The sequence below is a fragment of the Pseudomonas sp. RIT623 genome, assembly GCF_004519305.1.
Classification (GTDB): domain Bacteria; phylum Pseudomonadota; class Gammaproteobacteria; order Pseudomonadales; family Pseudomonadaceae; genus Aquipseudomonas.
The window spans coordinates 1-56,142 of the sequence record NZ_SOZA01000004.1 but is presented as its reverse complement, the minus strand read 5'-3'; the positions used below and the strand labels follow the sequence as shown (position 1 = coordinate 56,142).

Here is a 56,142-nt window from a genome sequence, read left to right as displayed (position 1 = left end):
AGGATGATGAACTCGTCGCCGCCCAGGCGGGCCACGGTGTCGACATCGCGCACCTGCTCCTTGAGGCGTTGGGCGATGCCCTTGAGCAGCAGGTCGCCGACCGGATGGCCGAGGCTGTCGTTGATGTGCTTGAAGCGGTCGAGGTCGAGGAACAGCACCGCGCCCTGGCGGTTGGACGCCTGGGTGCAGGCGAGTGCCGCTTGCAGGCGGTTCTCGAACAGGGCGCGGTTGGGCAGGCCGGTCAGCGGGTCGTGGTGAGCCTGGTAGTCGAGCTTGGCCTGGGCGTGCTTGAGGCTGGAGATATCGGCGAACACGGCGACGAAGTGGGTGATCTCGCGCTCGTGGTTGCGCACTGCGCTGATGGTCAGCCAGCCGGGGTAGAGCTCGCCGTTCTTGCGCTTGTTGTAGATCTCGCCCTGCCAGTGGCCCTCGGCGGTGAGCTGGTGCCACATGGCCGCGTAGAAAGCGCTGTCGTGCTGGCCGGAGGCGAGCAGGCGCGGGGTCTGGCCGAGGGCTTCGCTCTCGCTGTAGCCGGTGATTTCGCTGAAGGCGCGGTTGACCGCGCTGATGCGCTGGTCGGTGTCGGTGATCAGCACGCCTTCGGCGGTGTTCTCGAAAACCGTGGCGGCCAGTTGCAGTTTTTCCTGCATCAGGTGGCGTTCGGTGATGTCGCGGGCGATGGTCAGCATGCAGTCGACGCCGCCAATCGGCAGGGGGCGGGCCGACAACTCGCACAGGCGGATCTGCCCATCGCTGCGGCGCAGGTGGCAGCTGAAATCGCGGACGAAGCCATCGCGTTGCAATTGCTCGATCAGGCGTTGGCGCTCGCCCAGGTCGACCCAGATGCCCAGGTCCAGCGAGGTCTGGTCGACGTTGGGGTCGACTTCGTAGCCGGTCAGGCGGCGGAAGCCTTCGTTGACCTCCAGCAGCAGGCCGTCGCTCTGGCGCGACAGCAGCAGGCCGTCGGGGGAGGCGTGGAAGGCCTTGGCGAATTTCTCTTCGGAGGTCTGCAGCTGTTGCTGGGTTTCCTTGAGCTGGCTGATGTCGCGGATCGCCACCACCAGCGCCGGGGTGCTGTCGAGCTCGAAGGTCTCGGCCGAGGTCAGGCCGGTGAACAGCTGGCCATTGCTGCGCCGGAAGGTCATCTCCAGGTTGCGGATGCCGCCGCGGTGCAGGCGTTCGAGCAGCGTCGGGCCGGTCCCGGCGACGCCCCACAGGCCGAGCTCGGTGGCGGTGCGGCCGATGACCTGGGCCGGCCCCAGGCCAATCAACTCCTCGAAGGCCTCGTTGACCTCCAGCAGGCAGCCGTCGCTGTGGCGGGCTATGACCAGGATGTCCGGGCATTGCTGGAACACCGAGGCGAACTTCTGCTCGGACAGGCGCAGGGCGGCTTCGGTGTGCTTGGTTTCGCTGATGTCGATCATCAGTCCGCGCATCAAGGGTTTGTGGCCGTGCTTGATCATGCTGACGATGTTGCGCACCCACAGGGTGTGCCCGTCGGCACGGATCACCCGGTAGTCGAGGCTGTGGTCGCGACCGGCGGCGGTCTCGCTGTCGCAATAGGCCTGGGCCCAGAGCGCATCCTCGGGGTGCAGGATGCTGCGCCAGAAGCCGGGCTTGAGCCATTCGCCGGTAGGGTAGCCGAGCAGGTCCTCGGCATGGGGTGAGACGTAGCTGTAACTGAAGTCGTTGGCATCGGCCTCCCAGGCCACTGCCGAGAGGCTTTCGATCAGGCCGCGGTAGTGGTATTCGCTGCTGCGTAGCTCTTGCTCGAGGGCGATGCGTCGGGAAATCTCCGAGCTCAGCCGACGGTTGATGCGGATCACCACGGCGAGGATGGCCACCAGCAGCAGGACGCCGGGCAGGCCGTAGAGCAGGATGTCGCGCCAGAAGGTCCGTTGGTCGACGACGTTGCCCACCCAGCGTTGCTGGATTTGGCTGACCTCGCCGCTGCTCATGTCGGCCATGACCTTGTCGAGAATGCCCACCAGCATCTTCTGCTGTTGCGGCACGGCCATGGCCAGCTGGTAACGGTAGGGCGTCTCGCCGCTCACGTACAGGCCGTCGAGCTTGAGCTGGCGCAGGCTCCAGATGCTCGAGGCGAGGTCGCCGACCACGGCGTCGACTTCATCGGTGGCCAAGGCCTGCAGTGTCGAGCTGACGTTGGGCATGGCCACCAGGTTGAGGTCGGGGTGGTGAGCGCGCAGCAGTTCGTGGGGCGCGTAGTTCTCCACCACCGCGACCTTGAGGCCATACAGGTCCTTGAGGTTGCGCGGTTGCGCGCCACCGGCATGGGCGAGGATGACGATGGGGAAGTCCAGGTAGGGGCGGGTGAAGGCCAGGTAGGCCTGGCGCTCTGGAGTGGACATGATCCCGGGCAGCAGGTCGAGGCGGTTGCCGCGGGCTTGTTGCAGAACTTCGGTCCAGCTGCTGGGTTCGACCGGCTTGAGCGTGATGCCCAGGCGTTCCTGGATCAGGGCAATGTAATCGGCGGCCAGTCCCTGGTAGCGGCCTTCCTGGTCGCGAAATTCGAACGGCGGCCATGAAGCGTCTACGCCCAGGCGCAGCTGGGGGTGGGCGCTGAGCCAGGCTTGTTCCTCGTCGGTCAGGGTCAGGGCGCCGGCCGTTGTGTTCCAGGCGAGCAGGATCAGCAACAGGAGGGCCGGCATAAAGGGCATAGCGGCCTCTCGATCAGGTGAACTGATTCGAGTGTAGACGGGCATCCGGGCCGCGGGGTAGGCGCTGGCAATGACCTTCTGTCACAAAAGAAAAACCCCGGCCTGGGCCGGGGTTGGTCTTACTCGTCGAGGAACGAGCGCAAGTGCTCGCTTCGCGTCGGGTGGCGCAGCTTGCGCAGCGCCTTGGCTTCGATCTGACGGATCCGCTCGCGGGTCACGTCGAACTGCTTGCCGACTTCCTCAAGGGTATGGTCGGTGTTCATGTCGATGCCGAAACGCATGCGCAACACCTTGGCTTCGCGCGCGGTCAGGCCCGAGAGCACGTCGCGGGTCGCTTCCTTGAGGCTTTCGACCGTGGCCACGTCGATCGGCGACTGCATGGTGGAGTCCTCGATGAAGTCGCCCAGGTGGGAGTCTTCATCGTCGCCGATCGGCGTTTCCATGGAGATCGGCTCCTTGGCGATCTTCAATACCTTGCGGATCTTGTCCTCAGGCATTTCCATGCGCTCACCGAGCTCTTCCGGGGTCGGTTCACGGCCCATTTCCTGGAGCATCTGCCGGGAAATACGGTTGAGCTTGTTGATCGTCTCGATCATGTGCACCGGGATACGGATGGTGCGCGCCTGGTCGGCGATCGAGCGGGTGATCGCCTGGCGGATCCACCAGGTGGCGTAGGTCGAGAACTTGTAGCCGCGACGGTATTCGAACTTGTCCACCGCCTTCATCAAGCCGATGTTGCCTTCCTGGATCAGGTCGAGGAACTGCAGGCCACGGTTGGTGTACTTCTTGGCGATGGAGATCACCAGACGCAGGTTCGCCTCGACCATTTCTTTCTTGGCGCGGCGGGCCTTGGCCTCGCCGATGGACATGCGACGGTTGATGTCCTTGATTTCGACGACGGTCAGGCCGGTTTCGGTCTCGAGGTCGATCAGCTTCTGCTGGCAGGCGACGATCGCGGCGTCCTTCTCACCCAGGGCGGCGGCCCATTTGGTGTTGCGCTTGGCCAGGTCACCGGACCAGGTCTGGTCGGTTTCGTTGCTCGGGAACAGGCGCAGGAAGTCGGCGCGCGGCATGCGTGCATCACGCACGCACAACTGCATGATGGCGCGCTCTTGCTGGCGCAGACGGTCCAGGGCGCCACGTACACGCTCGACCAGAGCGTCAAATTGCTTGGGCACCAGCTTGATCGGCATGAACAGGTCAGCCAGCGCCTGCATGGCGCCGATGCTGTCCTTGTGGCCACGACCGTGCTTCTTCAGCACTTTGAGGGTATCGACCAGCTGATCCTTGACTGCACCGAAACGCTGCGCGGCCACGACCGGGTCCGGACCGCTCTCGGTCTCTTCCTCGTCATCGCCGTCGGCGTTTTCTTCTTCGTCGTCGTCGCTCTCTTCCTTCGCGGCAGCGGCCTTGGCGCCGGGGATCGGCACTTCTTCGGTCGGTGCGGCGATGTTGTCGTCAGGGTCGATGTAACCGCTGAGGACATCGGACAGGCGGCCACCTTCGGTGGTGACGCGGTCGTATTCGCCGAGGATGTAGTCGACAGTGCCCGGGAAGTGGGCGATGGCGCCCATGACTTCGCGGATGCCTTCCTCGATACGCTTGGCGATTTCGATCTCGCCTTCGCGGGTCAGCAGCTCGACGGTACCCATTTCGCGCATGTACATGCGCACCGGGTCGGTCGTGCGGCCGATATCGGTCTCAACTGCCGCCAACGCTGCGGCGGCCTCTTCGGCTGCGGCTTCGTCAGTGTCGGCTTCCGCCAACAACAGGGCATCCGCATCCGGAGCACTCTCGAATACGTTGATCCCCATGTCGTTGATCATGCGGATGATGTCTTCCACCTGCTCCGGATCTGAAATATCCTCAGGCAGGTGGTCGTTGACCTCCGCGTAAGTCAGGTAACCCTGCTCACGACCGCGGGTGATCAACTCTTTGATACGAGATTGCTGTTGCGCTTTTCCGGACATAACACCCTATCCACTGAAGGTCTTGGCGGGCAAAAAACAAGCCGAGGATTATACCCGAGCATGGACCTCACGCGCCAGATGAGGTCGGGTTTTGTGCGGGAACATTCCTGCTGAGCAGGGCGAGCAGCTGAGATTTTTCCTCTGCGTTCAACTCGCTTTGACGTGCTTTCCTGAGCAGATGTTCCAGGCTGCGCTCGCGTTGGCGGGCGGACAAGCTAGTTATAGTGTCGAAAAACTGTTGTTCAAGGTTGTCGGCATCTATCAACCATTCCTTCTCGGCCAGGGCGCGCAGCAGGCGGCCTTGTTCGGTGCCGTGCCAGCGTGCGATCAGCTGCATAGAGCTTAGCTTAGGATTCTTCTGCGCGGCTTCGATCAGCGCCACCAGCAACTGGCTGTAGAGTTGCTCTTCGTCGGCGAAGTGGCTGGCGTCCTCGACCTTGCCGGCCAGTAGCGGGTGATGCAGCAGGGTGCGCAGCGCCGAGAGCGTCGGTGGCTCCACCGGCGCCGGTATCCGTGGCGGCGCTTCGCCGCGCTGGCCGTCGCGCTGCCAAGGCTTGCCGCCTTTCTTGTCCCAGGGCTTGCCGTCCCACTGTTTCTTGCCGCCGCCCTTGTTCGGTGTCCACGGGCGTTGTTCTTGCTGGTGCGCGCCGTAGTCGGGCTGGTACGCCTGCTCGGCGTAGTCCGGCGTGTAGCTGGCCATGGCGTCGTAGTCATAGCCGGGGTCGTAGTCAGGTACCTGGCTGGGGGCTGGTGCCTGCTGCGCCAATTGTTCCATCTGCTGCGGGTCGAGGCCGGTGATGTCCTTCAGGCGGTTGCGCATCAGCTGGCGCAGGTTGGCGCCTGGCACCTGCTCGATCAGCGGCGCTGCCAGGGTCACCATATGCGCCTTGCCTTCCAGCGAGCGCGGGTCGGCCTCGTTGCTCAACTGCTCGAAGAAATAATCGGCCAAGGGCTGGGCGTGCTGGTTGATGCGGGCCTGGAAGGCGTCGGTGCCTTCGGCGCGAACCAGGCTGTCCGGGTCTTCGCCCTCGGGCAGGAACAGGAAGCGCGCGCGGCGCCCGTCCTGCAGGCTCGACAGGGTCGATTCCAGGGCGCGCCAGGCGGCCTTGCGCCCAGCCTGGTCGCCGTCGAAGCAGAACAATACGCTGGGCACCACGCGGAACAGGCGCTTGAGGTGCTCTTCGCTGGTGGCCGTGCCGAGGGTGGCCACGGCGTTGCGCAGGCCTTGCTGGGCCAGGGCGATGACGTCCATGTAGCCTTCGACCACGATGACTTCGTCGAGGTTGCGGTTGTGCTTGCGTGCCTCGTACAGGCCATACAGCTCCTGGCCCTTGTGGAACACCGGGGTTTCCGGGGAGTTCAGGTACTTGGGCTTGTCGTCGCCCAGGACCCGGCCGCCAAAGGCGATCACCCGGCCGCGGCTGTCGCGGATGGGGAACATCACCCGGTCGCGGAAGCGGTCATAGCGCTTGCCGCTCTCGGCGTTCTCGATCAAGAGGCCTGCGTCGATCATCACCTTTTGTTGCAGGCTGTCGGCGCCCAGGTGCTTGAGCAGGTTGTCCCAGCCCGGCGGGGCAAAGCCCAGGCCGAAGTCGCGGGCGATCTCGCCGGACAGGCCGCGCCCCTTCAGGTAGTCCACCGCCGCCTTGCGGGTGGGGTGGCCACGCAGGGCCTGGCGATAGAATTCGCTGGCCGCCTCCAGCAGCGGGTACAGCGGCGAGTCGGTGGGTTGGCGCGGCTTCTGCCCGCGGCGGCCTTCTTCGCGGGGCACTTCCATGCCCGCCGCGCGGGCCAGCTCCTCGACCGCCTGGGGGAAGTCCAGGTTGTCGTGGTCCATGATGAAGCCAAGCGCGTTGCCGCCGGCGCCGCAGCCAAAGCAGTAGTAGAACTGCTTGTCGGGGCTGACGGTGAAGGAGGGTGACTTCTCCTTGTGGAACGGGCAGCAGGCAGACAGGTTCTTGCCGGTCTTTTTCAGCTGGACGCGCGAGCTCACCACATCGACGATGTCGGTGCGGTTGAGAAGGTCATCGATGAAGCTTTGGGGAATCAGCCCGGCCATGGCAGTCTCGTCATCTGGCAACTGGCAAGTCTAAACGCTTGTGCGCGGGTTTTGGTGTGAGGGTGCGGCGGAGAAGAGGTGTTGTGCTCGTCACCAGCCCGCAAGGGGCTCGTCAGAAAGGACGTGCACGCCTGGTCAAAGACCAGTTCTGACGTGTTGCGGCAGGTTGCCCATGGCTTTTGCCGGGGCACCCAAGGCGCATGGCCAAGGGCTTGAAACGGCCGCTGCCATCAGCCCGGCACGAGGCCGGGCGGGGCAGAAGCTTTGCGTAGAACGGCTGTATTAGTACAGACGAACGGCGCGGCGCTGTTCGCGCTGAACCTTCTTGGCGTGACGCTTTACAGCGGCAGCGGCTTTGCGCTTACGCTCGGCGGTCGGCTTCTCGTAAAACTCGCGGCTACGAACTTCAGCCAGTACACCGGCTTTTTCGCAGGAGCGCTTGAAACGACGCAGAGCTACGTCGAAGGGTTCGTTCTCTTTAACTTTGACGGCTGGCATCCAGGGCTACCTTAATTCATTACCGGGGTAGACGTGCTCCTGGCAAAACATAAGGTGTGCTGGAGAACGTCGGTTTTCAAGGGTTGCGGATGTTAACCCTTAGCTGGCCGGAATGCAAAGCCTCTGATCGAAAACCGCTGGTCGGCACAAGGTACGGGGACTATCATGCGCGCCTTCGAATTCAGCCTCGACAAGGCACGGACCCATGCTAGTACTGGGATTGGAAACATCCTGCGACGAAACTGGCGTCGCATTATACGACAGTGAACGCGGCCTGCTGGCCGACGCGCTGTTCAGCCAGATCGACCTGCACCGCGTCTATGGCGGCGTGGTACCTGAGCTCGCCTCGCGCGATCACGTCAAGCGCATGCTGCCGCTGATCCGCCAGGTGTTGCAGGAGGCCGACTGCGTCGCCACCGAGATCGACGCCATCGCCTACACCGCGGGTCCCGGCCTGGTCGGCGCGCTGCTGGTGGGGGCCTCCTGCGCCCAGGCGCTGGCGTTTGCCTGGGATATCCCGGCGATCGGCGTACACCATATGGAAGGCCACTTGCTGGCGCCGATGCTCGAGGAGCAACCGCCGGAATTTCCGTTCGTCGCTTTGTTGGTGTCCGGCGGCCATACCCAGCTGGTACGAGTCGATGGCATCGGCCAATACGAACTGCTGGGCGAGAGCCTCGACGACGCCGCGGGCGAAGCCTTCGACAAGACCGCCAAGCTGATTGGCCTGAATTATCCGGGCGGCCCCGAGATCGCCCGCCTGGCCGAGCAGGGGACGCCGGGGCGCTTTGTGTTCCCGCGGCCGATGTGCGACCGGCCTGGCCTGCAGTTCAGTTTCAGCGGCCTCAAGACCTTCGCCCTGAACACCTGGCAGCAGTGCCGCGACGCCGGGGACGACAACGAGCAAACCCGTTGCGACGTGTCGCTGGCGTTCCAGCAGGCGGTGGTGGAGACTCTGACCATCAAGTGCAAGCGCGCCCTCAAGCAGACCGGCCTCAAGCGCCTGGTCATCGCCGGTGGCGTGAGCGCCAACAAGGCCCTGCGCCTGTCGCTGGAACAGATGCTGGCGAGCATCAAGGGCAACGTCTATTACGCTCGGCCACGTTTTTGCACCGACAACGGTGCGATGATCGCCTACGCCGGTTGCCAGCGCCTGTTGGCGGGGCAGCAGCAGGACCTGGCGATCAGCGTGCAGGCGCGCTGGCCGATGGAGCAGTTGCCGGCCGTCTGAAACCTGGCCGGCTCGGCGGGCGCCATCAGAAATGGCGCTCGCGCCCGGCGAACAGGTCGCGCAGATTGTTGCGGTGGCGCCAGACGATCAGCAGGGTCAGCACGGTCATCGGCAGCAGCGCCTCGGGTTCGCGCCAAGCCAGCAATGGCAAGGTCAGCGGCGTGGCGATCAGTGCCGCCAGCGAGCTGGTGCGGGTGAGGTAGAAGGTCAGCAGCCAGGCGCCGATGGCCAGCAGCGCGGCGGGGAAGTACAGGGCCATGAGCATGCCCGCGGCGGTTGCCACGCCCTTGCCGCCCTGGAAGCGGAAGTAGATCGGGAACAGGTGCCCGAGCACCGCGCAGACGCCGACCCAGGCCTGTTCTTGCTGGTCGAGACCGGCCAGGCGGGCCAGCAGCACGGGCAACATGCCCTTGCACAGGTCGCCGAGCAGCGTCAGGATCGCCAGTTTGCGGCCCGCCAGGCGTAGCATGTTGGTCGCGCCGGCATTGCCGGAGCCGCTGGAACGTGGGTCGGGGCTACCACTGAGGCGGCTCAGGACGATGGCGAAGGACAGAGAGCCGAGCAGGTAGGCAAACAGCGCCAGTGACCAAAACATGCTAACTATTCCGGGCGAGGACGCCCTGATTCTAACGGCGCCCGTCGCCCTTGTCGTGCTGTGGAGAGAAGTGCTTGGACAGAGTGTTCATCGAAGGCCTGGAAGTCGATACCGTCATCGGTGCCTATGACTGGGAGCGGGATATTCGCCAATGCCTGCGCCTGGACCTGAGTTTCGCCTGGGACAACCGCCCGGCCGCCGCCGGTGACGACCTGTCGCTGGCGCTGGACTACGCCAGCGTTTCGGCACGGGTACAGGCGTTCGCCGAGCAGGCGCGCTTCGAGCTGGTCGAGACCTTCGCCGAGCGCCTGGTGGCGGTGTTGATGGCGGAATTCAACATTCCCTGGGTGCGCCTGAAGCTCACCAAGCCGGGCGCGGTACCGGCGGCCCGTGGTGGTGTTGGCGTGGAGATCGAGCGCGGATGTCTCTGAGCACGGTTTACCTTGGGCTGGGCAGCAATATCGACCGCCACCAGCATCTGTGTGCTGGCCTCGATGCCTTGGCGGCGATTCTCTCGGACATGCGCTGCTCGCCGGCCTTCGAGAGCCAGGCGGTGGGCATCAAGAGCGGGCCGTTCATCAATTTCGTGGTGACCGGCAAGACCGACCTGCCGCTGATGGAGCTGGACCGTCGGCTCAAGTTCATCGAGGCCGACAACGGCCGCTATGCGCCAGACCGCAAGGGGCTGCCGTTGGATATCGATGTGCTGATGTACGACGACCTGCACGGCGCCTTCGATGGGTTGGTGCTGCCCAGGGCAGAGATCCTGAAGAATGCTTTCGTGCTGTGGCCGTTGTCGTTGCTCGCGCCGGCGCTGGTTCACCCGGGGGTGGAGAAAAGCATGGCGCGGTTGTGGCAGGAGGCGCAGATCGACCAGGTGCTGGCACCGGTCGCCTTCGAGTGGCGGGGGTTGCAGCTGACTCCGGCGTAAGCCTGTGCCGGCCCTTTCGCGGGCAAGCCCGCTCCTACAGGGTATCGTCATCGTTGCCGGTGAAGGGTTACCTGTAGGAGCGAGCTTGCTCGCGAAGAGGCCGGTAGCGTCAGCCGAGCTTGTAAGCCTGGAGCGCTTTCAGCCGCTCGCCCTTGAGCGCCTCCCCCAAGCCTTGCCCGCTTAGCCCGGCCTCCACCAGCGGCTTCACCTCCACCGCCCGCACCGCTGCCGCAGCCCCGCGCAAATAGTCGGCCTGTGGATAACCGGCATCGCCCTGTGCCATTGCACACGCAGCAATGAAATCCTCGAACCGCTGCGGTCGCCGATATACGTCGAACTTCTGCAACATTTCCAGCAAACTCGCAGGGGGCAACTGCAAGGCGTCGTCAGCATGCCCGGCAAACTCCCCCACCAGAACGGCCAGTTCCTGGCATTCACGGGGGGCCTTGAAGCGCTGGTTGAGTGCCTTGATCGCCGCCGGCTCCAGCCCGCGCAGCAGGCATGCCCAGCGTACCGCCAGCGGCTGCTGGTGCTGCGCGGCCTGATGCAGCGCCGCGAGTGTATCCTTGCCGTTTTCCAGCTCCGGCATCAGTTCCTTCAGGGCACCCGAATCACGCAACACCTGGACGAACACTTGCGGCTCGCTCTCCATCAGCGCCCGCTCGATCTCCTTCCAGCTGCGCTCAGCCGTCAGCGCCTGCAATTCGCCGGATTCGGCGATCTGGCGCATCAGTGCCAGGGTTTGCTCAGCGACATGGAAACCCAGCGGCGCATAGCGCGCCGCAAAGCGCGCAACGCGCAGCACGCGCAGGGGATCTTCGGCGAACGCCGGGGAAACATGGCGCAGGATACGCTGTTCAAGATCGACCTGGCCGCCGTAGGGATCGTAAACCGTACCCTGTTCATCCTCGGCCATGGCATTGATGGTCAGGTCGCGGCGAATCAGATCTTCCTCGAGAGTGACCTCGGGGCTGGCGTGGAAGGTGAAGCCGCCGTAACCGCGCCCGCTCTTGCGCTCGGTGCGGGCCAGGGCGTACTCCTCGCCGCTTTTCGGGTGGATGAACACCGGGAAGTCGGCGCCAACCGGGCGAAAGCCCTGGGCTTGCATCTGTTCGACCGTGGCGCCGACCACCAGCCAATCGATATCGCTGACCGGGCGACCGAGCAAGCGGTCGCGCACGGCGCCGCCAACCTTGTAGATATGCATGTGAAACCTCCATTACTGGCCACAGGATACCCTGTCGCCGGTAATGGAGGTGGCTGGCTAGAGGTGATGCACCACGGCCAGGTCCATGCGCCCGTAGTCGCCGGCCTCGCCATGCTCGCCGCGAGGCGGCATGTGGTGGGTCTTCATCAGTTGGTCACCCTGCACGGTCTCCAGGTGAATGTCGAAACCCCACAGGCGGTGCAGGTGCTTGAGCACCTCCTCGGTGGAGTCGCCCAGGGGTTTGCGGTTGTGTTGCTGGTGGCGCAGGGTCAGCGAACGGTCACCGCGGCGGTCGATGCTCCAGATCTGCACGTTGGGTTCGCGGTTGCCGAGGTTGTACTGCGCGGCCAACTGCTCACGGATGGTGCGGTAGCCGTCTTCGTCATGGATCGCCGGCACCAGCAGGTCGTCACGCTGGTCGTCGTCGAGGATGCTGAATAGCTTGAGGTCGCGCATGACCTTGGGCGACAGGTACTGCAAGATGAAGCTCTCGTCCTTGAAGCTGCTCATGGCGAACTTGATGGTCGACAGCCAGTCGCTGCCGGCGATGTCGGGGAACCAGCGGCGATCCTCCTCGGTGGGGTGCTCGCACATGCGCCGGATGTCGGTGTACATGGCGAAGCCCAGGGCGTAGGGATTGATGCCGCTGTAGTAAGGGCTGTCGAAGCCTGGCTGGAACACCACGCTGGTATGCGATTGCAGGAACTCCATCATGAAGCCTTCGGTGATCAGGCCTTCGTCGTACAAGTCGTTCATCAGGGTGTAGTGCCAGAACGTTGCCCAGCCTTCGTTCATCACCTGGGTCTGGCGCTGTGGATAGAAATACTGGGCGATCTTGCGCACGATGCGCACCACCTCGCGCTGCCAGGGTTCCAGCAGTGGTGCGTGCTTTTCGATGAAGTAGAGGATGTTCTCCTGGGGTTCGGCTGGGAACCGCGCATCGTCTCGCTCGCCGGCCTTTTCCGAGCCTTTGGGGATGGTCCGCCACAGGTCGTTGATCTGCTTTTGCAGGTGTTCCTCACGCTCCTTCTGGCGACGCCGCTCTTCCTCGGCGGATATCGGGTAGGGGCGCTTGTAGCGGTCCACGCCGTAGTTCATCAGGGCGTGGCAGGAGTCGATCAGGTCCTCGACGGCATCGATGCCGTGGCGCTCCTCGCACTGGGCGATGTACTGCTTGGCGAACACCAGGTAGTCGATGATCGAACTGGCGTCGGTCCAGGTGCGGAACAGGTAGTTGCCCTTGAAGAAGCTGTTGTGGCCGTAGCAGGCGTGGGCAATCACCAGCGCCTGCATGCACATGGTGTTTTCTTCCATCAGGTAGGCGATGCACGGATCGGAGTTGATCACGATCTCGTAGGCCAGGCCCATCTGGCCACGGCTGTAGGATTTCTCGGTGCTGAGGAACTGCTTGCCATAGGACCAGTGGTGATAGCCCAGCGGCATGCCCACCGAGGCGTAGGCATCCATCATCTGTTCGGCGGTGATCACTTCGATCTGGTTGGGGTAGGTGTCCAGGGCGTAGCGCGCGGCCAGGCGGCTGATCTCGCGGTCGTAGGTCTGGATCAGCTCGAAGGTCCACTCGGAGCCCGTGGAAATGGGTTGGCGTCGCTGTTCTCTGGCGGTCATGTGGCTAACCTGCGCTGGAAGAGTTCACGGAAGACCGGGTAGATATCGCCGGCCGATACCAACTGTTGCTGGGCGAAGGTGTCGGGGTAGGCTTCGCCGATACGTTCGTACTCGTACCAGAGCGCCTGGTGTTCGCGCGGGGTGATCTCGACATAAGTGTAGTACTGCACATGCGGCATGATCTGGTTGGCCAGGATGTCGCGGCAGATCGGCGAGTCGTCGTTCCAGTTATCGCCGTCCGAGGCCTGGGCGGCATAGATGTTCCAGTCGCTGGCCGGATAGCGCTCGGCCATTACCTCCTGCATCAGCTTGAGGGCGCTGGAGACGATGGTGCCGCCGGTTTCGCGGGAGTAGAAGAACTCTTCCTCGTCGACTTCGCGAGCGCTGGTGTGGTGGCGGATGAATACCACCTCGATGCGGTCGTAGTTTCGCTTGAGGAACAGGTACAGCAGGATGAAGAAGCGCTTGGCGATGTCCTTGGTGGCCTGGGTCATGGAGCCGGAAACGTCCATCAGGCAGAACATCACGGCCTTGGAACTGGGGTTGGGCTGCTTGACCAGCAGGTTGTACTTCAGGTCGAAGGTGTCTAGGAACGGCAGGCGGTTGATGCGCGCCTTGAGGCGTTCGATCTCGGCCTCGGTGTCCTGGATGTCGGTGAAGTTGTCCGGTTCCTCGACCTTGAGCCGGTCCAGCTCCTTTTGCGCCTCGCGCAACAGGGCGCGGCTGCTGCCGGTCAGGGCGATGCGTCGGGCATGGGCTGAGCGCAGGGTGCGGACGATGTTGATGCGCGAGGGGTTACCTTCGTTGGCGATGCCGGCGCGCACGGTCTTGAAGGTGTCGGCGCCAGTCAGGTGGCGCTTGACCAGGTTGGGTAGCTCCAGGTCCTCGAACATGAATTCGAGGAATTCTTCCTGGGTGATCTGGAACACGAAGTCGTCCATGCCCTCGCCGGAATTGCCGGCCTTGCCACGGCCACCACCACCGCCGCCACCTTGCGGGCGGGCGATGTGTTCGCCGGCGGTGAACTCCTTGTTGCCGGGGTGGACGATGGTCTGCTTGCCGCCACGCCCGTGGTGCAGCACCGGTTCGTCGATGTCACGCCCGGGAATGCTGATCTGCTCGCCATGCTCCATGTCCATGATGGAGCGGCGGCTCACGGCCTCTTCGACGGCCTTCTTGATGTGCTCGCGGTATCGCCGCAGGAAACGCTGGCGGTTGACCGTGCTCTTGTTCTTGCCGTTCAGGCGTCGGTCGATGACGTAGCTCATGGGCCCTCCGGTAGCTGGGTACAGCTGCAAGCTTCAAGCTACGAGCTGCAAGCCAAAGCAGTCGCCGCCACCACGGGCGAACGGTGCGCCGAAGCGCACCGCGCAGCAACCGTGGCAGGCCGCTCTTACTGCGATTTCCTGACCCGCAGATACCATTCCGACAACAGGCGCACCTGCTTGTCGGTGTAGCCACGCTCCACCATCCGGGTGACGAAGTCGTTGTGTTTCTGTTGATCCTCCTTGCTGGCCTTGGCGTTGAAGCTGATGACCGGCAGCAGGTCCTCGGTGTTGGAGAACATTTTCTTCTCGATCACCACCCGCAGTTTCTCGTAGCTGAGCCAGCTGGGGTTCTTGCCGTTGTTGTTGGCTCGGGCGCGCAGCACGAAGTTGACGATCTCGTTGCGGAAGTCCTTCGGGTTGCTGATGCCGGCCGGCTTTTCGATCTTCTCCAGCTCTTCGTTGAGGGCGATGCGGTTGAGGATCTCGCCGGTTTCTGGGTCGCGGTATTCCTGGTCCTGGATCCAGAAGTCGGCATACAGCACATAGCGGTCGAAGATGTTCTGGCCGTATTCGCTGTAGGACTCCAGGTAGGCGGTCTGGATCTCCTTGCCGATGAACTCGATGTAGCGCGGCGCCAGGTATTCCTTGAGATAGCGCAGGTAGCGCTCGCGTACTTCGGCAGGGAACTGCTCCTGCTCGATCTGCTGCTCCAGCACGTACAGCAGATGCACCGGGTTGGCGGCAATCTCATGCGGATCGAAGTTGAATACCTTGGACAGGATCTTGAAGGCGAAGCGGGTCGACAGGCCGTTCATGCCCTCGTCGACGCCTGCCGAGTCGCGGTACTCCTGGATCGACTTGGCCTTGGGGTCGGTGTCCTTGAGGTTCTCGCCGTCGTAGACGCGCATCTTCGAGTAGATGTTGGAGTTCTCCGGCTCCTTGAGGCGTGAAAGCACGGTGAACTGGGCGAGCATCTTCAGGGTGTCGGGGGCGCAATGAGCCTTGGCTAGCGAGCTGTTGATCAGCAGCTTGTCGTAGATCTTGATCTCGTCGCTGACACGCAGGCAGTACGGCACCTTGACGATGTAGATACGGTCGATGAACGCTTCGTTGTTCTTGTTGTTGCGGAAGGTGTGCCATTCCGATTCGTTGGAGTGGGCCAGCAGGATACCGGTATAGGGGATCGCCCCCAGGCCTTCGGTACTGTTGTAGTTGCCTTCCTGGGTAGCGGTAAGCAGCGGGTGCAGCACCTTGATCGGTGCCTTGAACATCTCGACGAATTCCATCAGGCCCTGGTTGGCCCGGCACAACGCGCCCGAGTAGCTGTAGGCATCGGCGTCGTTCTGCGGAAACTCCTCGAGCTTGCGGATATCCACCTTGCCGACCAGGGCGGAGATGTCCTGGTTGTTCTCGTCACCCGGTTCGGTCTTGGCAATGGCGATCTGGTTGAGAATCGACGGGTAGAGCTTGACCACCCGGAACTTGCTGATGTCGCCGCCGAACTCCTGCAGGCGTTTGGTGGCCCAGGGCGACATGATGGTATTGAGATAGCGGCGCGAAATGCCGAACTCTTCCTCGAGGATCGCACCGTCCTCGGTGGCGTTGAACAGCCCGAGTGGCGACTCGAAGACCGGCGAGCCCTTGATGGCGTAGAACGGCACCTTTTCCATCAGTTGCTTGAGCTTTTCGGCCAGTGACGACTTACCGCCGCCTACCGGGCCCAGCAAGTAGAGGATCTGCTTCTTCTCTTCCAGGCCTTGGGCGGCATGGCGGAAGTACGAGACGATCTGGTCGATGCACTCTTCCATCCCGTGGAAGTCGGCAAAGGCCGGATAGCGGCGGATCACCTTGTTGGAGAAGATCCGCGACAGCCGGGAGTTGGTGGAGGTGTCGATCAGCTCTGGTTCGCCGATGGCCAGCAACAGCCGCTCGGCCGCCGAGGCGTAGGCGCTGCGATCCTCTTTGCACAGCTCGAGGTACTCCTGCAGCGAAAGTTCTTCCTGGCGGGTGGACTCGAAACGTTGTTGGAAGTGGCTAAAAATGCTCATGACGTCACCTCGCTCGATACGTGGAGACGACGCCGGATCAGTCAGCTGATGCTGGCATGCAACCGGGCTCGCCGATTGCTGTATACCCCCCAGAACACCCTGTAACGCTACCGATGACCCGCACGCCGGTGTACCGGCTCTCCCCTTTTTTGGATGGCCTGGGCTTAAGGATAGTTGGTTATACGAGAGGTCAAGGGCGCGGAGCAGAGAAGACGCCTACGACCGTTCGTCAGGTCGGGCGCAAGCCCGCACGGAGCGCGGGCTGCAGGAAAAATGAAAAAAATTATTCAGCGCTGCCCTGGGCGGTTTCCGCCGGGTAGGTGCTGCGCCACAGCTCGAAGCCACCATCGATGCTGTAGACGTTGGAGAAGCCCTGGCCCACCAGGTAGGCGGCGGCGCTCTGGCTGGAATTGCCGTGGTAGCAGACTACCAGTGTAGGCGCGTCGAGGTCGGCGCTGCGGATGAAGTCGGCTACCGAGTGATTATCCAGATGAGTGGCGCCGGCGATGTGCCCGGCGGCAAACGCCTGTGGGTCGCGGATATCGACCACGATCGCACCTTCGGCACGCAGGGCGAGGGCTTGCTCTGGGGAGATACGCTTGAATTCGCTCATGGGTGCGGGTCCTTCATGGCTGATCGTTGAGTGATACCGGCGGGCGAGGGGTGCCTTCGCGGGTGCAGTCGCAGCGGTGCAACTCGCCGCTGTCGACATTGTACAGGGTCATCGCGCCCCCCCAGACACAGCCGGTATCCAGGGCTATCACGCCAGGGGCGTCGACCCGGCCTTCGAGGGCAGCCCAGTGACCGAAGATGATTTTCACATGACGCGAGCGGCGGTCCGGGTGAGCGAACCAGGGTTTATAGCCTTTGGGCGCGCTGTCGGCGCCTTCCTTGCTCTTGAGGTCGAGCTTGCCGGCGGCGGTGCAGAAGCGCATGCGTGTGAAGTAGTTGGTGATCACCCGCAGGCGTTCGATACCGCTGAGGTTCTTGCTCCACTTGTTCGGCTCGTTGCCGTACATGCCGTCCAGGTAAAGCTTCAGGCGGGTGTCGTCGCGCAGCACTTGCTCGACCTCGGCCGCCAGCTCCAGGGCGCGGCCCAGGGTCCATTGCGGCGGGATGCCGGCGTGGACCATGGCGATGCCGCGGGCCTCGTCGTAATGCAGCAGCTTCTGCTGGCGCAACCAGTCGAACAACTGGTCGGCGTCAGGTGCCTCGATGATTTCGCGCAGGGTATCGCTTTTTTTCAGGCGCTCGCCGTTGTGCCAGGCGGCCAGCAGGTGCAGGTCATGGTTGCCCAGCACGCAGACCAGCGCATGGCGGATCGAGTAGAGATAACGCAAGGTCTCGAGGGACTCGGGGCCGCGGTTGACCAGGTCGCCCACCAGCCACAGGCGGTCGACGGCCGGGTCGAAGCGCACGCGTTCGAGCAGGCACTTGAGTGGTTGCAGACAGCCTTGCAGGTCGCCGACGGCATAGGTGGCCATCAGTGCAGCGCCCCGGGCACGGCCAGGCGGAACGGCGCGATCGGCGCATCGAAGCGTTTGCCGTCTTCGGCGAACATCTGGTAGCTGCCCTGCATGGTGCCGACGCGGGTGCTGATTACCGCGCCGCTGCTGTAGGTATGGCTCTGGCCGGGCTCGATCGATGGCTGCTGGCCGATGACTCCGGCGCCGCGCACTTCCTCGACTTCACCGTCACCGTTGGTGATCAGCCAATGACGGGACATCAGCTTGGCCTTCAGCGTGCCGTTGTTGTGCACGGTAATGGTGTAGGCGAAGGCGAAACGGCTGCTTTCGGGGTCGGATTGGTCTTTGAGGTAGCGGGTCACGACGCTGACGTCGATTTGATAGCGGGGGTCGGACATGCAAGGGCCTTGGGCGAACTGACGCAATAACGCAGTCTAGGCCATTGCAGGGGGGGAGGCTAGCGGTGTGGGAATGGCTGGGGCCGTTCGCCGGCAAGCCGACTCCTACGATGGGCATATCGCCTGCAGGAGCCGGCTTTTCGGCGAGCCGGGGATCAGGCCTGCTGTTCGGCCAGCTTGTCGGCCAGGCGCACGAAGGCGGCCAGGTCCAGCTGCTCGGGGCGCAGGCTGCCGTCCACGCCGGCGGCTTCGATGGCCTGGCTGTCGAGCAGGCCCTTGAGGGTGTTGCGCAAGGTCTTGCGGCGCTGGTTGAAGGCCTCGCGCACTACGTGCTCGAGCAGCTTCGGGTTTTTCGCCGGATGCGGCAGCACCTCGTGGGGTACCAGGCGCACGATCGCCGAGTCGACTTTCGGCGGCGGGTTGAACGCGCCGGGGCCGACGTTGAACAGGTGTTCCACGCGGCAGTGGTACTGCACCATGATCGACAGCCTGCCCCAGTCACCACCCCCAGGGCCGGCGGCCATGCGCTCGACCACCTCTTTTTGCAGCATGAAGTGCATGTCGCGGATCAGCCCGGCGTGATCGAGCAGGTGGAAGATCAGCGGGGTGGAGATGTTGTACGGCAGGTTGCCGACGACTTTCAGGCTGCGCGGCGGTACGCCCAACTGGTTGAAGTCGAACTTCAGCGCGTCGCCCTGGTGCAGGCGGAAGTTGTCGCGCCCGGCGAACTTGTGCTGCAGGATCGGTACCAGGTCCTTGTCCAGCTCGACCACGTCCAGTTGCGCGCCGCTGCCCAGCAGGCCCTCGGTCAGGGCGCCCTGGCCAGGGCCGATTTCCAGCAGATGTTCGCCGGCCTTGGCGTTGATCGCGCGCAAAATGCGGTCGATGATTCCGGCGTCGTGCAGGAAGTTCTGGCCGAAGCGCTTGCGCGCCCGGTGTTGGTAGTGCTCGGTCATGGTCGGTTCTCGGCCATCTGGTAGGCGGTTTCCAGGGCGACGCGCAGGCTGCCGGTGTCGACCTTGCCGCTGCCGGCCAGGTCCAGGGCGGTGCCATGGTCGACCGAAGTACGGATGATCGGCAGGCCCAGCGTCACGTTGACCGCGGCACCGAAGCCCTTGTACTTGAGCACGGGCAGGCCTTGGTCGTGGTACATCGCCAGCACCGCGTCGCAGTGCTCCAGATATTTGGGGGTAAACAGGGTATCGGCCGGCAGCGGACCACGCAGGTCCATGCCTTCGGCGCGCAGGCGCGCCAGGGTGGGCTCGATGATGTCGATTTCTTCGCGGCCCAGGTGGCCGCCTTCTCCGGCGTGCGGGTTGAGGCCGCAGACCAGGATGCGGGGGTTGTCGATGCCGAACTTGGCGCGCATGTCCGCATGCAGGATGCGGGTGACGCGCTCGAGGCGTTCGGGGGTGATGGCATCGGCGATATCGCGCAGCGGCAGATGAGTGGTCACCAGCGCCACGCGCAGGCCTCGGGTCGCCAGCATCATGACCACTTGTGTGGTCTGTGTCAGGTCGGCGAGGAATTCGGTGTGGCCGGAGAAGGCGATACCGCTTTCGTTGATCACGCCCTTGTGCACGGGTGCGGTGATCATGCCGGCGAAGTCACCGGCGAGGCAGCCTTGGCCTGCGCGGGTGAGCGTCTCCAGTACGAACGCGGCGTTGGCCTTGTCCAGTTGGCCGGCTAGCACCGGCGCGGCCAGGGGCGTGTCCCACACGTACAGGCTGCCGGCGGCGGCGGGCTGGTCGGGGAAGTGGCCTGGGACGACCGGTAGCAGGGTGACGGCCAGCCCCAGCTGGGTGGCCCGCTCGGCGAGCAGGTCACGGCTGGTGATGGCAATCAGGGGATGGGGCTGGGCCTCGGCGGCGAGCAGCAAGCACAGGTCGGGGCCTATGCCGGCCGGCTCGCCGGGCGTGACGGCGAAGCGCAGTGGCTTCACTGGGCGGCCTGGTCGGCGCCAGGCAGCTTGATCTCGACGTAGGCTTCGTCACGGATCTGGCGCAGCCAGGTCTGCAGCTCTTCGTCGTACTTGCGGTTGCGCAGCACGTTCATCGCCTGCTGTTCGCGGGCCTTGTCGGTGCTGTCGGTGGCGCGGCGGCCGAGGACTTCCAGCACGTGCCAGCCGTACTGGGTGCGGAACGGACGGGTCACTTCGCCTTGCTGGGCGTTGGCCATCTGCTCGCGGAACTCCGGCACCAGGCTGTTCGGGTCGACCCAGTTGAGGTCGCCGCCGTTGAGCGCCGAACCTGGGTCTTCCGAGAAGCTCTTCGCCAGTTCGCCGAAGTTCTCCCCGCTCTTGATCCGGTCGTACAGACGCTCGGCCAGTTGCTCGGTGGCGGCGTCGCTGCGGATTTCGCTTGGCTTGATCAGGATGTGGCGTACGTGCACTTCGTCACGCAGCACGCTCTGGCTACCACCGCGCTTCTCCTCGAGCTTGAGGATGATGAAGCCGTTGGGGATGCGGATCGGCTGGGTGATGTCGCCCACTGCCATGTTGCTGAGCATCTTGGCGAAGTCAGGTGGCAGTTGGCCGGCTTGGCGCCAGCCCATTTCGCCGCCTTCCAGGGCGTTCTCGCTGCGCGAGCGGGCGATGGCCATCTGGCCGAAGTCGGCACCTTGCTTGAGCTGCTGGTAGACATCGCCGACCTGGCGCGCGGCAGCCTGGATGGCTTCGGAGTTGGCGCCTTCCGGGGTGGGGATGAGGATGTTGGCGAGGCGGTACTCTTCCGACATCTGCATCTTGCCCATGTCCGAGTTGAGGTAGTTCTTCACTTCCTGCTCGGAAACCTGGATACGTTCGGCGACGCGGCGCTGGCGCACGCGGCTGATGATCATCTCGCGCTTGATCTGGTCGCGGGCGTCGTCGTAAGACAGGCCATCGTGGGCGAGGGCGGCGCGGAACTGCTCCGGCGACATGCCATTGCGCTGGGCAATGGTGCCGACGGCCTGGTTCAGCTCCTCGTCGGTGATGCGGATGCCCGAGCGCTCGCCGATCTGCAGTTGCAGGTTCTCGACGATCAGGCGCTCCAGCACCTGCTGCTCCAGCGCGCCGGCCGGCGGCACGCCACCGCCGCGCTTGGCGATGGTCTGCTGCACTTCGCGCACGCGCTGCTCCAGCTGGCTTTGCATCACCACGTCGTTGTCGACGATGGCCACCACGCGGTCAAGGGGTTGTGGGGCGGCATGCGCCGCGCCACTCAGCAGTACAGCGCCCAGCATCAGCGGGCGCAGACGATCAATAAGCTTGGTCTTCACGTGTACGGTAACCTTGAATGCCTTTGTCCAGGAATGTCTCGACCTTGTTGCCCATCACGCCGCCGAGGCCCTTGAGGACGATCTGCAGGAAGACGCCGTGGTCGCCCTTCTCGTTCTGTGGGGTGGCTTGGCTGAAGTCGTCGTAGTCCATCCAGTAGCGGTTGATCAGGCGCAGCTTCCAGCAGCAGTTGTCGTACTCGAAACCGCCCATCGCCTCGAGGGTGCGGTTGCGGTTGTAGTCATGCTGCCAGCGGGCGATGACGCTCCATTGCGGCACGATCGGCCAGATGACCGAGAAGTCGTGCTGCTGGATCTTGTAGTAGTCCTTGATGTAGTTGGCATCACCTGGTTTTCCGTAGTCGCCACCCTGGTCTTTCCAGGTGCCCGTCTGCGTGTCGTAGACGATGGTGTCGTTACGGTAGCGATAACCGAGGTTGACGATCTTGTTCGGATTGTCTTCAGGCTGGTAGTGGAACATGGCGCTGCCAGAGCGTGTGCTGTGGCTGTCCGGGTCCCAGTTGAAGTCCGAGTTGAAGCGCCAGTCACGGTTGAAGGCATACTCATACTCCAGCGCATACGGCGAGACATCCGCCAGGCTCTGCTTGCGGGTACGGTAGTCGATGCCTGGCAACTGAACCTTGCGGTCCTTGAAGTAGTAGGCTTGGCCGATGCTGAAGCGCTGGCGCTGGAAGCCGTTGTCTTCGATCCAGCGGTTGGTCACGCCCAGCGACAGCTTGTTCTCGTCGCCGATCCGGTCGACACCGCTGAAGCGGTTGTCGCGGAACAGCGAAGCATAGCTGAAGGTGTTCTCGCTGGTATCGAACAGCGGGATGTCTTTCTGATCCTTGTACGGAACATAGAGATAGAACAGGCGCGGTTCCAGGGTCTGGCGGTAATTCGTGCCGAACAACTGGGTGTTGCGGTCGAAATACAGGCCGCTGTCGACGCTGAAGATCGGGATGTCGCGGTTCAGCGAGCTGTTGTAGCTGCCATAACCAGGTTGGCTCGATTGCGCCAGTGCCTGGGCTTTGCCTTGGCTGTCGAGGTCCAGATCGTACTGGGTATAGACGTACTTGAGCTTCGGCGTGATGTAGCCGTAGCTGGCTTGCATCGGCAGGCTGATGGCCGGCGCCGCGTTCAGACGGGTGCCGTTGGCGCGGGCGATGCCGCTGACGTTTTCATCGAGACGACGACCGGGAAGCCCAGCGGTGACATCCGGGAAGCCATTCTTGTCCCTGACGAAGTCATTCTTCAAATCACGATCGAAGCGCACAGCCTCGGTTTCGTAAGTCAGGTCGGTACCGCCCGGATGGAACGGCAGCATCCCGTTGAAGGTGATCTGCGGCAGCTTGTCATACGGGGTGATCTGCGAAATCGTCGCCATTTCATAGGCATGCAGATTCAACCGCGCGGTGTAGCTGTCGCCGCGGTAGGTCAGCGCACCTTGCTGGTTGATGAAGTCGCGGCTCTCGACACCGATCTGGTCCGACTCCAGGTCCTGGAAGTAGAACGGATCGCTGATGTCGGTGTAGTCCACCTCGGTCATCAGGCGCTCGTCCAGGCCACCCTTGTGCTGCCAGTTGACCATCCAGCGTTCTTTCTTGTAGTCCGTCTGCAGCTTGCGGTCGTCGTCCTGGTCGCTCAGGTAGCCACCGCCGAACTGGCCTTCGCTGGACTTGGTCAGGTAGCGGAACTCGCCTTCCATGAGCATGCCGCGTTTGGCCATGTAGCGCGGGTACAAGGTGGCGTCGTAGTTCGGCGCCAGGTTGAAGTAGTACGGCGTGACCAGCATGAAGCCGGTGTCGCTGCTGGTGCTGAACGATGGCGGCAGGAAGCCGGACTGGCGACGGTCGTCGATCGGGAAGTAGATATACGGTGTGTAGAACACCGGGAAATCCTTGACCCGCAGGGTGACGTTGGTCGCGGTACCGAAGCCGGTGGCCGGGTTCAGGGTGATGTTGTTGCCCTTGAGCTGCCACGCGTTGCTGCCCGGCTCACAGGTGGTATAGGTACCGTCCTTGAGGCGGATGATGGCGTTCTCGGCGCGCTTGGCGTACAGCGCGTTGCCGCGGATGTGCGACTTGTGCATCACGTATTCGGCGTTGTCGACCCGGGCTTCGCCGGTGTCGAGCTGGATCTGCGCTTCGTCGCCGACCACCAGGGTGCCGTTGTCGCGGATCTTGACGTTGCCCTTGAGCTCGCCGCGGTTCTCGGCCTGGTACAGGTTGGCCTCGTCGGACTCGACCTGCATGCTGCCCTGGCGCATGACCACGTCACCGGCCAGGGTGGCGATCTGCTGCTCCTGCTGGTACTTGGAGACCTTGGCGTTGATGTAGGTCGGCGACTCGTCCTTGGGCGTGGAGTCGTTCATGCCCGGGCGGGTCGGCTCGATGTAGGCGCCACCGCAGTACGGGCCGGTTTCGGCCAGCTGCGCGGCAGTGAGCTTCTCGCGCGGGACCCAGTCGAGGTGGCTGTAGTCCTCGCTGCGCGACTTCAGGCCACGGCCCTTGGCCTCGGTGACCAGCATCGGCTTGTCGGCTTCGACCGCGACGGCTTCACCCGAGGCATCGGTGCCCGAGCTGGCAGCGGCAGCGCCCGGATGTACCGGGCGCGGAGGCAGGTTGGCTGCGGTCTTGGGCTTGCAGTCCCAACCACCGGAGGCGGACACTTGGCAGTCGAACTGCTCGGCCGCGACCACGTACGAGGTGGCCAGAGGTTGCAGGGCTAGCAGACCGCCAGTCACCAGCAACGGAAACTTTCTACGAAACGCGGGGGATTTCAATGCCATCTTATTAGTCCGGGCTTCCTGCGTGCCATCTGCCCGCGTGTGGGGGCCGCACGCCTCTCGATGGTCTGAAAAAGATGCTGGATAATAAAGCATGACCCGCTTGACGGCTAGGGCCGTCGGAGACCCTTGTAATGCCCGATCACGATGTACGCCTGCAACAACTGAACGCCTGGCTCGCCGGGCAGCTGGAGAACCTGTTCCGCACCAACGCCTGGGGTGACGTGCCAGCAGGCAGCCTGACCGCCGCCAGCAGCGACGCCAGTTTCCGCCGTTACTTCCGCTGGGAGGGCGCCGGCCACAGCTTCGTGATCATGGATGCGCCGCCCCCCCAGGAGAACTGCCGCCCGTTCGTCGATATCGATCACCTGCTGGCCAAGGCGGGGGTAAACGTGCCGGTTATCCATGCCCAGGACCTGGAGCGTGGTTTCCTGTTGCTGGGTGACCTGGGGCGTCAGACATACCTGGACATCATTGACCAGGACAACGCCGATGCCCTGTTCGCCGATGCGATCGATGCGTTGCTGGCCTTGCAGCGCCTGCCGATGGACGCTGCGCTGCCCCGCTACGACGTCGCGCTGTTGCGCCGTGAGGTCGAACTGTTCCCCGAATGGTATGTAGGCCGCGCCCTGGGCCTGACCTTCAGCGAGGCCCAGCAGGCTAGCTGGCAGCGGGTCAGCCAACTGCTGATCGACAGCGCCCTGGCCCAGCCCAAGGTGCTGGTGCACCGCGACTACATGCCGCGTAACCTGATGCACAGCACACCCAACCCGGGCGTGCTGGATTTCCAGGATGCCGTCTACGGGCCGGTCACCTACGACATCACCTGCCTGTTCAAGGACGCGTTCCTCAGCTGGCCTCAGCCACGCGTGGAAGGCTGGCTGCGCGATTATTGGGACAAGGCCCGTGCCGCCGGTATTCCGGTGCAGCCGGCGTTCGAGGATTTCCACCGCGCCAGCGACCTGATGGGTGTGCAGCGCCATCTGAAGGTCATAGGAATCTTCGCCCGCATCTGCCATCGCGATGGCAAGCCGCGTTACCTCACCGACGTGCCGCGCTTCTTCGCCTATATAAATGAAGTGATCGCTCGCCGCCCCGAATTGGCCGAGCTGGGGCAACTGATTGCCGAGCTCAAAGGCGAGGCGCGCCCATGAAGGCGATGATCCTGGCGGCGGGCAAGGGCGAGCGTATGCGCCCACTGACCCTGACGACCCCCAAACCATTGGTCCCAGCGGCTGGCAAGCCGCTGATCGAGTATCACCTCGAAGCGCTGGCCCGTGCCGGCATCACCGAGGTGGTGATCAACCACGCCTGGCTTGGCCAGCAGATCGAGGACCACCTGGGGGATGGCAGCCGTTATGGCTTGCGCATTCGCTATTCGCCGGAGGGCGAGCCGCTGGAAACCGGTGGCGGCATCTTCAAGGCCCTGCCGTTGCTGGGCGAGGCGCCGTTCCTGCTGGTCAACGGCGATATCTGGACCGACTACGACTTCGCGCGCCTGCTGGCGCCGATGCCGGGGCTGGCGCACCTGGTGCTGGTGGATAATCCAGGGCACCACGGCCGTGGTGACTTCCACCTGACGGACGGTCATGTGCGCGATGGCGACGAAGCGCCGGGGACCTTGACCTTTAGCGGTATCTCGGTGCTCGACCCAGCGTTGTTCGCCGGTTGCCAGCCCGGCGCCTTCAAGCTGGCGCCCCTGCTGCGCCAGGCCATGGCCGAGGGCCGGGTCAGCGGTGAGCATTACCGCGGACAGTGGGTCGATGTCGGCACCCTCGAGCGCCTGGCCGATGTCGAGCGCCTGATTGGCGAGCGCGTCTGATATGTGGTGGCCGAGCACAGTGATCGGTGCCGGCGCCGGTTTCGCCGTGGCCAGCATCCCCGGGGCATTGCTCGGGGCGTTGCTGGGCCAGGCCATGGATCGGCGCCTGCGCCTGCAGGGATGGGACGATGTGCGCGAGCGCCTGGGCGGACGCCCTGCGCTGCGCGATGACGAGTTGCTGTTCGTGCTGCTTGGGCGGCTGGCCAAGAGCGATGGCCGGGTGGCCGAGGGGCATATTCAGCAGGCGCGTCAGGAAATGAGCCGGCTGGACCTCAGCGAGCCGGCGCGGCTGCGGGCGATTGCCGCGTTCAATCGCGGCAAGGCGGGCAAGGACCGGCTAGGCCAGCATCTGCGCCGGATCAAGCAGCAGCCGCATGCCGCCGAGGGCACCTTGCGCGCTTGCTGGCGGATGGTCTGGGCCGACGGCAAGGCCGGGCGCCAGGAGCGCGACCTGCTGCTGGGCTGGGGGCAGCAACTGGGGCTGAGCCGCAATCAGGTGCAGGCTCTGGCGCTGGAGTATGAACCGCGCAAGTCGGCGGTCGAGGGCGGCACCATGACCTATGCGGCGGCATTGCGGCTGCTGGGGGTAGAGCCGGACACCGAAGCCGATCGGGTCAAGCAGGCCTATCGGCGGCTGCTCAGTCGGCATCACCCGGACAAGCTGGTGGGCAGCGGTGCCAGCGAGGCGAAAGTGCGCGAGGCGACCGAGCACACTCGGGAGTTGCACCAGGCTTATGCGATGATCCGCAAAAGGCGCGGGCTTTGATCTGACCGCTGCCTGTAGGAACTGGCTGGCCGGCGAACACCGGCGCAGCCGGTGCCAGGCACTGCGGCGCTGGTGTTCGCCAGCAAGGCGGCTCCCACGGGTGCGTGGTGTGTCAGTCTTCCTTGGGCGTCAACCAGCCGCGTACCCGGCGCAGCAATTGCTCCTGCTCCGCGGCCTTGTTACCCGGCATGGCAAGCAGCGACAACTGCCGGTACTGGCTGTCCTTCTGCCGCTTGCTGGCTTGCAGGCGCTGTTGCGCGGCCAGGCGGTCCTGGCTGCGGGTGGCGTAGAACAGGTCGGCGGTCGGCACTTTCAAGGTCGGCGCCAGGCTCAGTAGGTCATGCTCGACCCGCGCCGGGGTCTGGGCGGCGACCATCACCAGTTTCTGCACCTGGGGCGGCTGCTTCTCGCTGAGGTAGCGCGCTGCCCAATAGGCGCCGCTGCCGCTGCCGAGCATGACGATACTGCGCGCCTTTTGTTGTTGGGCGTAGGCCACGGCGGCGTCGAGGCGGGCGAAGATGCGTTCGACATCCTCCTCGGCGGTGTGCTCGTCGGCCTCCACCGCGTCGGTGCTTTCGGCGGCATCCGCCTCAGGCGCGGTGGCCTGGGCGACGTTGGCGTTGGCGTCGGCCGGGGTGTCCTTGGCTGGGGCTGATTCACCCTGGTCCTTTTCTGCCTCGGCCGCGGGCGCAGGCTTGGCGTCGACCCGCGCCTGCGGGCGTTCGGCCAGACGGTCGGGTAGGCTCAGGCTCAAGGTGCCCCAGCCGACATCGGGGAAGCCGCGGCGCAGCGGGCCGACGGTGGTGGGCCAGTCGGCGCTCTCGCCGGCGCCAGGGACGATGATGACCGCGCCCTTGGGGTCGCTGTCGTTGGCTGGCTTCCACAGCGCCAGGAAACTCTCGTCATTGGCTTGCAGCATCTGCTGCTCGGCCTTGGGCACCTGGCGTTCCAGGGCCAGGGCATCGTCCTGGCTGCGCTCGAGCAGCGCAGGACGTGGGGGCGGGGCAGGGGCAGCCGTTTCGGCGGCCGTTTGCGGTTGTTCGGCATCGGCGGCTTGCGTCCCGAGCGGCAGGGCCGCTGCCAGGCAGCACATTGCCAGCGTCGTGCGATAAAGTGTGAACATCGATCAATCCAAGGCCAGAATCATACCGGCAGCCTAATGGTATTTGCCCGCGACGGCCACGCCAGGCGGCCATCATTGCCAAGACGAGCGTAGAGATGAAGCGAGTGCGTTGCCTGTGGGTTATCGGCTGGTTGTGTCTACCCTTGATCGCCCTGGCAAGGCCGGAGGCGCCGCCGGCGGTGGTATTGGCGCCGGCCCAGCAGCAATGGCTGGATGCACACCGTGCGCTGCGGGTCGGCCTGGTGCTGCAGGCGCCCTATGCCCAGTTCGACCGCCGCTTGCAACAGTTCTACGGGGCCAACGTGGAACTGGTCGGCGCCATTGCCCAGGCGCTGAAACTGGATCTGACCTGGCGCGGTTTCCCGGACCAGGCGGCCCTTGAGCACGCCTTGCAGGCCGGGGAGATCGATTTCGCCCCCGGGCTGACCCAGACCCCGACGAGCCTGCGCCTGTGGTTGTTCAGTGATCCCTACATGCGCATTCCGCAATTGGTGGTGGGCCTGCGCAGTGGCGGCGTTGCGGTGGAGCTGGAGAAACTCGGCGCCAGCGAACGGGTGGCGGTGCGCATGCCCGGCACCCTGGCCGACTACCTGCGCAGCAACTACGCCAACCTCAACCTGCAGGGCGTGCCCAACGAGCGCGAGGCGTTGCAGCTGGTGCTGGCTGGCCAGGCCAGTTTCGCCGTGCTGGACGAGGCGCAGCTCAGCCGCCTGTCCCGCGAGAGCGAGTTCGGCGACCTGGCGGTGGTCGGTGATATCGGCTTGCCACAGCTGTTGCGGGTCGGCTCGCGGCGCGATTGGCCGGAGCTTGCCGAGGTGCTCGAAGGTGCGCTGCAAGCCATGCCGGCGAAGACGCTGGAGCAGTTGCACCAGCGCTGGTTACAACCCAAGTACCCCAGGTTTTCGGAGTCGGCAGGTTTCTGGCAGAACCTCGCCCTGCTGTTTGGCCTGCTGTTGCTGTGCACCCTGGGCACCTTGGTATGGCAACGCCGGCAGCAGCGCAGGCTGGAGCGGGCCTTGCTGGCTGCGCGGGAAAGCCTGCTGGCGCGACAGGTACGTGAAGAAGCCCTGCGGCTGAGCCAGTTTTCCCTCGACCAGAGCACGCTGGGCATCCTTTGGGTCAACTGGGACAGCCATGTACGCTACGCCAACCACGCTGTCGAGCACATGCTCGGCTTTGCCGAGGGGGCATTACTGGAGCAGCCACTGGCCGCTATCGAACCCAACCTGAACATGGACCGCTGGCTGCAATTGTGGAAACGCGCGCGGGCCGGTGACGGCGCCGACCAGCAGTTCGAGACCCTTTGCCGACGCGCCGACGGCAGCGAGCTGCCGGTGGAGCTGTCGTTGTCGTTCCTGCGCTTTCGCGATGCCGAGTACCTGGTGGTGTTCGTCGCCGACATCACCGAGCGGCGCCGTGCCCTGGCGGCGCTGCGCGAGAGCGAGGCACGGCTCAAGGGCATCGCCGGCAACGTGCCGGGCCTGGTGTTTCGCCTGGAGCGCGACCCGGCCGAAGGTGATCCGGAGTTCCCCTACATCAGCGAGGGCAGCGCGGCGTTGGTCGGCTACACGCCCGCCGAGATCCAGCACCCGGACATGGGCCTGCGCAACCTGGTCGACCCCGAGGATCGCGCCGACTATCACCGGGTCCAGGACCTGGCCCTGGCCTGCGACCGTGACTGGTCCTGGCAGGGCCGCATCCTTACCCGTGACGGCGCCAGGCGCTGGGCCGACATCAAGGCCACCACCCGGCGCCTGGCCGATGGACGCATGGTCTGGGACGGCGTGGTCTGGGACATCACCCAGGGCAAGCAGGCCGAGCTGGCCCTGGCCGCCTCCCAGGAGCAGCTGCGCGAACTGTCGGCGCACCTGGAAAGCGTGCGCGAGGAAGAGAAAGCCCGGATCGCCCGGGAAGTGCATGACGAGCTTGGGCAGATGTTGACCGTGCTCAAGCTGGAAGTGTCGATGTGCGAGCTGGCCTACGCCGAGCTGGATGCCGGGTTGAATGAGCGCCTGGCCAGCATGAAGCGCCTGATCGCCCAGTTGTTCCAGCTGGTGCGCGATGTGGCCACTGCCCTGCGCCCCCCGATTCTCGACGCCGGGATCGCCTCGGCCATCGAATGGCAAGGCCGGCGTTTCGAGGCTCGCACGCAGATTCCCTGCCTGGTGCAGGTGCCGGACCACCTGCCAACCTTGAGCGATGCCAAGGCCACCGGGCTGTTCCGCATCCTCCAGGAGGCGCTGACCAATGTCATGCGCCACGCCAGGGCGCATACCGTGCAGATTACCCTGGCGCACGAACAGGATGCCTTGCGCATGACCGTCATAGACGATGGCGCCGGCTTCGTCGTCGACGCGGCGCGGCCAACCTCGTTCGGCCTGGTTGGCGTGCGCGAGCGGGTACTGATGCTTGGGGGCAGCATGACCCTCGATAGCGAACCGGGCGAGGGCACTAGCCTGAGCGTGGCGATTCCTTTGCAACAGGAGACACGACCGTGATTCGAGTGCTGGTGGCCGAAGACCACACCATCGTCCGCGAGGGCATCAAGCAGTTGATCGGCCTGGCCAGGGACATGCAGGTGGTGGGCGAGGCGGGCAATGGCGAGCAGTTGCTGGACACTTTGCGTCATACCCCGTGCGAGGTGGTGTTGCTGGATATCTCCATGCCCGGGGTCAATGGCCTGGAGGCGATCCCGCGGATCCGTGCGCTGACCAGACCGCCAGCGATCCTGATGTTGTCTATGCATGACGAGGCGCAGATGGCGGCCCGCGCGCTGAAGGCAGGCGCTGCGGGGTATGCGACCAAGGACAGCGACCCGGCCCTGCTGCTGACGGCCATTCGCCGGGTGGCCGGAGGCGGGCGCTACATCGACCCAGCCCTGGCCGACCGCATGGTGTTCGAAGTGGGCCTGACCGAGACCCGGCCCCTGCATACCTTGTTGTCCGAGCGAGAGTTTTCCGTGTTCGAGCGCTTGGCCCAGGGCGCCAACGTCAACGACATTGCCCAGCAGTTGGCGCTGTCGAGCAAGACCATCAGCACCCACAAGGCGCGCTTGATGCAGAAGCTCAAGGTCAACTCGCTGGCGGAACTGGTGAAGTACGCCATGGAGCACAAGTTGGTGTGAGTGTTCTGGTTACGACAGGTAATCCAGGACTTGAACCGCCGCTGCCACGATCCAAGGCGTCATAGTTGTCTGGGAGCGTCATCCTTGTAGGGCGATCCTTACAACAACTCTTCCACCCGGATGAGGGCATTCTCTCAGCCGCCCCGATTTCTGGGCGCTTGCGCTTCTTCTACGCTTGGCTCACGCAGTCATTCCAACAAGAAGGTGCAGGGCATGAGCGAGGCGAATTCGAACGAGGCGCTGGTCAGCTTCCGGGGTGTGCAGAAGAGCTACGACGGTGAATCGCTGATCGTCAAGGACCTCAACCTGGACATCCGTAAAGGCGAGTTCCTCACCTTGCTTGGCCCGTCCGGCTCGGGCAAGACCACCAGCCTGATGATGCTCGCCGGCTTCGAGACCCCCACCGCCGGCGAGATCCAACTGGCCGGCCGCTCGATCAACAACGTGCCGCCGCACAAGCGCGACATTGGCATGGTGTTCCAGAACTACGCGCTGTTCCCGCACATGACCGTGGCCGAGAACCTGGCTTTCCCGCTGACCGTACGCAACCTGAGCAAGACCGACATCAGCGAGCGGGTCAAGCGCGTGCTCAACATGGTCCAGCTCGATGCCTTCGCCAAGCGCTATCCCGGCCAGCTTTCCGGCGGCCAGCAGCAACGCGTGGCCCTGGCCCGTGCCCTGGTGTTCGAACCTCAGCTGGTGCTGATGGACGAACCGCTCGGCGCCCTCGACAAACAGCTGCGCGAACACATGCAGATGGAGATCAAGCATATCCACCAGCGCCTGGGCGTAACCGTGGTCTACGTGACCCACGACCAGGGCGAGGCGTTGACCATGTCCGATCGGGTGGCGGTGTTCCACCAGGGCGAAATCCAGCAGATCGCCGATCCGCGCACGCTCTACGAAGAACCCCGCAACACCTTCGTCGCCAACTTCATCGGCGAGAACAACCGCCTCAACGGCACCTTGCTGGCCAGTGACGGCAACCGCTGCCAGGTGCAGTTGGCCCGCGGCGAGCGGGTCGAGGCATTGGCGGTGAATGTCGGCCAGGCCGGCGAGCCGGTGACCCTGTCGATCCGCCCCGAGCGCGTGCGCCTGAATGGCCACAGCGAGCGCTGCGTCAACCGCTTCTCCGGCCGCGTGGCCGAGTTCATCTACCTGGGCGACCACGTGCGGGTGCGCCTGGAGGTCTGCGGCAAGGCCGACTTCTTCGTCAAGCAGCCAATCGCCGAGCTCGACCCGGCCCTGGCCGTGGGCGATGTGGTACCGCTGGGCTGGGAGGTGGAGCACGCCCGCGCGCTCGATCCGATCAGCGAAGCTCACTGATGGTTTGCGTCACCAACCCTGTACTGTGGAGAGAATAATAATGCGCAAGCAGTTGAAACTGACCGCCCTGGCCCTGGGGCTGTTCGCCGCCGGCCAGGCCATGGCGGCCGACCTCACCGTGATCTCCTTTGGCGGCGCCAACAAGGCGGCCCAGACCAAGGCGTTCTACGAGCCATGGGAAAAGGCGGGCAAGGGCAAGATCGTCGCCGGTGAGTACAACGGCGAGATGGCCAAGGTCAAAGCCATGGTCGACACCAAGAGCGTCAGCTGGAACCTGGTCGAGGTAGAGTCGCCGGAGTTGGCCCGGGGTTGCGATGAAGGCATGTTCGAAGAGCTCGATCCGGCACTGTTCGGTAACGAAGCCGACTACGTGCCTGGCGCCATCCAGCCATGCGGCGTGGGCTTCTTCGTCTGGTCCACGGTGCTGGCCTACAACGCCGACAAACTCAAGAGCGCGCCTGCCAGCTGGGCCGACTTCTGGGACACCAAGAAATTCCCGGGCAAGCGCGGCCTGCGCAAGGGCGCCAAGTACACCCTCGAATTCGCCCTGATGGCTGACGGCGTCGCACCCAAAGAGGTGTACAAGGTGCTGGCGACCAAGGAAGGCCAGGACCGCGCCTTCAAGAAACTCGACGAACTCAAGCCGAGCATCCAGTGGTGGGAAGCCGGTGCCCAGCCGCCGCAGTACCTGGCCTCGGGTGACGTGGTCATGAGCTCGGCCTACAACGGCCGCATCGCCGCGGTACAGAAGGAGAGCAACCTCAAGGTGGTGTGGAACGGCGGTATCTACGACTTCGACGCCTGGGCCATCCCGAAAGGCGCCAAGGATGTGGACGAGGCGAAGAAATTCATCGCCTATACCGTGCAGCCCGAGCAGCAGAAGACTTACTCCGAGAACATCGCCTACGGCCCGGCCAACTCCAAGGCCGTCCCGCTGCTGGCCGACGCGGTGAAGAAGGACATGCCGACTACCCCTGAGAACATCGCCAACCAGGTGCAGATCGACGTGGCCTTCTGGGCCGACAACAGCGAACAGCTGGAGCAACGCTTCAACGCCTGGGCGGCGAAGAAGTAGTCACGGGCCGCTGTGCGGCCCATCGCCGGCAAGCCGGCTCCTACAGGAACGCGCAATCCATTCGTAGGAGCCGGCTTGCCGGCGAACCGCCCCTTTCCCGTTTTCCGGAGTTCGTCATGGCCATTGCAATGCCCCTCAACGAAGGCGCAGGTCCAAGCCTCAAGCAGCGCCTCAAGCATGCCGAGCGGGTCAACCGCTGGAAGGCCCAGGCGTTGATCGCGCCGCTGGCGCTGTTCCTCCTGCTGGTGTTCCTGGTGCCGATCGCGGCACTGCTGTACAAGAGCGTCGGCAACCCCGAAGTGGTCGCCGGCCTGCCGCGCACCGTCGAGGCAGTGGCGCAGTGGGATGGCAAGAGCCTGCCGGGCGAGGAGGTCTACAAGGCCCTGAGCCAGGACCTGGCCGAGTCTCGCAAGAACCAGACCCTGGGTGACCTTTCCAAGCGCTTGAACATGGAGCTGGCCGGCTACCGCAGCCTGTTGGCCAAGACCGCGCGGGCGCTGCCGTTCAAGGCCGAGCCTGGCTCTTATAAAGAAGCCCTGCAGACGCTCGACGAGCGCTGGGGCGATCCTGCCTACTGGCAGGCGATCCGTCGCAACACCAGCACGGTCACTTCGTTCTACCTGCTGGCGTCCCTCGACCACCGCATCGACGACCTTGGTGAGCTGGCCAAGGCCACGCCCGACCAGGCCATCTACCTGGATATTTTCGCCCGCACCCTATGGATGGGGGTGGTGATCACCGCCATTTGCCTGGTGCTCGCCTATCCGTTGGCGTACCTGCTGGCCAACCTGCCGACCCGGCAGAGCAACTTGCTGATGATCCTGGTGCTGTTGCCGTTCTGGACTTCGATCCTGGTACGGGTGGCGGCGTGGATCGTGCTGTTGCAATCCGGCGGCCTGATCAATAGCGCGCTGATGGCCATGGGCATCATCGATCAGCCGCTGGAGCTGGTGTTCAACCGTACCGGCGTGTACATCTCCATGGTGCACATTCTGTTGCCGTTCATGATCCTGCCGCTGTACAGCGTGATGAAGGGCATCTCGCCCAGCTACATGCGCGCGGCGATCTCGCTGGGCTGCCACCCGTTCGCCAGTTTCTGGCGGGTGTACTTCCCGCAGACCTACGCCGGTGTCGGCGCCGGTTGCCTGCTGGTGTTCATCCTGGCTATCGGCTACTACATCACCCCGGCGTTGCTGGGCAGCCCGAACGACCAGATGGTCAGCTACTTTGTCGCCTTCTACACCAACACCAGCATCAACTGGGGCATGGCCACCGCCCTGGGCGGACTGTTGCTGCTGGCCACCGTGCTGCTGTACCTGATCTATAGCTGGCTGGTCGGCGCCAGCCGCCTGCGCCTGAGCTGAGGAGCCTTGTCATGCTGAGCCCTTACATGTCCCCCGTGGAGCGGGTGTGGTTCTACAGCCTGCGCATCCTGTGCGGCCTGATCCTGCTGTTCCTGGTGTTGCCGGTGTTGGTGATCATTCCGCTGTCGTTCAACAGCGGGAGCTTCCTGGTCTATCCCCTGCAAGGCTTCTCGCTGCACTGGTACCAGGACTTCTTCGCCTCGGCCGAGTGGATGCGTGCCCTGAAGAACAGCATCATCGTTGCCCCGGCAGCCACGTTGCTGGCCATGGTGTTCGGCACCCTGGCGGCCATTGGCCTGACCCGTGGCGACTTCCCCGGCAAGTCGCTGGTGATGGCGCTGGTTATTTCGCCGATGGTGGTGCCGGTGGTGATCGTCGGCGTGGCCAGTTATCTGTTCTTCGCCCCGCTGGGCATGGGCAACAGCTTTACCTCGTTGATCCTGGTGCATGCGGTGCTAGGGGTGCCGTTCGTCATCATTACCGTGTCGGCCACCCTGCAGGGGTTCAACTACAACCTGGTGCGGGCTGCCGCCAGCCTGGGGGCCTCGCCGTTACTGGCGTTTCGCCGGGTGACCCTGCCGCTGATCGCGCCGGGGGTGATTTCCGGGGCACTGTTCGCCTTTGCCACCTCGTTCGACGAGGTGGTGGTCACGCTGTTCCTCGCCGGGCCTGAGCAAGCCACTCTGCCGCGTCAGATGTTCAGCGGCATCCGCGAAAACCTGAGCCCGACCATCGCGGCGGCGGCCACCTTGCTGATCGCCTTCTCGGTGATCCTGCTGCTGACCCTGGAGTGGTTGCGCGGGCGCAGCGAAAAGCTGAGGACCCAGCAGCCCGCCTGATTCGCGATAGAAGGTATCGACTTGCAGGAGCCGGCAAGCCGACTCCTGCGGGGCTGCGACCTTGTCTTGATACCAATCAGCCCCGATCCGCTTCCCTGAGTTACAATGCGCGCCACCGTGATTCTGCCCAACAGGTGCGCCATGCAGCCCTACGCTATTGCCCCCTCCATTCTGTCCGCCGATTTCGCCCGCCTGGGCGAGGACGTCGACAAGGTCCTGGCCGCCGGGGCCGACATCGTCCACTTCGATGTCATGGACAACCACTACGTGCCCAACCTGACCATCGGCCCGATGGTCTGCAGCGCCCTGCGCAAGTACGGCGTGACCGCGCCGATCGACGTGCACCTGATGGTCAGCCCGGTCGACCGCATCATCGGCGACTTCATCGAGGCCGGCGCCACCTACATCACCTTCCACCCGGAAGCCTCGCAGCACATCGACCGTTCGCTGCAACTGATCAAGGACGGCGGCTGCAAGGCTGGCCTGGTGTTCAACCCGGCCACCAGCCTGGATGCGCTGAAGTACGTGATGGACAAGATCGACATGGTCCTGCTGATGAGCGTCAACCCGGGTTTCGGCGGCCAGAAGTTCATCCCCGGCACCCTCGACAAGCTGCGTGAGGCCCGCGCCCTGATCGACGCCAGCGGCCGCGATATCCGCCTGGAGATCGACGGTGGCGTCAACGTCGGCAATATCCGCGAGATCGCCGCCGCCGGCGCCGATACCTTCGTCGCCGGTTCGGCGATCTTCAACACCCCGGACTACAAGCAGGTCATCGACAAGATGCGTGCCGAACTGGCGCTGGCCCGCGCATGAGTGGCTTCGAGCAGCTGTTCCCGGGGACGCTGCCCAGGCTGGTGATGTTCGATCTGGATGGCACCCTGATCGACTCGGTTCCCGACCTGGCCGCAGCCGTCGACCGCATGCTGCTCGAACTCGGGCGCCCGCCGGCAGGGCTCGAGGCGGTACGCCACTGGGTCGGCAACGGCGCCGAGGTACTGGTACGCCGCGCGCTGGCCGGCGGCCTCGACCACCAGGCTGTCGAGGCCGATCTGGCCGAGCGCGCGCTGGCGCTGTTCATGGAGGCCTATGCCGAAAGCCATGAGCTGACCGTGGTCTATCCCGGTGTGCGCGACACCCTGCGCTGGCTGCGCAAACAGGGGGTGGAGATGGCGCTGATCACCAACAAGCCCGAACGCTTCGTCGCCCCCTTGCTCGACCAGATGAAGATCGGCCGCTACTTCCGTTGGATCATCGGTGGCGACACCTTGCCGCAAAAGAAACCCGACCCGGCGGCCCTGCTGTTCGTCATGAAGATGGCCGGCGTCGAGCCGTGCCAGGCGTTGTTCATTGGCGATTCGCGCAGCGATGTGCTGGCCGCCAAGGCCGCCGGGGTGCAGTGCGTGGGCCTGAGCTATGGCTACAACCATGGCCGGCCTATCGACGAGGAGTCGCCCAGCCTGGTGCTCGGCGACCTGCGCCTGTTGTTGCCCGGTTGCGTCGTCACCGACACTGGGATAACGTTGGCAGACCTTCAAGCCCCGCACAGCAGAGACAATAACGTGGCGGTTACCGGCAAACTCTGGATGAAAGTCATCAAGGCCCTGGCCCGTTGGCGCTGGCGCGCCTGACTCCTGCCCACCGGCGCCCGCCGGTACGTCCGTTTGCCCGACTCCATTGCTGCTTGCTCCGAGGCTACCCATGACCCGCGAAGAATTCCTGCGCCTGGCCGCTGCCGGCTACAACCGCATCCCATTGGCCTGTGAAACCCTGGCCGACTTCGACACGCCGCTGTCGATCTACCTGAAACTGGCCGACCAACCCAACTCCTACCTGCTCGAGTCGGTGCAGGGCGGCGAAAAATGGGGCCGTTACTCGATGATCGGCCTGCCGTCGCGCACCGTGCTGCGGGTGCATGGCTACCACGTGAGCATCCTGCAGGATGGTGTCGAGGTGGAAAGCCACGATGTCGAGGACCCGCTGGCATTCGTCGAGGCCTTCAAGGAGCGCTACAAGGTCGCCGATATTCCGGGCTTGCCGCGTTTCAACGGTGGCCTGGTCGGCTACTTCGGCTATGACTGCGTGCGTTATGTGGAAAAACGCCTCGGCGCCAGCCCGAACCCGGACCCGCTGGGCGTGCCGGACATCCTGTTGATGGTTTCCGATGCGGTGGTGGTGTTCGACAACCTGGCTGGCAAGATGCACGCCATCGTGCTGGTCGACCCGGCCAACGAGCAGGCTTTCGAGCAGGGCCAGGCGCGCCTGCAAGGGCTGCTGGCCACGCTGCGCCAGCCCATCGCCCCGCGCCGCGGCCTGGACCTGAGCGGCCCACAGGCGGCCGAGCCGGAATTCCGTTCCAGCTATACCCGTGACGACTATGAAAACGCCGTGGGCCGGATCAAGGAATACATCCTGGCCGGCGACTGCATGCAGGTAGTGCCATCCCAGCGCATGTCCATCGACTTCAAGGCAGCGCCCATCGACCTTTACCGGGCGCTGCGTTGCTTCAACCCGACGCCGTACATGTACTTCTTCAATTTCGGCGACTTCCATGTGGTCGGCAGCTCGCCTGAAGTGCTGGTGCGGGTCGAAGACAACCTGGTGACCGTGCGCCCGATCGCCGGCACCCGCCCGCGTGGCGCTACCGAAGAGGCCGATCGCGCCCTGGAAGACGACCTGCTGTCGGACGACAAGGAAATCGCCGAGCACCTGATGCTGATCGACCTGGGGCGCAACGACGTGGGCCGGGTGTCGTCCACCGGCAGTGTGCGCCTGACCGAGAAGATGGTGATCGAGCGTTACTCGAACGTCATGCATATCGTGTCCAACGTCACTGGTCAACTGCGCGAAGGCCTGACCGCCATGGACGCACTGCGGGCGATCCTGCCAGCCGGTACCCTGTCGGGCGCGCCGAAGATCCGCGCGATGGAAATCATCGACGAACTCGAACCAGTCAAGCGCGGTGTCTACGGCGGCGCGGTGGGTTATTTTGCCTGGAACGGCAACATGGATACCGCCATCGCCATCCGCACCGCGGTGATCAAGGACGGCGAACTGCATGTGCAGGCCGGTGGCGGCATTGTCGCCGACTCGGTGCCGGCGCTGGAGTGGGAAGAGACCATCAACAAGCGTCGGGCGATGTTCCGTGCGGTGGCCCTGGCCGAGCAGACCACCAAGGGCGCAGAGGCAGGTTCGAAACTGTAGGAGCCAGCCTTGCTGGCGAAATAGGCACTGCGGTGCCTGGCACCGGCTTTGCCGGTGTTCGCCGGCAAGGCCGGCTCCTACGGCGATCGCGTCAGCTTAGAAATCCAGGCTCAATGCCAGGCTCAGCCCCTGTTGAGTCAATTCATCACTCTTGCGCCAGTTGTAGTTCCCCCGTAGGTGCACCCCCGGCACCAGTTCATGGCTCACCCCCAGGCTGGCCCGCGTCAGGTTGCTGTGCGGTGTGTAGCCGGTGAGGGTGAAGTCGTTGGCCGGCAGGCTGGTCAGGTGCATGCGCAGGTCCTGCTGGTCGTCCTCGAACTCATGCTCGCGGGCCACCTCGGCAAACAGCTTTGTCGTCGGCAGCAGTTGCACGCTACCCAGCAGGCCGCCTCCGAGCCGGCGCGATGTACGTTCCTGGTCGTCGAAACCGAGCGCCGTGGAGCGGCCGCTCTTCTCGTCGTAGCCATCGACCTTGACCCGCGCATAGTCGGCACTGATGAACGGCGCCAGTTGCCAGTGGCTGCTCTCGGGCGCCAGGTTGTAGCCCAGCCGGCCGGTGACGGCCCAGGCCTCGCCATCGGTGTCGCCCTTCTCGCTGCGGTCGTTCACGCCCAGGGCGAAGGTGCGCTTGAGGTCGCGGTAGTCCAGGTGGCCGGCGGTCAACGCCGCATCGGCCCACCAGCGATCCTGGCGGAACTGGGCGAAGGCGCTGGCCAGGTAGCTGTCGAGCTTGTAGTCCGAGTCGTGCTGGCCTGCTTCGAGTTTCTGCCGGTAGACCCCGGCGGCCAGGCCCAGGCGCCAGGCCTCATCCAGCCGGTAGCTGCCGCCGAGGGTCAGGTTGTAGCCGCGCCCGTCACCACTGGCGGCACTGCGCTGGCTGCCGAAGTCCAGGTCCTGGCCGCCGGTGGCGACGAAGGCCTGCCATTGACCGACGGCCTGCCAGGGCGTCTGCCACTGGTTGCGCAGTTCATCCTGGTGGGCGCGGATACTGGCGTGGGCGATTTCCGGCAGCAGGGTCAGCTCCCACGGCGCGGCCAGGATCGAATAGGCATAGTCGGCTATCAGCTGCTGGCCGGCGATGGTCGGGTGTACCGAGTCGTTGAACAGCAGCCGGGTCGGGTCCGGGGTAGTACCGTTCAGCCCGTAGACCGGGTTGCCCACGCAGCCGTCGCCGCTGTAGCACGTACCGACCAGGTTCTGGTCGGTGGCCAGGCCGAACTGGGCGGGGCTGGTGAGGGCCTCCTGCAGCAGGGTGGGGATGTTGAGCGGAATGATCTCGGCGTCGATCTGCCCGAGCTGGCTGACCAGCGACTGGTTGAACACGCTGGACAGTTGCGACAGCGCTCCTTGCTGGGGCGTGCCGCTGAAGTTCGGTGTCTGTCCCAGGTCTGGCAGCAACCAGACCATGATGTAGCGCGCTCCGCCCTGTTGCAGCGCCTGGGCGCTGGCCGCCAGGCGGGCGCCTGCTGCGGCTGCGGTAGCGGGACTGTTGACCAGGCCCTGGAGGAAGTCGTTGCCGCCACCGGTCAGGTAGTACAGGGCATTGGGGTCGGCGCGCAGGCCGTTGGCCAGGTAACCGTCACGCTCGCGCAGGACCACGCCCGCACCGGGACGCCCAGGCGGGATCACGGCTTTCGAGGTGTCGGTGATCGAGTCGAGAATCTGCTGCGTGGTGTAGCCACCCACCGCCCAGTTGTTGCCGTCGGGGATACCCTGCAACTGGTTGGTCAGCGAGGTGGAGGGGCCCAGTGCCGCGCCGGAGAAACCCAGCCTGGTGCCGAGGATCATCGGTGAGACCGGCGCGTAGTTGCCGTTGGCGTCGCGGTTGGTGAAACGCATGCCTGGGGTGCCGCCGGTCAGGTCGGGAAACTGCCCGGCGTCGCTGAGGCTGTCACCGAAGACGATCAGCGACGAATAGGGCGAGGGCGAGGCCATGGCCTGGCTGCAGGCAAGGGCGAGAATGCCGAGGGCGGAACACAGGAAGGGGGCCGTGTGCATGCATGATGTCCTTTTCGTTGTTTTTATCGAAGCAAGCGGCATGACCATAGCAAATCATCGCGCATTGTCCGCCATTGCATTCATTTCCCCGTGTTTACCGGCATATTGCGCCCGCCGCGCCGGTAGGCTACTGTGCCCTGACGTATGAACGAGACCTACCCCGTGTTGATCGTCAGCAAACTCTTGATGCGCGTTATCAAGGCCGTCGCCCGTTGGCGTTGGCGCGCCTGACTTTATCTCCTGCCGGCTAGCCGGCCCGCTCCTGTTTGCCTTCCTTTCGCTTCACCCGCCGCTCACCGCGGAATTTTCCCGCGCCCATGGCAGCAGGGAAGGCTCGAATCAAAAGTCAGTATTCAAGAGGTTCGTTCCAGATGTTACTGATGATCGACAATTACGACTCCTTCACCTACAACGTCGTGCAGTACCTCGGCGAGCTCGGTGCCGAGGTCAAGGTCATTCGCAACGACGAAATGACCATCGCCCAGATTGAAGCCCTGAACCCCGAACGCATCGTTGTCTCCCCGGGCCCCTGCACGCCGAGCGAGGCCGGTGTGTCCATCGAGGCCATCCTGCACTTTGCCGGCAAGCTGCCGATCCTCGGCGTGTGCCTGGGTCACCAGTCCATCGGCCAGGCCTATGGCGGTGACGTGGTGCGCGCGCGCCAGGTGATGCACGGCAAGACCAGCCCGGTGTTCCACCGCGACCTGGGGGTGTTCGCCGGCCTGAACAACCCGCTCACCGTGACCCGCTACCACTCGCTGGTGGTCAAGCGCGACACGTTGCCTGATTGCCTCGAAGTGACCGCCTGGACCGCCCATGAAGACGGCTCCGTCGACGAGATCATGGGCCTGCGTCATAAAACCCTGAACGTGGAGGGGGTACAGTTCCACCCGGAATCCATCCTCACCGAGCAGGGACACGAGCTGTTCGCCAACTTCCTCAAGCAGACCGGCGGACGCCGTTAAGGACCGATCATGGAAATCAAGACCGCTTTGAGCCGCATTGTCGGCCACCTGGACCTGTCCACCGAGGAAATGCGCGATGTCATGCGCCAGATCATGACCGGCCAGTGCAGCGAGGCGCAGATCGGCGCCTTCCTCATGGGCATGCGCATGAAGAGCGAGAGCATCGACGAGATCGTCGGCGCGGTGTCGGTGATGCGTGAGCTGGCCGCCAAGGTCGAGCTCAAGACCCTCGACAGCGTGGTCGACATCGTCGGCACCGGTGGCGACGGCGCCAATATCTTCAACGTGTCCACCGCCTCGGCGTTCGTCATCGCGGCAGCCGGTGGCACCGTGGCCAAGCACGGCAACCGCGCGGTGTCCGGCAAGAGCGGCAGCGCTGATCTGCTGGAAGCCGCCGGTATCTACCTGAACCTGACCCCGGTGCAGGTGGCCCGCTGCATCGACAGCCTGGGCATCGGCTTCATGTTCGCCCAGACCCACCATAGTGCCATGAAGCACGCCGCCGGCCCGCGTCGCGACCTGGGGCTGCGTACCCTGTTCAACATGCTGGGCCCGCTTACGAATCCGGCCGGCGTGAAACACCAGGTGGTCGGGGTGTTCACCCAGGCCCTGTGCCGCCCATTGGCCGAAGTGCTGCAGCGCATGGGCAGCAAGCATGTGCTGGTGGTGCACTCCAAGGATGGCCTGGATGAGTTCAGTCTGGCCGCGCCGACCTTCGTCGCCGAGCTGAAGAACGACCAGATCACCGAGTATTGGGTCGAACCCGAAGACCTCGGCATGAAGAGCCAGAGCTTGCACGGCCTGGCAGTCGAAGGGCCGCAGGCGTCGTTGGAATTGATCCGCGACGCGCTGGGCCGGCGCAAGACCGAGAACGGCCAGAAGGCCGCCGAGATGATCGTGCTCAACGCTGGCGCGGCGCTGTATGCCGCTGATCACGCGATGACCCTGGCCCAGGGTGTCGAGCTGGCTCACGATGTCCTGCACACCGGCTTGGCCTGGGAAAAGCTCCAGGAACTGGGCGCCTTTACCGCGGTATTCAAGGTGGAGAACGAAGCATGAGTGTACCGACGGTGCTGGAAAGGATCATCGCCCGCAAGTTCCAGGAAGTGGCCGAGCGCAGCGCGCGGGTCAGCCTGGGTGAGCTCGAGCGCCTGGCCAAGGCGGCCGATGCCCCGCGTGGCTTTGCCAATGCCCTGATCGAGCAGGCCAGGCGCAAGCAGCCGGCGGTCATCGCTGAAATCAAGAAGGCTTCGCCGAGCAAGGGCGTGATCCGCGAAAACTTCGTGCCGGCGGAAATTGCCGTCAGCTACGAGAAGGGTGGCGCGACCTGCCTGTCGGTGCTGACCGACGTGGACTACTTCCAGGGCGCTGACATCTACCTGCAGCAGGCGCGTGCCGCCGTTTCGCTGCCGGTGATCCGCAAGGACTTCATGGTCGATCCTTATCAGATCGTCGAAGCCCGCGCCCTGGGTGCCGACTGCGTGCTGTTGATCGTGTCAGCGCTGGACGACGTGAAAATGGCCGAGCTGGCGGCCACGGCCAAGGATGTCGGCCTCGATGTGCTGGTCGAAGTGCATGACGGCGATGAACTGGAGCGTGCGCTGAAGACCCTCGACACACCGCTGGTCGGGGTCAACAACCGCAACCTGCATACCTTCGAGGTCAGCCTGGAGACCACCCTCGACCTGCTGCCGCGCATCCCGCGTGACCGTCTGGCGATTACCGAAAGCGGCATCCTCAACCGAGCCGATGTCGAGCTGATGGAAATCAACGAGGTTTACTCCTTCCTGGTCGGCGAGGCGTTCATGCGCGCAGAGCAGCCGGGGCTGGAGCTGCAGCGGTTGTTCTTCCCCGAGCAAGTGAAGAAGACCGTTCAGCAACTGGACTGATCGAACCGAAAGCCGGCGTTTTTGCCGGCTTTTTCGTATTCGAGGGCCTCATTGCGGCACCGTCCCAGCGTGGGAGCGGGCTTGCCCCGTGATGAGTCCGATGAACATCACATCAAAGGTGGATCAATGACCGATCAACCCCTGGCCCTCACTGTCGAGCAGGGCCTGCACGCCGAACAGGACCTGCTGGCCGCCGTGTGCCGCGGCGAGCGCGAATCCGGCGTGCTGTTCTGGCGCCCGACCGACCATGCCCTGGTCATGCCCCGACGCATGAGCCGGCTGGACAACTTCGAGGCCGCCTGCGCGGAGCTGGCGATTGCCGGTTGGCCGGTGTTGCTGCGCGAAACCGGTGGCGAGCCTGTGCCGCAATCCCATGCAACCGTGAACGTGGCATTGGTCTACGCCGCGCCGCGCAGCGAAGGCGACCATGGCCGCATCGAGAACGCCTACGAGCGACTGTGCCTGCCGCTGTGCGAAGTGCTGCGCGAATGGGGTGGAGTGGCGTCGGTGGGCGAGATCGACGGGGCTTTCTGCGACGGCCGTTACAACGTTAACCTCAACGGTCGCAAGCTGGTCGGCACCGCCCAGCGCTGGCGCCAGGGCCTGGGTGGCAAGCGCCCGGTGGTGCTGGTGCATGGCGCGCTGTTGCTGGACAACGAGCGCGAAGCGATGGTCGCCGCGGTCAACCGGTTCAACGAGTGTTGTGATCTCGAGCAGCGCTGCCGGGCCGACAGCCATATCGCCTTGCACGAAGTGGCTCCGGCCGTGCCCTGGTTCGAGCGCCTGAGCCAGGCGTATGAGCAGGTACTTGCGGGGCTGCCGCAGGATTAACGGGTGCCGTAGACCACCATGGTCTTGCCTTTGACCTGCACCAGGCTACGCTCCTCGAGGTCCTTGAGGACGCGGCCGACCATCTCCCGTGAACAACCGACGATACGACCGATTTCCTGGCGGGTGATTTTGATCTGCATGCCATCGGGGTGGGTCATGGCATCGGGTTGCTTGCACAGGTCGAGCAGGCAGCGGGCGACGCGGCCGGTGACGTCGAAGAACGCCAGATCGCCGACCTTGCGTGTGGTGTTGCGCAGGCGCTGGGCCATTTGGCTGCCAAGGGCATAGAGGATCTCCGGATCCTGGCGGGCCAGCTCGCGAAACTTGTCGTAGCTGATCTCGGCCACCTCGCATTCGCTCTTGGCCCGTACCCAGGCGCTGCGTTGCTGCTCCTGGCCGGCTGGCTCGAACAGGCCCAGTTCGCCAAAGAAATCACCGCTGTTGAGGTAGGCGATGATCATTTCGTGACCGTCGTCGTCCTCGATCAGGATGGTCACCGAGCCCTTGACGATGAACGACAGCGTCTCGGCCCTATCACCGGCGCAGATGATGCTGCTTTTGGCGGCATAGCGGCGGCGTTGGCAGTGGGCCAGCAACTTGTCGATGTTCTTGATCTTGGGTGGCAGGGCTGAGGAGACCATCACGAAATCCTGTTCGATGCTACGCATTGGCTTTTTATAGATCGTCTGGCGGTTGGCGCCAGTCGTTTGGCGCCAGCTTATCAGACACTTCACCCTGCATCGGCACAAAAGCGCCACGGCTTGAGCTTTTCCGACGGCGCCGCAAGGTCTAAGCTGACACCCTTTTACGCATTTGGAGTCCGGATAGATGAAGGCACGCATCCAGTGGGCCGGTGAAGCGATGTTCCTCGGCGAGTCGGGGAGCGGCCATGTCGTGGTCATGGACGGCCCGCCCGAAGCCGGAGGCCGCAACCTCGGTGTGCGTCCGATGGAAATGCTGCTGCTGGGCCTGGGCGGCTGCAGCAGTTTCGATGTGGTGAGCATCCTGAAGAAATCGCGCCAGGCGGTGGAAAGCTGCGAAGCCTTCCTCGAGGCCGAGCGTGCCAGTGAAGACCCGAAGGTGTTCACCAAGATCCACATGAACTTCGTGGTCAAAGGGCGCGGGCTGAAAGAGGCGCAGGTCAAGCGCGCGGTAGAGCTGTCGGCCGAGAAGTACTGCTCGGCGTCAATCATGCTCGAGCGTGCCGGCGTGGAAATCAGCCACGGCTACGAGATTGTCGAACTGGGTTGAGACGAACGCGGGGCAAGCCTGCGCCCACGCTGCCTGCTGCACGGACAGTCGTGGGCGCGGGCTTGCCCGGTGATGGCGTCTATCCGCGACGCAATGCCGGCAACGCTGCCTGTAGCCACTGTGGCAGCTTTGCCTGCAGTGACTCGCTGAGCCGCTCGCGGCGCTTCTGGTACTGCACCCCCAGCACGATCACGCCCAGGCCGATCAGGGTCAACACGACGGGGAACAACAGCGAGTCGGCGAACACTTCGTACGACAGGTAGCCGAGGTAAGCCGCCACCCCCATCGCCCCGAACACCATGAACAGCGGTCGGCGCAGTAGCACCGCCAGGCCCATCAGCCCCAGGTTGATCAGGCAGTACAGGAACTTGCCCCACTCGCTGGCGCTGTCGAGCAAGGTCAGCCCGCCCCAGAACGCCGTCAGTCCGGCGAGATAGCCCCAGAAGGCATAGTCCCGCTCGGTGCGCCCGTCGATCACGACGAATACCAGCAGCAGGCCAAGGCCGAACCACAGCGACACCGTGCGGCGTTGCTCCCAACTGAACACATCGCCGTAGAACCATTCGCTCAGGTCCATGGACATGAACCAGAGTGCCACGGCAATCGGCATGACGATGAACGGGAAGGGAATCAACCGCAGCATCAGCAGGCCGGCCAGTACCGTCGCCGCTTCCATCGCCAGCCAACCGCCCTGCACGTAGGTGTAGTAGTGGTGATAGTCACCCTGTGCATCATCCAGCGGCCACCAGCCGGCCAATCGCTCGATGGCGAACACCGCCAGCGGCACGATGCTCACCGCCACGGCGCCCAGCACCCCGGCAGCGATGGGTTGGCCGCGGCGTTGCATCGACAGGGCGAACAGGGTGATGCCGCCGATATAGACCATGGCGATGGCCAGCAGCGCGCCGTCGCCAAGGGTCATCCAGGCTTCGGTGAGCAACCAGCCCATGGCGCCCATGATCAGCAAGGCGCCGAAGTAGAAGGCGACATGGGCCAGCTGGAAGCTGCCGCCAGCCTGGGGCTGGCGGCGCAGGAAGTCCAGCAGGGCTTGGTCCTGGCCGGGCTGCAGAATACCTGCGCTTACGGCGCGTGCCAGGTCCTTGGCGTCGAAGCGATCCATCCGGTGTTCCTCAGATGCGGTAGGTGCTCTTGGTCATGACCTTGGCCAGCAGGCTCATGCCAAAGCGCACCGGTGCCGGGAAGCGATAACCGCCGGCTTCAAGGGCTGACTCGGCATGATGCTCTTCGTCGACGCGCATCTGTTCGAGAATCGCCCGGGACTTGCCGTCGCTTTCAGGGATTTGTTCCAGGTGTTCGTCCAGATGCTTGCACACCTGGTGTTCGGTGGCTGCGACAAAGCCCAGGCTGACCTTGTCGCTGACCAGGCCGGCGAGGGCGCCGATGCCGAACGACATGCCATAGAACAGCGGATTGAGCACGCTGGGGTGGCTATTGAGCTGGCGGATGCGTTGTTCGCACCAGGCCAGGTGGTCGATTTCTTCTTCCGCCGCGTGCTCCATGGCCTTGCGCACCTGGGGCAGCTTGGCGGTCAGGGCCTGGCCCTGGTACAGCGCCTGGGCGCAAACTTCGCCGGTATGGTTGATACGCATCAGGCCGGCAACATGGCGGGCCTGTTGCTCGTCGAGTTCGGCGTCCGGCTGGACGATGGCCGGTGAAGGGCGGGCGGGTTGGCCGCTGAAGGGCAGCAAGGTGCGCATGGCGGTATCGGCCTGCAGCAACAAGCGGTCGAGCGGCGAGTAGTGACGTTCGGTAGCCATCGGGCACCTCCGCTGAAGTGATGCCCGACAGTCTACCTCAATCGTCCGGGTGGAGCTTGCCTTGGGTCAGCCCGGCGGCCAGTTCATCTGGCGCTGGCCAAGCACGTGCATATGGATGTGGTAGACGGTCTGGCCGCCTTTCGGGTTGCAGTTCATGACCACACGGAAGCCTTCCTCGCAGCCTTGCTCGACAGCCAGGCGCTGGGCGGTGAACAGGATGTGCCCGGCCAGGGCCTTGTCCTCTTCGGTCAGGTCGTTGAGGGTGCGGATGTGCTTCTTGGGGATGACCAGAAAATGAACCGGCGCCGCGGGGGCGATATCCTTGAACGCGAGGATCTGCTCGTCTTCGTAGATGATATCCGCCGGGATTTCCCGGTTGATGATTTTGAGGAATAAATCGTCCACAGCACGTGCTCCATGGTGAGTATGGGCCCGAGTGTACTGAGGCAAGGGGCGCTCGCCCAGTGCTTATTCCAGGCCGGCGGGGCAATAGCGGCGGTGGATCCTCCCGGCGAGCTTGCGTGTCAGCCAGCGCGGCAGCAGGCGTGGGGCGAAGGCCAGCCAGCGGTTGCGGCGCCCAGGCAGGATCAGCGCGCGGTTCTTGTCCAGGGCGCGCACGGTGTACAGGGCGATCTCCTCGGGGCTGGGGCTGCTGGCGTCAAGACGGGGAATGGGGCGTTTCGAGGAGCGTACCGGGCCCGGACACAACACTGAGACTTTGATGCCGGTACGGCGCAGCTCTTCACGCAGTGCCTCGGAAAAACTCAGTACATAGGCCTTGCTGGCGGCATAGGCGGCCATCCACGGCCCGGGAGCGACACCCGCCAGGCCGGCGATATTGAGGATCTGCCCACCCCCCTGGATTGCCATCAGGTTGCCGATGGCGTGGCACAGCCGGCTCAGGGCCAGGATGTTGACTTCCAGCAGGTCCTGCTCGTCGGCCCACTCATGGGCCAGGAACGGCCCATACGTACGCTGCCCGGCGCAGTTGACCAGCAGGTCGATGCGCCGCTCACCTTCCTCCAGTTCCAGGACGAAGCCTGACAGGCGTAGGGGCTGGCTGAGGTCGCAGGCCCGGAACAGCACCTCGACGCCGAAGCGCTGGGTCAGTTCGATGGCCACCGGCTCCAGCGTCTCGCGCTGGCGCGCCACCAGGATCAAGTTGCGCCCGCGCCGTGCCAGAGCTTCCGCCAGGGCCAGGCCCAGGCCGCTGGAAGCACCGGTGATCAAGGCGTAACGGGTCATGCAAGGCTCCTGGGGCGTGAGGGGCGCCTAGTGTACAGCCTGGCCGCTTTGCTACAAGACGTTGCTGCGCAGCTGCTGGGTACGCTCCAGCGCCGCGCGATACTCGCCGCTCAGGCGCTCGACCAGCTCGGCGATGCTGGGCAGGTCGTTGATCTCACCAACCCCCTGTCCCGCCGACCAGATGGTCTTCCAGGCCTTGGCCTCGTCGCCGATCGGCTTGAGCTTGCCGGCCTCGTGGTTGCCCTTGAGCGTCGCCTGGTCGTAGCCGGCCTGTTCCAGGCTCTGGCGCAGGAAGCTGGCGGGGATGCCAGAGACTGCCGGGGTCAGTACCACATCGGCGGCTTTGGCGCCTAGGATCATCTGTTTGTACGCGTCCTGGGCCTGGCTTTCGCGGGTGGCGATCAGGCGCGTGCCCATGTAGCCGAGGTCGGCACCCAGTACCTGGGCGGCCAGCAGCTCATGGCCGTGGTTGAGGCAGCCCGACAGCAGCACGGTCTTGTCGAAGAACTGACGGATCTCGGCCAGCAGCGCCAGCGGGCTCCAGCTGCCGGCATGGCCGCCTGCGCCCGCCGCCACGGCGATTAGGCCGTCTACTCCAGCTTCGGCGGCCTTCTCGGCGTGTCGGCGGGTAGTCACGTCATGGAACACCAGGCCACCATAGCCGTGCACGGCATCGACCACTTCCTTCACCGCGCCCAGGCTGGTGATGACGATCGGTACCCGGTGCTCGACGCACAAGGCCAGGTCGGCCTGCAGGCGGGGGTTGCTCGCATGCACGATCAGGTTCACGGCGTAGGGCGCTGGTTGGTCCAGTTTCGCCAGCCCTGCCTCGATCTCTTCGAGCCAGGCCTTGAAGCCCGCGCTGTCGCGCTGGTTGAGGGCCGGGAAACTCCCGACCACGCCATTGGCGCAGCAGGCCAGGACCAGTGCGGGGTTGGAGATCAGGAACATCGGCGCGGCCACCAGGGGCAAGCGCAGATGTTGTAGCGACGCGGGCAGGGACATGGTGAAACTCCTTGTAAATGACGGGTTACCCTTAGAACGGCTTGACCACCACCAAAATTGCGATACCCAGCAAAATCAGCACCGGGGCTTCGTTGAACCAGCGATAGTAGACATGGCTGCGGGTATTGGTGCCAGCGGCGAAGCGTTTGCGCTGGGCGCCGCACATGTGATGGTAAACGGTAAGCACGGCGACCAGGGTCAGCTTGGCATGCAGCCAGCCTTGGCTCAGCCAGCCCGGGTTGAGATACAGCATCCAGCCGCCGAACACATAGGTGGCGATCATTGCTGGGTTCATGATGCCGCGATACAGCTTGCGCTCCATGGTGATGAAGCGTTCGAGGCTGATGCTGTCCTGGCTCTGGGCGTGGTAGACGAACAGGCGTGGCAGGTAGAACAGGCCGGCGAACCAGCAGACCACGCTGACGATGTGCAGCGCCTTGATCCATAGATAGAGCATGGAGGGTTCCTTCAGGTTTTCACGGTCGTCAGATAGTAGAGGCCAAGGGCCCGAAGGGTCATCCGAAGAGTTGTTACAGGCGCTCGGCGCCCCTATTATCGTGCGCTTTCCAGTGGACTGGTTGATAAGGGGCAAGTGTCATGATCAAGGTCGGTATCGTCGGCGGCACAGGGTACACCGGTGTCGAACTGCTGCGTCTGCTGGCGCAGCACCCACAGGCCGAGGTGGCGGTGATCACTTCGCGCTCCGAGGCGGGCGTGGCGGTTGCCGACATGTACCCGAACCTGCGTGGCCACTACGACGGCCTGGCCTTCAGTGTGCCGGACAGCAAGGCCCTCGCCGCTTGCGACGTGGTGTTCTTCGCCACCCCCCATGGCGTGGCTCATGCCCTGGCCGGTGAACTGCTGGCCGCTGGCACCAAGGTCATCGACCTGTCGGCGGACTTCCGCCTGCAGGACGCCAACGAATGGGGCAAGTGGTACGGCCAGCCCCACGGCGCGCCTGAGCTACTCAAGGATGCGGTCTACGGCCTGCCGGAAGTGAACCGCGAGAAGATCCGCCAGGCGCGCCTGATCGCCGTGCCCGGCTGCTACCCGACCGCCACCCAGTTGGGTTTGCTGCCGCTACTGGAGGCCGGTTTGGCCGACCCATCGCGGCTGATCGCCGACTGCAAGTCGGGCGTCAGCGGCGCCGGGCGTGGCGCTGCGGTCGGTTCGCTGTTCTGCGAAGCCGGGGAGAGCATGAAGGCCTACGCCGTCAAGGGTCATCGGCATCTGCCAGAAATCAGCCAGGGCCTGCGCCAGGCGGCGGGCAAGGAAATTGGCCTGACCTTCGTGCCGCACCTGACGCCGATGATCCGTGGCATTCATGCCACCCTGTACGCGACGGTCGCCGATACCTCGGTCGACCTGCAGGCGTTGTTCGAGAAGCGCTATGGCAATGAACCGTTCGTCGACGTGATGCCGGCCGGTAGCCACCCGGAAACCCGCAGCGTGCGCGGTGCCAACGTTTGCCGTATCGCCGTGCACCGGCCTCAAGGCGGTGACCTGGTGGTGGTGCTGTCGGTGATCGACAACCTGGTCAAGGGCGCGTCGGGCCAGGCGGTGCAGAACCTCAACATCCTGTTCGGCCTCGACGAGCGCATGGGCCTGTCCCACGCCGGTCTGCTGCCTTAAGAGCGGCGCTGAGCTGCAAGGCCCAAGCTGCAAGTGATCGTGTTGCGATTGGCTTGCAGCTTGTAGCTTGTCACTTGCAGCTTTCGTATTGTTGACCGATTTTCTCGGACAAGCGGATAATACGCCCCATCGAGTTTTATGGCGGCATTGCGCCGGGAGAATCAACATGAGCGTCGAAACCTTCACCCCCACGGCTTTGGAGTTCACCCCCGGGGCCGCGCACAAGGTCAAGACCCTGGTCAGCGAAGAGGGCAATGATCGCCTGAAGCTGCGCGTCTTCGTGACCGGCGGCGGTTGCTCGGGCTTCCAGTACGGTTTCACCTTCGATGAAGACGTCGCCGACGACGACACCATCGTCGAGCGCGAAGGCGTGGCGCTGGTGGTCGATCCGATGAGCTACCAATACCTGGCTGGCGCCGAAGTGGACTACCAGGAAGGCCTGGAAGGTTCGCGCTTCGTGATCAAGAACCCAAACGCCACCACCACCTGCGGTTGCGGTTCGTCGTTCTCGATCTGATCGGCTGGCTGTAATGCAAAACGCCGCGCTATTGCGCGGCGTTTTGCATTCTGCGGGTGAGGGCTCAGGCGGGGTAGATCGCGCCGAGAATGCGCAGGCCCTTGGCGGCGGTGACGCTGGGGCGGTTGGCGGGAATGCCTTCGAGGCAGCAGTGGGCGAGCCAGGCGAAGGCCATGGCTTCGACCCAGTCGGGGTCCACGCCATGTGCGGCGGTGCTGGCGACCTTGACGCTTGGCAGCAGCGCGGCCAGGCGCGCCATCAATGCACCGTTACGCGCACCGCCACCACAGACCAGCAGGGCTTCGGTGCGGTCCTGTGCCTGGCGCAACGAGTCAATGATGCTGCTTGCCGTCAGTTCCAGCAGAGTTGCCTGGACATCTTGGTCCGGGTAGGCCTGCAGGCGCGCCAGATGCGCATCCAGCCAGGGCAGGTTGAATACCTCGCGGCCGGTGCTCTTCGGGCCACTGCCGGCGAAGAATGGATCGCTCAACAAGGCGCTCAGCAGGTCTGGGCGGACGTTACCGCTGGCCGCCCAGGCGCCGTTGGCGTCGAAAGCCTGGCCCTGCTTACGTTCGATCCAGGCATCCAGCAGCACGTTCCCCGGGCCGCAGTCGAAACCGTGCACCGGCTGGTCGCGCTCGATCAGGCTCAGGTTGCTGAAGCCGCCGACGTTGAGGACCGCCAGGCGCTGGCCGAGCTGGCCGAACAGCGCTTCGTGAAACGCTGGTACCAAGGGGGCGCCCTGGCCACCAGCTGCCACGTCGCGGCGACGAAAGTCGCCCACCACGCAGATTCCGGTGAGCTCGGCCAACAACGCCGGGTTGCCGATCTGCACGGTGAAGCCGCGGGCTGGTTCATGGCGAACCGTCTGGCCATGGCTGCCGATGGCATGAATCGCATCGGGCCCCAAGCCTCGGGTGGCCAATAGGTGATTGACGCCCTGAGCGGCCAGGGTGGCCCAGCGGTTCTCCGCCAATGCCGCCCGGGCTATCTCGTCTGGGCCGCTGGCGCAAAGCCCGAGCAGATCCTGGCGCAAGTCGACGGGCATGGGAATGTAGTGGGTGGCGAGCAGCCGGGGCTGCTCGTGTTGTTCGATCAAGGCGATGTCCAGGCCATCGAGGCTGGTCCCGGACATCACACCCAGATAGAGAGCCATGGGCTCAGCGCTTGTTGGCGGCGAGCAGGGTGGCTTTTTCCTGATCCATGCGGGCGATCAGGGGCTGGCTCTGCTGGTTGAAGCGCTGGCGCTCGGCCTTGGCGATCGGGTCGGCCATCGGCACCTTCTGGCTAAGCGGGTCGACGTGCACGCCGTTGACCTGGAACTCGTAGTGCAGGTGTGGGCCGGTGGACAGGCCGGTGGTGCCGATATAGCCGATGATCTGGCCCTGTTTCACCGAGCTGCCGGTCTTGATGCCCTTGGCAAAGCCCTGCATGTGGCCGTATAGCGTCTTGTAGGAATTGCCGTGGGCGATGATCACGGTGTTGCCGTAGCCACCGCGACGACCGGCCAGCTCGATGCGGCCATCGCCGGCGGCCTTGATCGGCGTGCCGCGCGGGGCGGCATAGTCGACGCCCTTGTGGGCGCGGATCTTGTTCAGGATCGGGTGCTTGCGTCCGGCCGAGAAGCGCGAACTGATGCGGGCGAAGTCCACCGGGGTACGGATGAACGCCTTGCGCAGGCTATTGCCGTCGGCGGTGTAGTAGTTGGTGTTGCCCTGCTTGTTGGTGTAGCGCACGGCGGTGTAGGTCTTGCCGCGGTTGGTGAAGCGGGCGGAGAGGATGTTGCCGGTGCCGACCACCTTGCCATCCATCATTTTCTGCTCGTAGACCACGTCGAATTCGTCGCCGGGGCGGATGTCCTGGGCGAAGTCGATGTCGTAACCGAGGATGCGCGCCATGTCCATGGTCATGCTGTGGGACAGGCCGGCGCGCTGGGCCGAGGCCGACAGCGAGCTTTTGATTACGCCATGGGCGTAGGCAGTGCGCACCACGGGCTTGCTGATCTCGCGAGCGAAGCTGAAGCCCTTGTCGGTACGGGTCAGGCGGATGGTCTCGAGGTTGCTGACCTTGCTGTGCAGGCTGGTCAACTGGCCGTCCTTGTCCAGTTCGAACTGCAGCACCTGGCCATGCTTGAGCTGGCTGAACTGCTTGGCCTGCTTGTTGCTCGCCAGCAGGTCATGCACCACGTTGGCCGGTAGGCCGACCTTGTTGAACAGGGTGGAAAGGGTATCGCCACGGGCCACGACTACTTCGCGGTGGCCGGGGGCCTTTTCCTCTTGCTTGGCGACGGCGGCGGGCGCGGCCTTGGTCTCGGCGGTAGTGGCCTGTTCGCCTTCGATCTGGGCGAAGGGCGAGTCGCTGTTCTGCTCGGCCTGCACCAGCGGCGCGGCGCGGGACTCGTCCTTCAGCTGTTCGGCCGGGCTTTCCAGCTCGAGACTGAGGGTGGTTTTCTTGGCTTCGACTTCGCTGGAAGGAAAGACCAGCAAGGCCAGGCTGAGAAGGGCGGCGATGCCGCTGGCGGCCAACAGATGGCTTTTCGGATAAAGCGGGGGCGCTTTAGGCGGTTCGTTGGTCATAGGTAAGGTGACTTTGAAAAGTGAATGAAAAATGAAATGGAAAAGATGAATGACATGATGAAGATGAAATAACTGTATAAAATATAACCAAATCCATTTTCGCGCAAGGGCGCGTAGACGCCGCGGCACGCCGTTCGGGTCACATTCCTTTGCGAAACTTGTATTTGATGGCCGATCTTGTATGGTTGGCTCCCCTTGAATCTGAGCCTTGCGGGTCTGTCTATGAAGTCGGTTGAAGAGCAGCTGGCGCTTATCAAGCGCGGTGCGGAAGAGGTATTGGTCGAGTCGGAACTGGTGGAGAAGCTCAAGCGCGGCCAACCGCTGCGCATTAAAGCGGGCTTCGATCCAACCGCGCCTGACCTGCACCTGGGGCACACGGTGCTGATCAACAAGCTGCGCCAGTTCCAGGAGCTGGGCCACCAGGTCATTTTCCTGATTGGTGACTTCACCGGCATGATCGGCGACCCGAGCGGCAAAAGTGCCACCCGTCCGCCGCTGACCCGTGAGCAGGTGCTGGACAACGCCGAGACCTACAAGCAGCAGGTGTTCAAGATTCTCGACCCGGCCAAGACCGAGGTCGCGTTCAACTCCACCTGGATGGACCAGCTGACCCCGGCTGATTTCATTCGTCTGGCGTCGCAGTACACGGTTGCGCGCATGCTCGAGCGTGACGACTTCGATAAGCGTTACAGCAGCAACCAGCCGATCGCGATCCATGAGTTCCTTTATCCGCTGGTGCAGGGCTATGACTCCGTGGCGCTCAAGGCCGATGTCGAGCTGGGCGGTACCGACCAGAAGTTCAACCTGCTGATGGGGCGTGAGTTGCAGCGCTCCTACGGCCAGGAGGCGCAGAACATCGTCACCATGCCCCTGCTCGAGGGCTTGGATGGTGTGAAGAAGATGTCCAAGTCGCTGGGCAATTATGTCGGCATCCAGGAAGCGCCAGGGGTGATGTACGGCAAGCTGGTATCGATTCCGGATACGCTGATGTGGCGCTACTTCGAATTGCTGAGCTTCCGCTCCATGGAAGAGATCGAGCAGTTCCGTGCGGATGTCGAGAAGGGCGCCAACCCACGGGATATCAAGATCAAGCTGGCCGAGGAGATCGTCGCGCGCTTCCATGGTGAAGAAGCGGCGGTCAATGCGCACCGTGCCGCGGGCAATCGTATGAAGGAAGGCGAGCTGCCGGAGGACCTGCCGGAGATTGAGGTCGCTGCGGCTGAAGACCTGCCGATCGCTGCGGTGTTGAACCGGGCTGGCCTGGTGAAGAACTCGGCGCAGGCGCGGGATCTGCTGAGCGCGGGGGCGGTGAAGGTTGATGGTGCGGTGGTGGATCGTGACTTCATGTTTGGGCTGGGTGCGACCCATGTGTGCCAGGCGGGCAAGAAGGCGTTTGGCCGGGTCAGCCTCAAGGCTGAGTGATTGGCTGGTGGTGTAGCTATATAGAAGCGGGGAGGCCGGTAGGCCTCCCCGCTTTGTTTTTGGGGGTGGTTGTCTATATAGAGGTGTTGGGGTTAAGAGGTGCCTGTCGGGAGAGGGTTTTGGTGTTGAGAGGTGTCCGTCTGGAGGTTGTGTTTGTGGTGAGGGGTGTCCGCCGTTAGGCATTCAGCGCCTATGAGATCGAGCGCCGCCCGCGCGGCGCTCGATCTGCTAGGCGCTGCAAGGCTTGTGGCGGGCCCCTGGCGGCCCTTTCGCTAATTATTTGAAAATATTGAAATTAAAGGTTGACGCGCTTCCAGATCCCCTTATAATGCGCCCCACTTCCAGCGACAACGGAACGCGAAACTCCTTGAG

The 56,142-nt window shown here is 64.1% G+C and carries 50 protein-coding genes (1 of these 50 only partly in view); 23 read left to right on the top strand and 27 right to left on the bottom strand.

What is annotated here, in order from left to right; translation table 11 throughout:
- The 4 genes from E3U47_RS04540 to rpsU all read right to left on the bottom strand — a co-directional run.
- Positions 1-2,678, bottom strand: the 5' portion of a protein-coding gene (locus tag E3U47_RS04540; RefSeq protein ID WP_134689819.1) for an EAL domain-containing protein. Its footprint begins 1,066 nt before the window's first position; the window shows 2,678 of its 3,744 coding nt (coding positions 1-2,678); it begins with the start codon at positions 2,676-2,678; the stop codon falls past the left edge of the window.
- Between the two features lie 119 nt (positions 2,679-2,797).
- Positions 2,798-4,648 carry an RNA polymerase sigma factor RpoD gene (gene rpoD / locus E3U47_RS04535; RefSeq protein WP_134689818.1) on the bottom strand — a complete coding sequence of 617 codons (1,851 nt, stop codon included), beginning with the start codon at positions 4,646-4,648 and terminating at the stop codon, positions 2,798-2,800.
- A 67-nt stretch (positions 4,649-4,715) separates the two neighbouring features.
- A complete protein-coding gene (gene dnaG, locus E3U47_RS04530) occupies positions 4,716-6,707 on the bottom strand; it encodes a DNA primase (protein ID WP_134689817.1) in 1,992 nt (663 codons plus the stop codon).
- Between the two features lie 282 nt (positions 6,708-6,989).
- Positions 6,990-7,205, bottom strand: a complete 216-nt coding sequence (gene rpsU / locus E3U47_RS04525) for a 30S ribosomal protein S21 (RefSeq protein WP_003255575.1) — start codon at positions 7,203-7,205, stop codon at positions 6,990-6,992.
- Positions 7,206-7,410: 205 nt separating this feature from the next.
- On the opposite strand from rpsU, the gene tsaD reads away from it, so the two are divergent.
- Positions 7,411-8,436, top strand: coding sequence for a tRNA (adenosine(37)-N6)-threonylcarbamoyltransferase complex transferase subunit TsaD (gene tsaD / locus E3U47_RS04520; protein ID WP_134689816.1), 1,026 nt, complete (start codon positions 7,411-7,413; stop codon positions 8,434-8,436).
- 25 nt (positions 8,437-8,461) lie between these two features.
- On the opposite strand, the gene plsY is transcribed toward tsaD, so the two are convergent.
- Positions 8,462-9,031 carry a glycerol-3-phosphate 1-O-acyltransferase PlsY gene (plsY, locus tag E3U47_RS04515; RefSeq protein ID WP_134689815.1) on the bottom strand — a complete coding sequence of 190 codons (570 nt, stop codon included), beginning with the start codon at positions 9,029-9,031 and terminating at the stop codon, positions 8,462-8,464.
- A gap of 74 nt (positions 9,032-9,105) precedes the next feature.
- On the opposite strand from plsY, the gene folB reads away from it, so the two are divergent.
- Positions 9,106-9,462 carry a dihydroneopterin aldolase gene (folB, locus tag E3U47_RS04510; protein WP_110994292.1) on the top strand — a complete coding sequence of 119 codons (357 nt, stop codon included), beginning with the start codon at positions 9,106-9,108 and terminating at the stop codon, positions 9,460-9,462.
- Positions 9,453-9,962 (top strand): 2-amino-4-hydroxy-6-hydroxymethyldihydropteridine diphosphokinase, encoded by a 510-nt coding sequence (folK, locus tag E3U47_RS04505; RefSeq protein ID WP_134689814.1) that lies wholly within the window; start codon positions 9,453-9,455, stop codon positions 9,960-9,962. The genes folB and folK overlap by 10 nt, the downstream gene beginning before the upstream one ends.
- 109 nt (positions 9,963-10,071) lie before the next feature.
- Here folK and E3U47_RS04500 read toward each other — a convergent pair whose 3' ends face one another.
- The 11 genes from E3U47_RS04500 to E3U47_RS04450 all read right to left on the bottom strand — a co-directional run bounded on the left by E3U47_RS04500 (position 10,072) and on the right by E3U47_RS04450 (position 24,021).
- Positions 10,072-11,169 (bottom strand): multifunctional CCA tRNA nucleotidyl transferase/2'3'-cyclic phosphodiesterase/2'nucleotidase/phosphatase, encoded by a 1,098-nt coding sequence (locus tag E3U47_RS04500; RefSeq protein WP_134689813.1) that lies wholly within the window; start codon positions 11,167-11,169, stop codon positions 10,072-10,074.
- Positions 11,170-11,226: 57 nt separating this feature from the next.
- Positions 11,227-12,795, bottom strand: a complete 1,569-nt coding sequence (locus E3U47_RS04495) for a SpoVR family protein (RefSeq protein WP_134689812.1) — start codon at positions 12,793-12,795, stop codon at positions 11,227-11,229.
- On the bottom strand, positions 12,792-14,063 hold the full coding sequence (locus E3U47_RS04490) for a YeaH/YhbH family protein (RefSeq protein WP_134689811.1): 1,272 nt from the start codon (positions 14,061-14,063) through the stop codon (positions 12,792-12,794). The genes E3U47_RS04495 and E3U47_RS04490 overlap by 4 nt, the downstream gene beginning before the upstream one ends.
- Before the next feature lie 125 nt (positions 14,064-14,188).
- On the bottom strand, positions 14,189-16,111 hold the full coding sequence (locus E3U47_RS04485; protein ID WP_134689810.1) for a PrkA family serine protein kinase: 1,923 nt from the start codon (positions 16,109-16,111) through the stop codon (positions 14,189-14,191).
- 283 nt (positions 16,112-16,394) lie between these two features.
- Positions 16,395-16,724, bottom strand: coding sequence for a thiosulfate sulfurtransferase GlpE (gene glpE / locus E3U47_RS04480; protein WP_134689809.1), 330 nt, complete (start codon positions 16,722-16,724; stop codon positions 16,395-16,397).
- 13 nt (positions 16,725-16,737) lie between these two features.
- Complete coding sequence (locus E3U47_RS04475) at positions 16,738-17,595, bottom strand: symmetrical bis(5'-nucleosyl)-tetraphosphatase (RefSeq protein ID WP_134689808.1); 858 nt, start codon at positions 17,593-17,595, stop codon at positions 16,738-16,740.
- A complete protein-coding gene (apaG, locus tag E3U47_RS04470; RefSeq protein WP_134689807.1) occupies positions 17,595-17,975 on the bottom strand; it encodes a Co2+/Mg2+ efflux protein ApaG in 381 nt (126 codons plus the stop codon). The genes E3U47_RS04475 and apaG overlap by 1 nt, the downstream gene beginning before the upstream one ends.
- A 155-nt stretch (positions 17,976-18,130) precedes the next feature.
- Positions 18,131-18,931 (bottom strand): 16S rRNA (adenine(1518)-N(6)/adenine(1519)-N(6))-dimethyltransferase RsmA, encoded by an 801-nt coding sequence (rsmA, locus tag E3U47_RS04465; RefSeq protein WP_134689806.1) that lies wholly within the window; start codon positions 18,929-18,931, stop codon positions 18,131-18,133.
- Positions 18,928-19,917 (bottom strand): 4-hydroxythreonine-4-phosphate dehydrogenase PdxA, encoded by a 990-nt coding sequence (gene pdxA, locus E3U47_RS04460; RefSeq protein ID WP_134689805.1) that lies wholly within the window; start codon positions 19,915-19,917, stop codon positions 18,928-18,930. The genes rsmA and pdxA overlap by 4 nt, the downstream gene beginning before the upstream one ends.
- Entirely contained in the window at positions 19,914-21,233 is a 1,320-nt protein-coding gene (gene surA, locus E3U47_RS04455) for a peptidylprolyl isomerase SurA (RefSeq protein WP_134689804.1), read from the bottom strand. The genes pdxA and surA overlap by 4 nt, the downstream gene beginning before the upstream one ends.
- A complete protein-coding gene (locus E3U47_RS04450) occupies positions 21,214-24,021 on the bottom strand; it encodes an LPS-assembly protein LptD (protein WP_134689803.1) in 2,808 nt (935 codons plus the stop codon). Before E3U47_RS04450 ends, surA begins: the two co-directional genes overlap by 20 nt.
- A 131-nt stretch (positions 24,022-24,152) precedes the next feature.
- Between E3U47_RS04450 and E3U47_RS04445 the strand changes: the two genes are divergently transcribed.
- From E3U47_RS04445 to E3U47_RS04435, 3 genes are read left to right on the top strand one after another with little or no spacing between them, the layout of a single operon-like run.
- Positions 24,153-25,172 (top strand): aminoglycoside phosphotransferase family protein, encoded by a 1,020-nt coding sequence (locus E3U47_RS04445; protein WP_134689802.1) that lies wholly within the window; start codon positions 24,153-24,155, stop codon positions 25,170-25,172.
- Positions 25,169-25,840, top strand: a complete 672-nt coding sequence (gene murU, locus E3U47_RS04440) for an N-acetylmuramate alpha-1-phosphate uridylyltransferase MurU (protein WP_134689801.1) — start codon at positions 25,169-25,171, stop codon at positions 25,838-25,840. Before E3U47_RS04445 ends, murU begins: the two co-directional genes overlap by 4 nt.
- A gap of 1 nt (position 25,841) precedes the next feature.
- Positions 25,842-26,606, top strand: a complete 765-nt coding sequence (locus E3U47_RS04435; protein WP_134689800.1) for a TerB family tellurite resistance protein — start codon at positions 25,842-25,844, stop codon at positions 26,604-26,606.
- Between the two features lie 112 nt (positions 26,607-26,718).
- On the opposite strand, the gene E3U47_RS04430 is transcribed toward E3U47_RS04435, so the two are convergent.
- Positions 26,719-27,729, bottom strand: a complete 1,011-nt coding sequence (locus tag E3U47_RS04430; protein ID WP_134689799.1) for an alpha/beta hydrolase family protein — start codon at positions 27,727-27,729, stop codon at positions 26,719-26,721.
- 95 nt (positions 27,730-27,824) lie between these two features.
- Here E3U47_RS04430 and E3U47_RS04425 point away from each other — a divergent pair, with 95 nt between their 5' ends.
- The 9 genes from E3U47_RS04425 (at position 27,825) to trpE (ending at position 38,661) form a co-directional block, all read left to right on the top strand.
- Positions 27,825-30,227, top strand: a complete 2,403-nt coding sequence (locus tag E3U47_RS04425) for a PAS domain S-box protein (protein WP_134689798.1) — start codon at positions 27,825-27,827, stop codon at positions 30,225-30,227.
- A complete protein-coding gene (locus tag E3U47_RS04420; protein ID WP_134689797.1) occupies positions 30,224-30,853 on the top strand; it encodes a response regulator transcription factor in 630 nt (209 codons plus the stop codon). The genes E3U47_RS04425 and E3U47_RS04420 overlap by 4 nt, the downstream gene beginning before the upstream one ends.
- Before the next feature lie 213 nt (positions 30,854-31,066).
- Positions 31,067-32,179, top strand: a complete 1,113-nt coding sequence (locus E3U47_RS04415) for an ABC transporter ATP-binding protein (RefSeq protein ID WP_134689796.1) — start codon at positions 31,067-31,069, stop codon at positions 32,177-32,179.
- Between the two features lie 40 nt (positions 32,180-32,219).
- Entirely contained in the window at positions 32,220-33,254 is a 1,035-nt protein-coding gene (locus tag E3U47_RS04410) for an ABC transporter substrate-binding protein (protein WP_134689795.1), read from the top strand.
- Between the two features lie 116 nt (positions 33,255-33,370).
- On the top strand, positions 33,371-34,618 hold the full coding sequence (locus E3U47_RS04400) for an ABC transporter permease (protein WP_134689793.1): 1,248 nt from the start codon (positions 33,371-33,373) through the stop codon (positions 34,616-34,618).
- 11 nt (positions 34,619-34,629) lie between these two features.
- On the top strand, positions 34,630-35,457 hold the full coding sequence (locus tag E3U47_RS04395; RefSeq protein ID WP_134689792.1) for an ABC transporter permease: 828 nt from the start codon (positions 34,630-34,632) through the stop codon (positions 35,455-35,457).
- Positions 35,458-35,598: 141 nt separating this feature from the next.
- Complete coding sequence (gene rpe, locus E3U47_RS04390; RefSeq protein WP_134689791.1) at positions 35,599-36,273, top strand: ribulose-phosphate 3-epimerase; 675 nt, start codon at positions 35,599-35,601, stop codon at positions 36,271-36,273.
- The gene (locus E3U47_RS04385) at positions 36,270-37,088 is read left to right on the top strand and encodes a phosphoglycolate phosphatase (protein WP_134689790.1); all 819 of its coding nucleotides are present in this window, start codon (positions 36,270-36,272) and stop codon (positions 37,086-37,088) included. Before rpe ends, E3U47_RS04385 begins: the two co-directional genes overlap by 4 nt.
- A 70-nt stretch (positions 37,089-37,158) precedes the next feature.
- Complete coding sequence (gene trpE / locus E3U47_RS04380; RefSeq protein ID WP_134689789.1) at positions 37,159-38,661, top strand: anthranilate synthase component I; 1,503 nt, start codon at positions 37,159-37,161, stop codon at positions 38,659-38,661.
- A 96-nt stretch (positions 38,662-38,757) separates the two neighbouring features.
- Here trpE and estP read toward each other — a convergent pair whose 3' ends face one another.
- Complete coding sequence (gene estP, locus E3U47_RS04375) at positions 38,758-40,659, bottom strand: esterase EstP (RefSeq protein WP_134689788.1); 1,902 nt, start codon at positions 40,657-40,659, stop codon at positions 38,758-38,760.
- A gap of 371 nt (positions 40,660-41,030) precedes the next feature.
- On the opposite strand from estP, the gene E3U47_RS04370 reads away from it, so the two are divergent.
- The 4 genes from E3U47_RS04370 to E3U47_RS04355 all read left to right on the top strand — a co-directional run bounded on the left by E3U47_RS04370 (position 41,031) and on the right by E3U47_RS04355 (position 44,344).
- On the top strand, positions 41,031-41,624 hold the full coding sequence (locus tag E3U47_RS04370) for an aminodeoxychorismate/anthranilate synthase component II (protein WP_046857364.1): 594 nt from the start codon (positions 41,031-41,033) through the stop codon (positions 41,622-41,624).
- A gap of 9 nt (positions 41,625-41,633) precedes the next feature.
- Positions 41,634-42,683, top strand: a complete 1,050-nt coding sequence (gene trpD / locus E3U47_RS04365) for an anthranilate phosphoribosyltransferase (protein WP_134689787.1) — start codon at positions 41,634-41,636, stop codon at positions 42,681-42,683.
- Positions 42,680-43,513: an indole-3-glycerol phosphate synthase TrpC gene (trpC, locus tag E3U47_RS04360; RefSeq protein WP_046857362.1), complete on the top strand. Its 834-nt coding sequence runs from the start codon at positions 42,680-42,682 to the stop codon at positions 43,511-43,513. The genes trpD and trpC overlap by 4 nt, the downstream gene beginning before the upstream one ends.
- A gap of 126 nt (positions 43,514-43,639) precedes the next feature.
- A complete protein-coding gene (locus E3U47_RS04355; protein ID WP_134689786.1) occupies positions 43,640-44,344 on the top strand; it encodes a lipoate--protein ligase family protein in 705 nt (234 codons plus the stop codon).
- Here E3U47_RS04355 and crp read toward each other — a convergent pair.
- Positions 44,341-44,985 carry a cAMP-activated global transcriptional regulator CRP gene (gene crp / locus E3U47_RS04350; RefSeq protein WP_134689785.1) on the bottom strand — a complete coding sequence of 215 codons (645 nt, stop codon included), beginning with the start codon at positions 44,983-44,985 and terminating at the stop codon, positions 44,341-44,343. The genes E3U47_RS04355 and crp overlap by 4 nt on opposite strands.
- Positions 44,986-45,172: 187 nt before the next feature.
- On the opposite strand from crp, the gene E3U47_RS04345 reads away from it, so the two are divergent.
- The gene (locus tag E3U47_RS04345) at positions 45,173-45,595 is read left to right on the top strand and encodes an OsmC family protein (RefSeq protein ID WP_134689784.1); all 423 of its coding nucleotides are present in this window, start codon (positions 45,173-45,175) and stop codon (positions 45,593-45,595) included.
- A 79-nt stretch (positions 45,596-45,674) separates the two neighbouring features.
- Here the strand turns inward: E3U47_RS04345 and E3U47_RS04340 are convergent, their stop codons facing one another.
- From E3U47_RS04340 to hemJ, 6 genes are all read right to left on the bottom strand, one after another.
- The gene (locus E3U47_RS04340) at positions 45,675-46,715 is read right to left on the bottom strand and encodes a DUF2157 domain-containing protein (protein ID WP_134689783.1); all 1,041 of its coding nucleotides are present in this window, start codon (positions 46,713-46,715) and stop codon (positions 45,675-45,677) included.
- 10 nt (positions 46,716-46,725) lie between these two features.
- The gene (coq7, locus tag E3U47_RS04335) at positions 46,726-47,373 is read right to left on the bottom strand and encodes a 2-polyprenyl-3-methyl-6-methoxy-1,4-benzoquinone monooxygenase (RefSeq protein ID WP_134689782.1); all 648 of its coding nucleotides are present in this window, start codon (positions 47,371-47,373) and stop codon (positions 46,726-46,728) included.
- A gap of 66 nt (positions 47,374-47,439) precedes the next feature.
- Positions 47,440-47,778, bottom strand: a complete 339-nt coding sequence (locus tag E3U47_RS04330; RefSeq protein ID WP_134689781.1) for a histidine triad nucleotide-binding protein — start codon at positions 47,776-47,778, stop codon at positions 47,440-47,442.
- 63 nt (positions 47,779-47,841) lie between these two features.
- Entirely contained in the window at positions 47,842-48,618 is a 777-nt protein-coding gene (locus E3U47_RS04325) for an SDR family oxidoreductase (protein WP_134689780.1), read from the bottom strand.
- Positions 48,619-48,669: 51 nt separating this feature from the next.
- Positions 48,670-49,623 carry a nitronate monooxygenase family protein gene (locus E3U47_RS04320; protein ID WP_134689779.1) on the bottom strand — a complete coding sequence of 318 codons (954 nt, stop codon included), beginning with the start codon at positions 49,621-49,623 and terminating at the stop codon, positions 48,670-48,672.
- A 31-nt stretch (positions 49,624-49,654) separates the two neighbouring features.
- Entirely contained in the window at positions 49,655-50,080 is a 426-nt protein-coding gene (hemJ, locus tag E3U47_RS04315) for a protoporphyrinogen oxidase HemJ (RefSeq protein WP_134689778.1), read from the bottom strand.
- Positions 50,081-50,220: 140 nt separating this feature from the next.
- Here hemJ and argC point away from each other — a divergent pair, with 140 nt between their 5' ends.
- Complete coding sequence (gene argC / locus E3U47_RS04310) at positions 50,221-51,255, top strand: N-acetyl-gamma-glutamyl-phosphate reductase (RefSeq protein WP_134689777.1); 1,035 nt, start codon at positions 50,221-50,223, stop codon at positions 51,253-51,255.
- Positions 51,256-51,421: 166 nt separating this feature from the next.
- On the top strand, positions 51,422-51,772 hold the full coding sequence (gene erpA / locus E3U47_RS04305; RefSeq protein WP_134689776.1) for an iron-sulfur cluster insertion protein ErpA: 351 nt from the start codon (positions 51,422-51,424) through the stop codon (positions 51,770-51,772).
- Between the two features lie 64 nt (positions 51,773-51,836).
- Here the strand turns inward: erpA and E3U47_RS04300 are convergent, their stop codons facing one another.
- Both E3U47_RS04300 and E3U47_RS04295 read right to left on the bottom strand, forming a co-directional pair.
- The gene (locus E3U47_RS04300) at positions 51,837-52,928 is read right to left on the bottom strand and encodes an anhydro-N-acetylmuramic acid kinase (RefSeq protein WP_134689775.1); all 1,092 of its coding nucleotides are present in this window, start codon (positions 52,926-52,928) and stop codon (positions 51,837-51,839) included.
- Between the two features lie 4 nt (positions 52,929-52,932).
- Positions 52,933-54,348 carry a peptidoglycan DD-metalloendopeptidase family protein gene (locus E3U47_RS04295; protein ID WP_134689774.1) on the bottom strand — a complete coding sequence of 472 codons (1,416 nt, stop codon included), beginning with the start codon at positions 54,346-54,348 and terminating at the stop codon, positions 52,933-52,935.
- A 222-nt stretch (positions 54,349-54,570) separates the two neighbouring features.
- On the opposite strand from E3U47_RS04295, the gene tyrS reads away from it, so the two are divergent.
- Positions 54,571-55,770, top strand: coding sequence for a tyrosine--tRNA ligase (gene tyrS, locus E3U47_RS04285; RefSeq protein ID WP_134689773.1), 1,200 nt, complete (start codon positions 54,571-54,573; stop codon positions 55,768-55,770).
- Positions 55,771-56,142 lie beyond the last annotated feature (372 nt).

What these genes read in the sequence shown, in the direction of transcription:
- rpoD (WP_134689818.1), bottom strand. Translation starts at nt 4,648, where the DNA reads ATGTCCGGAAAAGCGCAACAGCAATCTCGTATCAAAGAGTTGATCACC.
- dnaG (WP_134689817.1), bottom strand. Translation starts at nt 6,707, where the DNA reads ATGGCCGGGCTGATTCCCCAAAGCTTCATCGATGACCTTCTCAACCGC.
- rpsU (WP_003255575.1), bottom strand. Translation starts at nt 7,205, where the DNA reads ATGCCAGCCGTCAAAGTTAAAGAGAACGAACCCTTCGACGTAGCTCTG.
- tsaD (WP_134689816.1), top strand. Translation starts at nt 7,411, where the DNA reads ATGCTAGTACTGGGATTGGAAACATCCTGCGACGAAACTGGCGTCGCA.
- plsY (WP_134689815.1), bottom strand. Translation starts at nt 9,031, where the DNA reads ATGTTTTGGTCACTGGCGCTGTTTGCCTACCTGCTCGGCTCTCTGTCC.
- folK (WP_134689814.1), top strand. Translation starts at nt 9,453, where the DNA reads ATGTCTCTGAGCACGGTTTACCTTGGGCTGGGCAGCAATATCGACCGC.
- E3U47_RS04500 (WP_134689813.1), bottom strand. Translation starts at nt 11,169, where the DNA reads ATGCATATCTACAAGGTTGGCGGCGCCGTGCGCGACCGCTTGCTCGGT.
- E3U47_RS04495 (WP_134689812.1), bottom strand. Translation starts at nt 12,795, where the DNA reads ATGACCGCCAGAGAACAGCGACGCCAACCCATTTCCACGGGCTCCGAG.
- E3U47_RS04490 (WP_134689811.1), bottom strand. Translation starts at nt 14,063, where the DNA reads ATGAGCTACGTCATCGACCGACGCCTGAACGGCAAGAACAAGAGCACG.
- E3U47_RS04485 (WP_134689810.1), bottom strand. Translation starts at nt 16,111, where the DNA reads ATGAGCATTTTTAGCCACTTCCAACAACGTTTCGAGTCCACCCGCCAG.
- glpE (WP_134689809.1), bottom strand. Translation starts at nt 16,724, where the DNA reads ATGAGCGAATTCAAGCGTATCTCCCCAGAGCAAGCCCTCGCCCTGCGT.
- E3U47_RS04475 (WP_134689808.1), bottom strand. Translation starts at nt 17,595, where the DNA reads ATGGCCACCTATGCCGTCGGCGACCTGCAAGGCTGTCTGCAACCACTC.
- apaG (WP_134689807.1), bottom strand. Translation starts at nt 17,975, where the DNA reads ATGTCCGACCCCCGCTATCAAATCGACGTCAGCGTCGTGACCCGCTAC.
- rsmA (WP_134689806.1), bottom strand. Translation starts at nt 18,931, where the DNA reads ATGACCGAGCACTACCAACACCGGGCGCGCAAGCGCTTCGGCCAGAAC.
- E3U47_RS04450 (WP_134689803.1), bottom strand. Translation starts at nt 24,021, where the DNA reads ATGGCATTGAAATCCCCCGCGTTTCGTAGAAAGTTTCCGTTGCTGGTG.
- E3U47_RS04445 (WP_134689802.1), top strand. Translation starts at nt 24,153, where the DNA reads ATGCCCGATCACGATGTACGCCTGCAACAACTGAACGCCTGGCTCGCC.
- murU (WP_134689801.1), top strand. Translation starts at nt 25,169, where the DNA reads ATGAAGGCGATGATCCTGGCGGCGGGCAAGGGCGAGCGTATGCGCCCA.
- E3U47_RS04435 (WP_134689800.1), top strand. Translation starts at nt 25,842, where the DNA reads ATGTGGTGGCCGAGCACAGTGATCGGTGCCGGCGCCGGTTTCGCCGTG.
- E3U47_RS04430 (WP_134689799.1), bottom strand. Translation starts at nt 27,729, where the DNA reads ATGTTCACACTTTATCGCACGACGCTGGCAATGTGCTGCCTGGCAGCG.
- E3U47_RS04425 (WP_134689798.1), top strand. Translation starts at nt 27,825, where the DNA reads ATGAAGCGAGTGCGTTGCCTGTGGGTTATCGGCTGGTTGTGTCTACCC.
- E3U47_RS04415 (WP_134689796.1), top strand. Translation starts at nt 31,067, where the DNA reads ATGAGCGAGGCGAATTCGAACGAGGCGCTGGTCAGCTTCCGGGGTGTG.
- E3U47_RS04410 (WP_134689795.1), top strand. Translation starts at nt 32,220, where the DNA reads ATGCGCAAGCAGTTGAAACTGACCGCCCTGGCCCTGGGGCTGTTCGCC.
- E3U47_RS04400 (WP_134689793.1), top strand. Translation starts at nt 33,371, where the DNA reads ATGGCCATTGCAATGCCCCTCAACGAAGGCGCAGGTCCAAGCCTCAAG.
- E3U47_RS04395 (WP_134689792.1), top strand. Translation starts at nt 34,630, where the DNA reads ATGCTGAGCCCTTACATGTCCCCCGTGGAGCGGGTGTGGTTCTACAGC.
- rpe (WP_134689791.1), top strand. Translation starts at nt 35,599, where the DNA reads ATGCAGCCCTACGCTATTGCCCCCTCCATTCTGTCCGCCGATTTCGCC.
- E3U47_RS04385 (WP_134689790.1), top strand. Translation starts at nt 36,270, where the DNA reads ATGAGTGGCTTCGAGCAGCTGTTCCCGGGGACGCTGCCCAGGCTGGTG.
- trpE (WP_134689789.1), top strand. Translation starts at nt 37,159, where the DNA reads ATGACCCGCGAAGAATTCCTGCGCCTGGCCGCTGCCGGCTACAACCGC.
- estP (WP_134689788.1), bottom strand. Translation starts at nt 40,659, where the DNA reads ATGCACACGGCCCCCTTCCTGTGTTCCGCCCTCGGCATTCTCGCCCTT.
- E3U47_RS04370 (WP_046857364.1), top strand. Translation starts at nt 41,031, where the DNA reads ATGTTACTGATGATCGACAATTACGACTCCTTCACCTACAACGTCGTG.
- trpD (WP_134689787.1), top strand. Translation starts at nt 41,634, where the DNA reads ATGGAAATCAAGACCGCTTTGAGCCGCATTGTCGGCCACCTGGACCTG.
- trpC (WP_046857362.1), top strand. Translation starts at nt 42,680, where the DNA reads ATGAGTGTACCGACGGTGCTGGAAAGGATCATCGCCCGCAAGTTCCAG.
- E3U47_RS04355 (WP_134689786.1), top strand. Translation starts at nt 43,640, where the DNA reads ATGACCGATCAACCCCTGGCCCTCACTGTCGAGCAGGGCCTGCACGCC.
- crp (WP_134689785.1), bottom strand. Translation starts at nt 44,985, where the DNA reads ATGGTCTCCTCAGCCCTGCCACCCAAGATCAAGAACATCGACAAGTTG.
- E3U47_RS04345 (WP_134689784.1), top strand. Translation starts at nt 45,173, where the DNA reads ATGAAGGCACGCATCCAGTGGGCCGGTGAAGCGATGTTCCTCGGCGAG.
- E3U47_RS04340 (WP_134689783.1), bottom strand. Translation starts at nt 46,715, where the DNA reads ATGGATCGCTTCGACGCCAAGGACCTGGCACGCGCCGTAAGCGCAGGT.
- coq7 (WP_134689782.1), bottom strand. Translation starts at nt 47,373, where the DNA reads ATGGCTACCGAACGTCACTACTCGCCGCTCGACCGCTTGTTGCTGCAG.
- E3U47_RS04325 (WP_134689780.1), bottom strand. Translation starts at nt 48,618, where the DNA reads ATGACCCGTTACGCCTTGATCACCGGTGCTTCCAGCGGCCTGGGCCTG.
- E3U47_RS04320 (WP_134689779.1), bottom strand. Translation starts at nt 49,623, where the DNA reads ATGTCCCTGCCCGCGTCGCTACAACATCTGCGCTTGCCCCTGGTGGCC.
- hemJ (WP_134689778.1), bottom strand. Translation starts at nt 50,080, where the DNA reads ATGCTCTATCTATGGATCAAGGCGCTGCACATCGTCAGCGTGGTCTGC.
- argC (WP_134689777.1), top strand. Translation starts at nt 50,221, where the DNA reads ATGATCAAGGTCGGTATCGTCGGCGGCACAGGGTACACCGGTGTCGAA.
- erpA (WP_134689776.1), top strand. Translation starts at nt 51,422, where the DNA reads ATGAGCGTCGAAACCTTCACCCCCACGGCTTTGGAGTTCACCCCCGGG.
- E3U47_RS04300 (WP_134689775.1), bottom strand. Translation starts at nt 52,928, where the DNA reads ATGGCTCTCTATCTGGGTGTGATGTCCGGGACCAGCCTCGATGGCCTG.
- E3U47_RS04295 (WP_134689774.1), bottom strand. Translation starts at nt 54,348, where the DNA reads ATGACCAACGAACCGCCTAAAGCGCCCCCGCTTTATCCGAAAAGCCAT.
- tyrS (WP_134689773.1), top strand. Translation starts at nt 54,571, where the DNA reads ATGAAGTCGGTTGAAGAGCAGCTGGCGCTTATCAAGCGCGGTGCGGAA.